At 34.1% G+C, this 57,671-nt stretch carries 47 protein-coding genes, 4 tRNA genes and 1 other RNA gene (2 of these 52 cut by a window edge); 26 read left to right on the plus strand and 26 right to left on the minus strand.

Translation table 11 applies throughout. The annotated features are described in order from the left end of the window. On the minus strand, positions 1-232 hold the 5' end (the start) of the coding sequence (gene dapD / locus J3U13_RS00230; RefSeq protein ID WP_267339385.1) for a 2,3,4,5-tetrahydropyridine-2,6-dicarboxylate N-succinyltransferase. The gene continues 593 nt to the left of window position 1, outside the view; the window shows 232 of its 825 coding nt (coding positions 1-232); the start codon lies at positions 230-232; its stop codon lies off the left edge, out of view. A 215-nt stretch (positions 233-447) separates the two neighbouring features. On the opposite strand from dapD, the gene J3U13_RS00235 reads away from it, so the two are divergent. Genes J3U13_RS00235 through J3U13_RS00250 form a run of 4 tightly spaced genes read left to right on the plus strand, consistent with a single transcriptional unit; the run spans position 448 to position 2,224 of the window. Further along, the gene (locus J3U13_RS00235) at positions 448-930 is read left to right on the plus strand and encodes a prepilin-type N-terminal cleavage/methylation domain-containing protein (protein WP_267339386.1); all 483 of its coding nucleotides are present in this window, start codon (positions 448-450) and stop codon (positions 928-930) included. Further along, positions 888-1,502 (plus strand): prepilin peptidase-dependent protein, encoded by a 615-nt coding sequence (locus tag J3U13_RS00240; protein WP_267339387.1) that lies wholly within the window; start codon positions 888-890, stop codon positions 1,500-1,502. The genes J3U13_RS00235 and J3U13_RS00240 overlap by 43 nt, the downstream gene beginning before the upstream one ends. Further along, on the plus strand, positions 1,471-1,908 hold the full coding sequence (locus J3U13_RS00245) for a DUF2509 family protein (RefSeq protein ID WP_267339388.1): 438 nt from the start codon (positions 1,471-1,473) through the stop codon (positions 1,906-1,908). The genes J3U13_RS00240 and J3U13_RS00245 overlap by 32 nt, the downstream gene beginning before the upstream one ends. Beyond that, entirely contained in the window at positions 1,901-2,224 is a 324-nt protein-coding gene (locus tag J3U13_RS00250) for a type IV pilus modification PilV family protein (RefSeq protein WP_267339389.1), read from the plus strand. The genes J3U13_RS00245 and J3U13_RS00250 overlap by 8 nt, the downstream gene beginning before the upstream one ends. A gap of 32 nt (positions 2,225-2,256) precedes the next feature. Here the strand turns inward: J3U13_RS00250 and J3U13_RS00255 are convergent, their stop codons facing one another. Next, a complete protein-coding gene (locus J3U13_RS00255) occupies positions 2,257-3,030 on the minus strand; it encodes an alpha/beta fold hydrolase (protein ID WP_267339390.1) in 774 nt (257 codons plus the stop codon). A 137-nt stretch (positions 3,031-3,167) separates the two neighbouring features. Between J3U13_RS00255 and J3U13_RS00260 the strand changes: the two genes are divergently transcribed. The 15 genes from J3U13_RS00260 (at position 3,168) to J3U13_RS00330 (ending at position 19,494) form a co-directional block, all read left to right on the plus strand. Further along, positions 3,168-5,108, plus strand: a complete 1,941-nt coding sequence (locus J3U13_RS00260) for an exoribonuclease II (protein WP_267339391.1) — start codon at positions 3,168-3,170, stop codon at positions 5,106-5,108. 190 nt (positions 5,109-5,298) lie between these two features. Next, positions 5,299-5,535: a YecH family metal-binding protein gene (locus tag J3U13_RS00265; protein WP_267339392.1), complete on the plus strand. Its 237-nt coding sequence runs from the start codon at positions 5,299-5,301 to the stop codon at positions 5,533-5,535. Between the two features lie 154 nt (positions 5,536-5,689). Next, the gene (locus J3U13_RS00270; RefSeq protein ID WP_267339393.1) at positions 5,690-6,355 is read left to right on the plus strand and encodes a hypothetical protein; all 666 of its coding nucleotides are present in this window, start codon (positions 5,690-5,692) and stop codon (positions 6,353-6,355) included. Between the two features lie 17 nt (positions 6,356-6,372). Then, complete coding sequence (locus J3U13_RS00275; RefSeq protein ID WP_267339394.1) at positions 6,373-7,935, plus strand: glucan biosynthesis protein G; 1,563 nt, start codon at positions 6,373-6,375, stop codon at positions 7,933-7,935. An 18-nt stretch (positions 7,936-7,953) separates the two neighbouring features. Continuing rightward, positions 7,954-10,311, plus strand: coding sequence for a glucans biosynthesis glucosyltransferase MdoH (mdoH, locus tag J3U13_RS00280; protein ID WP_267339395.1), 2,358 nt, complete (start codon positions 7,954-7,956; stop codon positions 10,309-10,311). 66 nt (positions 10,312-10,377) lie between these two features. Then, positions 10,378-11,352, plus strand: a complete 975-nt coding sequence (gene epmA, locus J3U13_RS00285; protein ID WP_267339396.1) for an elongation factor P--(R)-beta-lysine ligase — start codon at positions 10,378-10,380, stop codon at positions 11,350-11,352. 2 nt (positions 11,353-11,354) lie between these two features. Beyond that, the gene (rmuC, locus tag J3U13_RS00290; RefSeq protein ID WP_267339397.1) at positions 11,355-12,701 is read left to right on the plus strand and encodes a DNA recombination protein RmuC; all 1,347 of its coding nucleotides are present in this window, start codon (positions 11,355-11,357) and stop codon (positions 12,699-12,701) included. 151 nt (positions 12,702-12,852) lie between these two features. Continuing rightward, positions 12,853-13,098 (plus strand): exodeoxyribonuclease VII small subunit, encoded by a 246-nt coding sequence (xseB, locus tag J3U13_RS00295; protein ID WP_267339398.1) that lies wholly within the window; start codon positions 12,853-12,855, stop codon positions 13,096-13,098. Further along, positions 13,091-13,960 carry a (2E,6E)-farnesyl diphosphate synthase gene (gene ispA / locus J3U13_RS00300; protein ID WP_267339399.1) on the plus strand — a complete coding sequence of 290 codons (870 nt, stop codon included), beginning with the start codon at positions 13,091-13,093 and terminating at the stop codon, positions 13,958-13,960. The genes xseB and ispA overlap by 8 nt, the downstream gene beginning before the upstream one ends. 15 nt (positions 13,961-13,975) lie before the next feature. Further along, complete coding sequence (gene dxs, locus J3U13_RS00305) at positions 13,976-15,838, plus strand: 1-deoxy-D-xylulose-5-phosphate synthase (RefSeq protein ID WP_416380332.1); 1,863 nt, start codon at positions 13,976-13,978, stop codon at positions 15,836-15,838. A gap of 7 nt (positions 15,839-15,845) precedes the next feature. After that, positions 15,846-16,130 carry a cell division protein ZapA gene (gene zapA / locus J3U13_RS00310; protein WP_267339401.1) on the plus strand — a complete coding sequence of 95 codons (285 nt, stop codon included), beginning with the start codon at positions 15,846-15,848 and terminating at the stop codon, positions 16,128-16,130. 65 nt (positions 16,131-16,195) lie between these two features. Next, positions 16,196-16,377: non-coding RNA, 6S RNA (gene ssrS, locus J3U13_RS00315), on the plus strand. A 32-nt stretch (positions 16,378-16,409) separates the two neighbouring features. Further along, a complete protein-coding gene (locus J3U13_RS00320) occupies positions 16,410-16,955 on the plus strand; it encodes a 5-formyltetrahydrofolate cyclo-ligase (RefSeq protein ID WP_267339402.1) in 546 nt (181 codons plus the stop codon). A gap of 336 nt (positions 16,956-17,291) precedes the next feature. Next, positions 17,292-18,755 carry a catalase gene (locus J3U13_RS00325; protein WP_267339403.1) on the plus strand — a complete coding sequence of 488 codons (1,464 nt, stop codon included), beginning with the start codon at positions 17,292-17,294 and terminating at the stop codon, positions 18,753-18,755. A 571-nt stretch (positions 18,756-19,326) separates the two neighbouring features. Then, entirely contained in the window at positions 19,327-19,494 is a 168-nt protein-coding gene (locus tag J3U13_RS00330; protein ID WP_267339404.1) for a hypothetical protein, read from the plus strand. A 151-nt stretch (positions 19,495-19,645) separates the two neighbouring features. On the opposite strand, the gene J3U13_RS00335 is transcribed toward J3U13_RS00330, so the two are convergent. The 3 genes from J3U13_RS00335 to rnr are packed head-to-tail and all read right to left on the minus strand — an operon-like array spanning position 19,646 to position 23,490. Further along, a complete protein-coding gene (locus J3U13_RS00335) occupies positions 19,646-20,260 on the minus strand; it encodes a hypothetical protein (protein WP_267339405.1) in 615 nt (204 codons plus the stop codon). A gap of 14 nt (positions 20,261-20,274) precedes the next feature. Further along, entirely contained in the window at positions 20,275-21,027 is a 753-nt protein-coding gene (gene rlmB / locus J3U13_RS00340; protein WP_267339406.1) for a 23S rRNA (guanosine(2251)-2'-O)-methyltransferase RlmB, read from the minus strand. Beyond that, positions 21,028-23,490: a ribonuclease R gene (gene rnr / locus J3U13_RS00345; RefSeq protein ID WP_267339407.1), complete on the minus strand. Its 2,463-nt coding sequence runs from the start codon at positions 23,488-23,490 to the stop codon at positions 21,028-21,030. It lies immediately after the preceding gene. Between the two features lie 358 nt (positions 23,491-23,848). Between rnr and J3U13_RS00350 the strand changes: the two genes are divergently transcribed. Next, the gene (locus J3U13_RS00350) at positions 23,849-24,187 is read left to right on the plus strand and encodes a hypothetical protein (RefSeq protein WP_267339408.1); all 339 of its coding nucleotides are present in this window, start codon (positions 23,849-23,851) and stop codon (positions 24,185-24,187) included. A 98-nt stretch (positions 24,188-24,285) separates the two neighbouring features. Here the strand turns inward: J3U13_RS00350 and purD are convergent, their stop codons facing one another. The 10 genes from purD to J3U13_RS00400 all read right to left on the minus strand — a co-directional run bounded on the left by purD (position 24,286) and on the right by J3U13_RS00400 (position 37,297). Then, positions 24,286-25,584 carry a phosphoribosylamine--glycine ligase gene (purD, locus tag J3U13_RS00355; RefSeq protein ID WP_267339409.1) on the minus strand — a complete coding sequence of 433 codons (1,299 nt, stop codon included), beginning with the start codon at positions 25,582-25,584 and terminating at the stop codon, positions 24,286-24,288. A gap of 80 nt (positions 25,585-25,664) precedes the next feature. Further along, a complete protein-coding gene (gene purH, locus J3U13_RS00360) occupies positions 25,665-27,257 on the minus strand; it encodes a bifunctional phosphoribosylaminoimidazolecarboxamide formyltransferase/IMP cyclohydrolase (RefSeq protein ID WP_267339410.1) in 1,593 nt (530 codons plus the stop codon). A gap of 608 nt (positions 27,258-27,865) precedes the next feature. Then, positions 27,866-28,771 (minus strand): GTPase Era, encoded by a 906-nt coding sequence (gene era, locus J3U13_RS00365; RefSeq protein ID WP_267339411.1) that lies wholly within the window; start codon positions 28,769-28,771, stop codon positions 27,866-27,868. Next, complete coding sequence (gene rnc, locus J3U13_RS00370) at positions 28,768-29,445, minus strand: ribonuclease III (RefSeq protein WP_416380331.1); 678 nt, start codon at positions 29,443-29,445, stop codon at positions 28,768-28,770. The genes era and rnc overlap by 4 nt, the downstream gene beginning before the upstream one ends. 8 nt (positions 29,446-29,453) lie before the next feature. Beyond that, positions 29,454-30,458 carry a signal peptidase I gene (gene lepB, locus J3U13_RS00375; RefSeq protein ID WP_267339413.1) on the minus strand — a complete coding sequence of 335 codons (1,005 nt, stop codon included), beginning with the start codon at positions 30,456-30,458 and terminating at the stop codon, positions 29,454-29,456. 19 nt (positions 30,459-30,477) lie between these two features. After that, positions 30,478-32,274 carry a translation elongation factor 4 gene (gene lepA / locus J3U13_RS00380; RefSeq protein WP_267339414.1) on the minus strand — a complete coding sequence of 599 codons (1,797 nt, stop codon included), beginning with the start codon at positions 32,272-32,274 and terminating at the stop codon, positions 30,478-30,480. 153 nt (positions 32,275-32,427) lie between these two features. Next, entirely contained in the window at positions 32,428-33,411 is a 984-nt protein-coding gene (locus tag J3U13_RS00385) for a MucB/RseB C-terminal domain-containing protein (protein ID WP_267339415.1), read from the minus strand. 6 nt (positions 33,412-33,417) lie between these two features. Continuing rightward, the gene (locus J3U13_RS00390; protein WP_267339416.1) at positions 33,418-33,978 is read right to left on the minus strand and encodes an RseA family anti-sigma factor; all 561 of its coding nucleotides are present in this window, start codon (positions 33,976-33,978) and stop codon (positions 33,418-33,420) included. Between the two features lie 41 nt (positions 33,979-34,019). After that, complete coding sequence (rpoE, locus tag J3U13_RS00395; RefSeq protein WP_267339417.1) at positions 34,020-34,595, minus strand: RNA polymerase sigma factor RpoE; 576 nt, start codon at positions 34,593-34,595, stop codon at positions 34,020-34,022. A 209-nt stretch (positions 34,596-34,804) separates the two neighbouring features. Further along, entirely contained in the window at positions 34,805-37,297 is a 2,493-nt protein-coding gene (locus J3U13_RS00400; RefSeq protein ID WP_267339418.1) for a class I adenylate cyclase, read from the minus strand. A gap of 85 nt (positions 37,298-37,382) precedes the next feature. Between J3U13_RS00400 and J3U13_RS00405 the strand changes: the two genes are divergently transcribed. After that, positions 37,383-38,003 (plus strand): NUDIX hydrolase, encoded by a 621-nt coding sequence (locus tag J3U13_RS00405; RefSeq protein ID WP_267339419.1) that lies wholly within the window; start codon positions 37,383-37,385, stop codon positions 38,001-38,003. Between the two features lie 332 nt (positions 38,004-38,335). Beyond that, positions 38,336-39,136 carry a YdgH/BhsA/McbA-like domain containing protein gene (locus tag J3U13_RS00410; RefSeq protein WP_267339420.1) on the plus strand — a complete coding sequence of 267 codons (801 nt, stop codon included), beginning with the start codon at positions 38,336-38,338 and terminating at the stop codon, positions 39,134-39,136. A 260-nt stretch (positions 39,137-39,396) separates the two neighbouring features. Here J3U13_RS00410 and J3U13_RS00415 read toward each other — a convergent pair. The 6 genes from J3U13_RS00415 to J3U13_RS00440 all read right to left on the minus strand — a co-directional run bounded on the left by J3U13_RS00415 (position 39,397) and on the right by J3U13_RS00440 (position 41,784). After that, positions 39,397-39,471, minus strand: a tRNA-Gln gene (locus tag J3U13_RS00415). A 187-nt stretch (positions 39,472-39,658) separates the two neighbouring features. Continuing rightward, positions 39,659-39,733: transfer RNA gene (locus J3U13_RS00420), tRNA-Gln, on the minus strand. 26 nt (positions 39,734-39,759) lie between these two features. After that, positions 39,760-39,844, minus strand: a tRNA-Leu gene (locus tag J3U13_RS00425). Positions 39,845-39,880: 36 nt separating this feature from the next. Further along, positions 39,881-39,957, minus strand: a tRNA-Met gene (locus J3U13_RS00430). A 117-nt stretch (positions 39,958-40,074) separates the two neighbouring features. Beyond that, on the minus strand, positions 40,075-41,172 hold the full coding sequence (locus J3U13_RS00435; protein ID WP_267339421.1) for a multifunctional CCA tRNA nucleotidyl transferase/2'3'-cyclic phosphodiesterase/2'nucleotidase/phosphatase: 1,098 nt from the start codon (positions 41,170-41,172) through the stop codon (positions 40,075-40,077). Further along, on the minus strand, positions 41,173-41,784 hold the full coding sequence (locus J3U13_RS00440) for a TIGR04211 family SH3 domain-containing protein (protein WP_267339422.1): 612 nt from the start codon (positions 41,782-41,784) through the stop codon (positions 41,173-41,175). Positions 41,785-42,007: 223 nt separating this feature from the next. Here J3U13_RS00440 and J3U13_RS00445 point away from each other — a divergent pair, with 223 nt between their 5' ends. Both J3U13_RS00445 and J3U13_RS00450 read left to right on the plus strand, forming a co-directional pair. Beyond that, positions 42,008-44,125 carry an alpha-galactosidase gene (locus tag J3U13_RS00445; protein ID WP_267339423.1) on the plus strand — a complete coding sequence of 706 codons (2,118 nt, stop codon included), beginning with the start codon at positions 42,008-42,010 and terminating at the stop codon, positions 44,123-44,125. Between the two features lie 340 nt (positions 44,126-44,465). Continuing rightward, on the plus strand, positions 44,466-45,470 hold the full coding sequence (locus J3U13_RS00450; protein ID WP_267339424.1) for a substrate-binding domain-containing protein: 1,005 nt from the start codon (positions 44,466-44,468) through the stop codon (positions 45,468-45,470). 80 nt (positions 45,471-45,550) lie between these two features. Here the strand turns inward: J3U13_RS00450 and J3U13_RS00455 are convergent, their stop codons facing one another. Further along, a complete protein-coding gene (locus J3U13_RS00455) occupies positions 45,551-47,332 on the minus strand; it encodes a carbohydrate porin (protein ID WP_267339425.1) in 1,782 nt (593 codons plus the stop codon). 391 nt (positions 47,333-47,723) lie between these two features. Between J3U13_RS00455 and J3U13_RS00460 the strand changes: the two genes are divergently transcribed. Continuing rightward, on the plus strand, positions 47,724-50,810 hold the full coding sequence (locus J3U13_RS00460; protein ID WP_267339426.1) for a beta-galactosidase: 3,087 nt from the start codon (positions 47,724-47,726) through the stop codon (positions 50,808-50,810). Between the two features lie 60 nt (positions 50,811-50,870). On the opposite strand, the gene recB is transcribed toward J3U13_RS00460, so the two are convergent. The 3 genes from recB to J3U13_RS00475 are packed head-to-tail and all read right to left on the minus strand — an operon-like array spanning position 50,871 to position 55,088. Beyond that, complete coding sequence (gene recB / locus J3U13_RS00465) at positions 50,871-54,344, minus strand: exodeoxyribonuclease V subunit beta (protein ID WP_267339427.1); 3,474 nt, start codon at positions 54,342-54,344, stop codon at positions 50,871-50,873. Next, positions 54,323-54,766, minus strand: coding sequence for a phosphohistidine phosphatase SixA (gene sixA, locus J3U13_RS00470; protein WP_267339428.1), 444 nt, complete (start codon positions 54,764-54,766; stop codon positions 54,323-54,325). Before sixA ends, recB begins: the two co-directional genes overlap by 22 nt. A 25-nt stretch (positions 54,767-54,791) precedes the next feature. After that, positions 54,792-55,088, minus strand: a complete 297-nt coding sequence (locus tag J3U13_RS00475) for a YfcZ/YiiS family protein (protein ID WP_267339429.1) — start codon at positions 55,086-55,088, stop codon at positions 54,792-54,794. A 174-nt stretch (positions 55,089-55,262) separates the two neighbouring features. On the opposite strand from J3U13_RS00475, the gene J3U13_RS00480 reads away from it, so the two are divergent. Then, entirely contained in the window at positions 55,263-56,630 is a 1,368-nt protein-coding gene (locus J3U13_RS00480; RefSeq protein WP_267339430.1) for an MFS transporter, read from the plus strand. A 49-nt stretch (positions 56,631-56,679) separates the two neighbouring features. Here J3U13_RS00480 and J3U13_RS00485 read toward each other — a convergent pair whose 3' ends face one another. Then, positions 56,680-57,671, minus strand: the 3' portion of a protein-coding gene (locus J3U13_RS00485; RefSeq protein ID WP_267339431.1) for a DEAD/DEAH family ATP-dependent RNA helicase. The gene runs 778 nt beyond the window's last position; the window shows 992 of its 1,770 coding nt (coding positions 779-1,770); its start codon lies beyond the right edge, outside the window; the stop codon is at positions 56,680-56,682.

A 57,671-nucleotide genomic window follows, 5' to 3' on the forward strand; every position in this document is an offset into this window, starting at 1 on the left:
CACCATTAATAAGTTGGTTTTCATTAATACGGAAAGAGAGCAACACCGCTTTTTTTAACCATTGATGAGTCACCCAATTGCCATTAATCTTTTCCGCAACACGCATCTTACCGCTGTCTAATAAAGCGATACATTGATTAATTGCGTCACGTGTTACTGCATCAACATTTGATGGAGTGATTTCTGCGCGGCGTTCAAAGGCTGCGTCGATAATAGTTTGTAATTGTTGCATCTCGAGTTTCCTTTACTTATAAGTCCGTTACTAAATATAAAATGGATAAACAGTATAATATAATCTTCCTTGCTTTTTAAGTGGTTTGTCATCGCCAATAAGTTCAGTGAGAAAAAAATACAATTTATTTGGAACAAATCACACAGATTTTTCCTTCCTAAAAAACATTTGTAGAGTAAATTGTACAATTATCCATATCAGTTTTAAGCACAAAAATGATTATGCATGCTCAAGGTTTTTCATTACTCGAACTTTTAATAGTTATAGGCATTAGCTCTATTCTTGCAACTGTGGGAATTCATCATTGGAAAGCTATTCAACTTCGTAATGAATTAGTTTCAACAACACAACAATTGGCTTACTTTTTAAATGAAGTTCAGGTAAAAGCTTATACCGAAAATCAAAATTATAAACTTTTTGTTTTTTCATCTCCTTGGTGTTTAACCATTACATCCGAAGAACGCCCCACATCTTGTAAACAAGGTGCATTGCAATTTATCAAACCAAATAATACTGTAAAAATTAGTGGATTAACTGAAAAAAAACATATTTATTTTTGGGGAAGACGCAATATGGCACAATCATTTTCCTTAGAGCTATCTAATGAAATTGGTAAAAGTAAAGTTTTTGTCTCATACCGTGGGCGTATTCGATTTTGCCAGTTGAACAGTTATTTACCGAGTTTACCGCCATGTTAAAGGCGTTAGGATTTTCATTATATGAAATGTTAATTAGCATTACTTTAGTAAGTTTGATTGTGATAGGGATAACATCTTTTTATAATAAATTACAACAAAATACATTGCATCATTACCAAATAATGCATTTGCAACAAACTATTAAGCAAGCATTAGTTGGTTTATCAAAAGACATCAAACGAGCGGGATTTATTGCCGATGATCCAACTAAAATGAAAAAAAGTGCTTTTGAAATAGTTGGCTCTCTAAACTGTATGATTATTCGATATGATAGTGAAATTCGCCATGATTGGATCGACGATCCTTGGAACTTAAACAATTCGGATATATTTACTTACCGTTTCAAAAATAATAATGTTGAATACAGAACTGGAGCAGTAAATTGCAAAGAGACCAAATGGGAAAAATTATTCGATCCTGCTGAAATTAAAGTAACAAAATTTGATATCAAACAGAAAAATAACACAATTGAATTATCAATTGGAGCTGAATTAAAAAAACACAAACATGTTAAATATCAAATAACAAAAATAATCAAAAATGAAAATCTATTTAAGACTGCATCAGAATAATGAAAATGGTTTTAGCGCTATTATCATGGTCGTTATTTTAATGGTCATTGGATTATTCTTATTAACGAATTTTAATCTATTACTGATTTCTTGGCAGAAAACTGTTGTTATGGAAAATCGCTATTATCGACAGTTTAATCAAGCAAGTTCAGCATTGAATTGGGCTTTAACACAGGATTGGCAAACACCAACAAAACATTGGCAATGCTTAACAGACTCAAAATACCATTTAAAAGCTTGTGTAAAAAAATCACTGCTAAAAGTAGATAATTATCAACTTTTACGAAGTGAAGCTGATGGTTTCTTTTTATATTCGCTTGCACATTTAAATGGTACAAAACTTGTTGTAGAAAAAGGTCATTGGTTAGATTACTGTCCGGAGAAAAGAAGCAGTGATTGTGAATAATAAAAATATTATGGGATTTAGCTTAGTTGAAGTAATGATAGCAAGTTTACTATTTTCAATTGTCATTCTTGGTTTTACAGGTTATCAACAATCACTAATTTATCAATACCATTATCTTTCTAATCAGTTACAAGCAGAACAAATAGCGTTTGAACTGCTTGAAAGTTATCCCGAGATTACCAACGATATTATTCCAAATGATTGGCAATATACGCTAAAAAGTGAACAATATAACATCAGATGCAAAATGATTTTTGTTACTGTGACACCAATGAATTATAAGTCAGTCAATCAACAACGGTTATTTTGCCATTAACTGCCAAAATTTTACCATAAAAAACACAAAAATTATCCGGAACTCAATGAGCAATTCAACCAATCCTGTAAAAGTTGTAAAACTTCCTGTGTTTTTTCAGCATGCACGTTATGCCCTGCGCCAGAAATAGTTACAATTTCAGCATGGGGAAATTGAGCATAAATAGTATTTTGATATTTCTCAGCTAAATAAACCGAATTTCCTCCACGAATAAATAATATCGGTTTTAAACATGGCGCATTAGCTGGTATGATTTGCCAGTCGCAAATGTTTGCGTATTGATCATTGATGGCATTTAAATTAAATAGCCAATGTTGATTTTTATAAGATTTTAATAAAAAAAGACAAATTGCGTCAGTAATACCCGCTTCTCGCATAACTGCCATAATTTGCTTTCTATCGGTAATCTGGTTATTAAGGCAATACATTAAAGATCGTAATATAATCGCGTTAGGTGATCCATTATATTTTACTGGCGCGATATCAATCACAACTATTTTTTGGATGAGATCAGGGATAACTTGTGATAATTGCATCGCTACTTTTCCCCCCATAGAATGCCCAATCAAAATGATATCTTTTAATTGAAGTTCGCGACAAAGGTCAGCCACATCTTGCGCCATTGCGGGATAACTTATTTGGTCTGACCAAGGTGATTGGCCATGATTACGCAAATCAACTTGTAATGTTAGATATTTAGATACTAGACCGCCAGCCAGCTGATTTAAATTATCTAAGCTACCAAACACGCCATGCAGAAAAACAACAGGTTGCCCTTTACCTTGCAATTTATAATTTAATTTCATCTTTCAACTTAGTATTTTATATTTAAATATGAATAATATATGGTTAATGCTAAATTCACCAACAATTAATTCAATAACAACAATCTTCATAACTATGATAAAATATTAAAACAGTTTTTAAAAAAGTGTTAAATCGTATGTTTCATAATAATCCGCTACTTGCACAACTTAAGCAAGAACTTCATCAACAAACACCGCGTATTGAAGGTACTGTCCGAGCCCATGAGAAAGGATTTGGTTTTTTAGACGTCGACAATAAAACCAGTTATTTCATTACAGCTAATAAAATGAAAACCGTGTGCAATGGCGATAAAGTATCTGGAACAGTAATTGAAAATGGTGATAAAAAGTTTTTTGAACCTGAATCACTAATAGAAAGTCCCTTACAAAGATTTATAGGAAAAATCGGTTTTCAAGAACAAACAATGGTTATTTATCCTGAAAACATGCCTTCAAATTTAGCCATTCGATGTAAAAATAATAAACAGATTCAAGAGAATCCCAAAGATGAAGATTGGGTAGTCGCCACATTGATTTCTCATCCTTTAGAAGAAGGTAAAAATCATTTTTTAGCAGAAATTACGCATTTTGTGGCTGAAAATGGTTCAATTTATCTACCTTGGTTAAAAACTTTAGCCCGACATAATTTAGAATCGAATCCCCCACAATCGGATACATTAACCATTGATGAAAATGAACTGATTAATCGTCAAGATTTAACCGATATAAACTTTTTTACCATAGATAGTGAATATACAGAAGATATGGATGATGCCATTGCCATTTCAAAAGACGAGCAAGGTAATTACCAACTTAAAGTCGCTATTGCCGATCCCACAGCGTATATTTCACAAGACAGTCAATTAGATAAGATCGCTAAACAAAGAAGCTTCACAACTTATTTACCTGATTTTAACATTCCAATGCTACCTGAAGAGTTAGCCAATAACCTTTGTTCTTTAAAAGAAAACCAAAAAAGACCGGCGTTAGTATGCAATATTAATATCGATGTAAACGGTAATATAGATGAAAATAGCATCATTTTTATGACAGCATTTATCGAATCAAAAGCAAAGCTTTCTTATAATAATGTTTCAGATTTCTTAGAAAATGCTGATGAATTGCTATCTAATAACGCAACATTACCCGAGCAACTGAATTCATTGTTAGATTTGGCAAAAACAAGAACTATCTGGCGACAAAACAATGCACTTGTTTTCAAAGACAGCAATGATTATCGTTTTGTGCTTGATGAAAATCGTCATGTCAAATCTATCAATAAAGAATCTCGTCGTATTGCCAGTCAAATTGTTGAGGAAGTAATGATCATTGCCAATCAAGCCTTAACATTGCAATTTATTAATAAAATCGGATTTGGTATATTCAATATTCATTCAGGTTTTGACATTAAATTTATTGATCAAATTTTGAAAGTTCTCACCAATCATGGTATTGAGGGATTTAATAAAGAATCATTATTGTCTTTCGATGGATACATTAAATTACGACGAATGATCGATAATGATGCGTTTTTATCAGCTCGGCTCCGTAAATGTCAAAGTTCGGCCGATTTTTCAATTGAACCACAACCTCATTTTGGCTTAGGATTGAATGCTTACGCTACTTGGACATCACCAATACGCAAATATGGGGATATGGTTAATCATCGTTTAATTAAAAATTATTTACGTTCACATTCTTTGAATAAACCCGACAACGAGCAGCTAAAGATCATCAATGAAAGACGTAAATTATTACGCTATGCTGAACGAGATATCGCTGAAAATCTTTATGTTCAATACTTATCAGATAAAATTGGTGATAACTTTGTTGCGGAGATTGTCGATATCAACCGCGGAGGTGCTCGTCTGCGTTTAACGGATATTGGTGCATTTGTGTTTTTACCACTCTCAATGATTCATCCAACTCGAGAAGAAGTGGTTTCATTTCCTGATGAGGGCGTCATTAAAATTAATAATAATATCTGTTATAAACTTGCCGATACCCTTACCGTTAAAATTCACCAAGTTAAAAAAGAGAATCAATCAATAATTGTTAAATTAGTTACCGATAAATAATGGCATAAAAAATTGAATTCACAATAATCTTGTTGATTTTGCAACCCCTGATATTACATAGGGGTTGCCTAACTAATAATTGATGATATTTTAACGCTCAACCTCTTTTTTTTCTTAATAATATCTGATATCTTTCTTCATCCATTAAAATATTTTTATCAACTAAAATAAACAAGATTCAGAGGGTGCTATGTTATCAATTCATGGACATGAAGTCTTACAAATGATGGCTGGTAATAACTATACAGAATCATCTCTTCTTCAAGCCATTGAAACAAAATTTGGGAAAAATGCTAAATTTCACACTTGCTCTGAAGCTAATATGAATGCAGAACAACTCATCTGCTTTTTAAAGTTAAAGGGTAAATTCAAACCTGCTAATAATTCTGGATTTACAGTCAACGAAACAAAAATCTGTCGTCATTAACTTTGTAAGATATTAGTGACTGTTCATAATGCTTTTTTTTACACATTTGAATTAATCGTATGGTGTATTTAATAGAATATGAGTATATAATTTCGCGCAGATATTAGCCTGCCCTAAAATTACAACTCGAAAAATATATTCATGGAATTTATATATGAAATTAAGTAATATTTTTATATGCGCAATTGTTCCTATTTTTATTGCCAGTTGTGCGCATAAATCGGTTACATCCGTTAAAAATGTAGAACCTTCACAGACTGAAACGGATCGATTATCTGTATTAATGCAAAAAACAGAATCGAATAACCCATATGTGATTGATGCAAAAGATCAATTACAAAAACTGGTTCAATCAAAAAATTTTAACGAATACATTTCAAATGAAGGTATCCTAGACTGTGTTAATGACAAGAACCAATCAGCGTGTGTTTTAAATTTTTATCTTCATCAATATTATAAATTAAAATATGATTTTCAAGTTAAAAAAATTATTGAAAATAATCAAATAGAGCACAAAATTGAATTAAGCAAAATCAATACTACACAAGCGAATATCAACAACTATTGTGACCTTTCAGCTGATTTTATTGCAGCTATTTATACAAACAATAATAACAAAACTTCTACTTTTCAGACGTTATTCAAAATGAATAAAGAAGACTTATCAATTTTACATACTAAAATTCTCAAGGATAACTATACTCACTTTTTGATTGATGAAAATCCAAGTATTCTTCAAGAAATGAAGGCAGAATTTATGGAAAAGTGTCTGAATGATCCTAAGAATAACATTATCAATTATCTAAATATTTTCCGTTAACCCGAATGCGAGTTTTTATGTATAATTTATTACCAATCAGTCAGTTTAGTAAAACAGTAACTTGCAAAATGCTTTGCTTAGTTTCAGCTCTTTTTATTAGTTTTTCTTCATCAGCTTTTTCGTTTAACGATGTTATTACTAAAGCAGAAAAACTATCAAAGAAAAGTTATGTACAACCATCTAAAAACATACCAAATGAGTTAGCGGCTTTACAATTTGCTGATTATCAGAAAATTCAATTTAATCATGAAAAAGCTTATTGGAATGACAAAAAAAATCGTTTTAAATTAGAGTTTTATCATGAAGGGATGTATTTTGACACCCCCGTTCAAATCAATGAAATTGTCAATAATCAAGTTAATGAAATTAAATACGACCCAAGTTATTTTGATTTAAGTCAAGCAGGATTAGAAAATCTAGACACAAAAAAACTTGGATTTGCCGGATTTAAGGTTCATTATCCAATAAACAATCCAACTAAAACCGATGATGAAATTTTTACAGCGCTTGGAGGCAGTTATTTCCGAGCAGTAGGAAAAGGTCAACGATATGGATTGTCCGCTCGAGGATTAGCCATTGATACCGGAGAGATGACTGGTGAAGAGTTCCCTCGTTTTAAGGAGTTTTGGCTCGTAAGACCATTGCCTAAACAAAAACATTTAGTCATTTATGCTTTACTTGACTCACCTCGCGTAACAGGCGCTTATAAGCTCATTTTAGTACCAAGTATAGATACAACAATAACGGTTGAAGCTAAAATATTTTTCCGCGATTCGGTAAAAAAACTCGGTATCGCCCCTTTGACAAGTATGTATTTATTTGGTCCAAATCAGCCATCTCCTTTATTAAATTATCGACCAGCAATGCACGACTCTAATGGGTTATCTATTTTATCTAACAGTGGTGAGTGGATATGGCGACCATTAAATAATCCAAAACGCTTATCTTTTTCATCATATAGTTTTGATGCTCCTAAAGGTTTTGGATTGATTCAACGAGATAACGGATTTGAGGATTACCAAGATCTTGATGATCATTATGAACTGCGCCCTAGCGTGTGGACAGAAATTTTAGGCAATTGGCAAAAAGGTCGTGTTGAATTGGTTGAAATTCCAACTGCTGATGAAACAAATGACAATATCGTTTCTTTCTGGGTACCTGAAAAACATTACAAAGCCGGTGATAGTCTTGATATTAAGTATCGATTGCATTATTCATTAAATGAAAAGCAACGTTATCCAGATAATGTAGCTAGAGCAATTAGCACTCGATTATCATTAGGTGATATAAAGCAGGCAAATTTAATCCGTAAACTTGATGGTTCAAACGCTTATGTTATTGACTTTGCCGGTCCTAAATTATCAGAACAAGAACCGGTCAGAGCAATATCAAGCATTAATAACGGATCGATTGTGAGTTCTGAGGTACAATATAATTCAGTCACAAAAGGCTGGAGAGTTCTTATACGGTTCAATGTTCAAGACAATAAAAAACCAACGGATATTCGTGTTCAATTAGCTTCAGAGAAAACGAATGAGATTTTATCTGAGACATGGAGTGGTCAATATCCAGGGCAATAACGATAATAAGATAACATAATGAAAAAAGATTACTTTGCTACACTTTCTGGCGCTGATGATTGGCGTCAGAAATTAAAAAACAATGAAATTGCACCAAATGATACTGAATTTCTGAAATATCGCCTAAATCAAATTGGCGATACATCAAATTACATTGATGAAAGAAATCAGCAACCCAGTTACCCTAAAGTTGAACGAGTTTCGATTCAACCACAAACATGGAATAAACGCTATAAAGCTAATTTCAAAGATAAAGTTAATCTCATTGCGGTTATCCGTCGCTTAATAATGTTTGCACTAATTGTGATTCAAACCTATTTCGGAACGACTTATCTATCGACATTATTGCCTTATCAAAGTTGGGAAAAAATCAATTTTATGGCTAATTGGGTAAATAATCCTAAATTAGCCATATATAGCATCATTCCATATATTATACAAGGGTTTATTATTTTTCTGTTTGCTATTTTGTTTGCCTGGATTTCAATAGGCTTTTGGACCAGTATTATGGGACTGATTTTAGCTGTAATAAAAAAAGACCGTTATACTATTGAGATCCCAAAAGATGCAACGAAACACATTGATGCGAAACATCGTACAGCATTAGTTATGCCAATTTGTAATGAAGATGTAGCACGAGTTTTTGCGGGATTACAAGCAACCTATCAATCTTTAGTTGAAACCGAGCATGCTGATTACTGTGATTTTTATATTTTAAGCGATACGAATGATCCCGATCTTTATGTAAATGAATTAAAAGCATGGTCAGATTTTAATGCTCAAAAGGAGAATAACGGATGTAATATTTTTTACCGACATCGTAAACGTCGAGTAAAACGTAAAAGTGGTAATATCGATGACTTCTGTCGACGCTGGGGACATTTATATGAATATATGTTGATACTTGACGCTGACAGCATCATGACGGGTGATTGTATTTTAAAGATGATTGCCATGATGGAAATGACACCTAAAGCGGGCATATTACAGTCACCGCCGAAATCAGTTAGAATGAAGACACTGTATGGTCGAATCCAACAATTTGCCAATCAGATTTACAGTGATATCTTTTGTGCTGGTACTCACTTTTGGCAACTCAGCGAAGCTCAGTATTGGGGACACAATGCCATGATTCGCTTAAAACCTTTTATTGAACACTGTATTTTATCCCCACTTCAAGAACGTAAAGGACCAATTCACATTTTGTCTCATGACCTTGTTGAAGCTACATTGATGAGACGCGCTGGCTATGGAGTTTGGATCGCCTATAATATGAATGGAAGTTACGAAGAACTACCAGGCAATATGATAGAAGATCTTAAACGAGATAACCGTTGGTGTATGGGTAACTTAATTAATTTAAAATTGCTTTTTAAAAGTGGGATCACTTTAACTCATAGAGTAATGTTTTTAACTAGTGGGATGGCTTATATTTCATCTTTATTGTGGTTAATATTTTTATTCTTTTCAACGCTTCTTCTATTAGTTTTTAACTTATCCGATCAACAATATTTTTTCCAACCTAATCAATTTTATCCGACATGGCCAAGATGGGATGAAAATTTAGCATTACAATTGTTATCTACAACGATGGTATTATTATTTGCACCAAAATTCTTTAGTTATGGCATTATCATCGCTCGCACAGGAGCTAAAGATGTGGGTGGCATTTTTAAACTTACCCTATCGATATTTATCGAAATGTTATGGTCGATGATATTAGCCCCAATACGTATGATATTCCACAGTAAATTTGTGGTTAAAGCATGGTTAGGCAGCAAAATTCAATGGAAGTCACCTTCAAGAAACGACGATGCCCTAACATGGGGAGAGTCTTTTTATTTTTGTTGGTCTCTTTCTTTATTAGGCATTGTTTGGCTTGGTGTGATTATTTGGTTAAATCCTCAGTTTACTTATTGGTATATCGCTATTCTAATTCCACTGACTATTTCGCCTTTAGTGATCAGAGTTTCAGGATTATCAAGTATTGGAATAAAAGCCCAAAAACTCGGTCTATTTTTAACTCCAGAAGAAACTCATCCTACGAAAGTCGTAACCAATACGGGAAAATGTCTAGTTAAAACAGAAGCGAATATTGTTGAACACGGTTTTATCATGGCTTTAGTTGATCCCATTTACAATGCTTTAGCTTGCGCATTGTCTACTTCTCGTCATTTACCAAACATAAAAATTGAGCAAAGACGTCTTGAGATAATTGAGCAACTCAAACAAGTTGATTTAGAAAAAATCAATAAAGAACAACAATTAACAATTTTAGAAGACCCAATAATTCTTTCTGAATTACATCAGCATATTTGGCAACAGCAAGAAAAGTACGACAATTTATTCACTTTATGGCAAAATGAACGTCAATAATAAAAAATAGGGCTTAAGCCCTATTTTTCTTTTTCAGTAATTTATCAAAATCCATGGATATTTTTTATGACTTGGCAACCTTCCGCATCTATCAATAATCTACTTAAGCGCGCAAAAATTATTTCACAAATACGACAATTTTTTACCGATCGATGCATATTGGAAGTCGAAACGCCAACTTTAAGCCAATATGCTGTTACTGATGTGCATTTAAGTTCTTTCTCTACTACTTTTTTTAGACCCGGTGAATTCGATCAACAACTTGGGCGAAAGATGTCATTAATTACCAGCCCTGAATATCACATGAAGCGTTTATTAGCTGCGGGCAGTGGTCCAATCTATCAGATATGCAAATGTTTTCGCAATCATGAAGAGATCAGCGATTTTCATAATCCTGAATTTACTATGCTCGAATGGTATCGAATTCAGTTTGATATGATGCAAATGATCAATGAAGTTGATGATCTATTACAAACAATTTTGGATTGTGAACCAGCGGAACGTATCTCTTATCAAAAAGCGTTTCAACGTCATCTTAATATTGATCCCTTAGAGGCTGATTATGCAACATTAGTGAACACTATTAATCAGTTAAATATTGGAATTAAAACAGAAGAGTTCGATAAAGATGGTTTATTGCAATGTTTATTTACTTTTGGTGTAGAGCCACATATTGGTCATGATAAACCGATTGCCGTGTATAACTTCCCTGCTTCACAAGCAGCATTAGCTGCAATTAACAGCGAAGATCATCGTGTTGCTGGTCGCTTTGAATTTTATTACAAAGGTGTAGAGCTTGCGAATGGTTTTAAAGAATTAACAAATCCACAAGAACAAAGGCTGCGTTTTGAACAAAACAATCAAGATAGGCTCAATCTTAATCTACCTCAACAAGAGATCGATATTGAGCTATTAGCTGCAATGGAAAATGGTCTACCTGACTGTGCCGGAGTGGCAGTAGGTTTAGATCGTTTGATCATGTTAGCGCTTGATTCAATGAAACTTGATGATGTAATTTCATTTACCTTTGAAAGGGCCTAGCGATGATAAGTCATTTAGGACTAATTGAGTGGATCGCCATTGTGCTTGGATTAGTATCCTTAATTCTCTTAATTTTATTGATTAAATCACTGCTGGTTATTAGTAATTCAAATCAACTATTTAATTTACAACTTTCTCAGTTAAAACAAGAGAATCAAACATTAACTAATGAAGTAAATCAGCTTGAAAGTGAATTAAACGAACATCGACAACAAAATATCGAACAATTTGCTACTATTAGTGAACTAAAAACACGTTTAGAAGAAACGCGTAATGCAGCTCATGAACGCCAGACAGTACTAGAGCAAAGTGAACAACGACTTACCACTCAGTTTGAAAATTTAGCGAATCGTATATTTGAGCACAGCGGTAAAAAAATTGAACAACAAAATAAACAAAGCCTTAATTTCTTATTATCGCCATTAAAGGAACAATTAGAAAGCTTTAAAAAGCAAGTCCAAGATAGTTTTGGCGAAGAAGCAAAAGAACGCCATACGCTTACTTATGAGATCCGTAATTTACAGCAATTAAATCAACAAATGACTAAAGAGGCATCCAATCTTACTAACGCTTTAAAAAGTAACAATAAGATCCAAGGAAATTGGGGAGAGTTTATACTTAGTCAAATACTTGATAATTCCGGTTTAAGATTGGGTCATGAATATGATACTCAGGTTAATTTAACCAATGAAAATAACCAACGTCTTCAGCCTGATGTCATCGTACATCTACCTCAAGGGAGAGATGTGGTTATTGATTCTAAAGTGACGTTGGTTGCCTATGAACGTTATTTTAATAATGACGAAGAATTCATAAAAAGCAAAGCATTATCCGATCATTTAACTGCGGTACGTAACCATCTAAAGCAACTTAGTCAAAAAGATTATCATAAGTTAATTGGTATTAATTCTTTAGACTATATATTAATGTTTATTCCAGTAGAACCGGCATTTTTATGTGCCATTGATCATGATCCATCATTAATCAATGATGCACTCAAAAATAACATTATGATTGTCAGCCCAACCACCCTTTTGGTTGCCTTACGCACGATTCATAATTTGTGGCGTTATGAGCACCAAAATCGTAATGCTGAGCTAATTGCAGATAAAGCAAGTAAATTGTATGATAAAGTCCGCGGTTTTGTGGAAGATATGGAAAATCTAGGTAATACCCTTGATAAAGCTCAACAAACTTATCAAAATTCTATTAATAAACTATCCAAAGGTCGCGGTAATATTATAGGTCAAATTGAGCAATTTAGAGAATTAGGAGTTGAAGTTAAAAAACCTATTAATCCAGACATAGCATCATTTTCTGTAGATAATCTTAACAAAAATAAAGATTAATGATTTACCGTGATGGCTAACCAATGAAATCAACCTTGTTGATTTTTTGTCAAGAAGTTTCAGGTAGTGCATATGTTTGAGTATAAAAAACATCTTAATTCACTTTACTGAAAATACGTGTATACTCATTTTGTACAACAAGGAATAAAATATGGCTAAAAAACAAGTTACTGAACCAAGTTTTGAAGAGACCCTTAAACAACTTGAAATCATCGTTGCACAATTAGAAAATGGCGATTTACCATTAGACGAAGCATTGAATGAGTTTGAAAAAGGTGTTAAATTAGCTAAATCGGGTCAAAAGCAATTACAACAAGCGGAACAACGCATTCAGATATTATTATCTGAAAATAGTGATGCAGAACTATCTGAATTTTTAACCGATAATAATGAATAATTTAAAACCATTACAAGAGCGGATTAATACGTTCTTAGCGACATATATTACTCAGTTCCCTTCTTCTAAATTGCAACAAGCTATGAGTTATAGCTTGTTAGCCGGCGGTAAGCGAATTCGTCCAATACTGGTCTATTTAACTGGACAAATGTTCAATTGTCCGTTATCAAGATTAGATGAGGCTGCTGCTGCAATTGAGATGATACATACTTATTCATTAATTCATGACGATTTACCTGCAATGGATAATGATAACCTTCGACGCGGAAAACCTACATGTCATATTCAATATGGACATGCTGAAGCGATACTTGCTGGTGATGCATTACAATCATTAGCTTTTAGCTTATTATCTGAAAGCCAATATCTGAATAATCAAGTTAAAATTGATATGATTGCTGAACTTGCTAATGCTAGTGGGTTAACGGGTATGTGCTTAGGACAGTCTCTTGATTTGCAAGCAGAGCACCAAACTATTACCTTGGAACATTTACAAAAGATCCACAACTACAAAACTGGGGTATTAATTAAAACAGCGGTTCGATTAGGTGCGTTTGCCAGTGGCGAGATAAGCAAACCATATTATCCCTTGCTTGATAGTTATGCTCAAGCAATTGGACTTGCCTTCCAAATACAGGATGATATTTTAGATGTTATTGGTGAACAAGCTATTATGGGCAAACCTAAAGGCTCCGATATTATCCATGAAAAAAGTACTTACCCTGCTTTATTAGGTCTACAAGCAGCTATAGACATGACAAAACAGTTATACGATCAGGCTATCGATAGTCTCAATCAAATACCTTATAATAGCCAACAACTACAAGATCTTGCTAGTTTTATTATAAATCGAAATAGTTAACATAATGGCTTAATGATAAAAATGAATTTGGATAATTATCCCTTATTAAAAAAAATTAATTTCCCAGAGGATTTGCGGTGTTATCCTCAATCTCAACTGCCTGAAATTTGTCGTGAACTAAGGCAATTTTTGTTAAATTGTGTGAGTAAATCCAGTGGACATTTAGCATCAGGACTGGGGGTGGTTGAATTAACAGTAGCACTGCATTATGTTTACCACACTCCTTTTGACAAAATTATTTGGGATGTTGGCCATCAAGCTTATCCTCATAAAATTTTAACTGGTCGGCGTGATCAAATGCTCACAATACGGCAAAAAGGTGGACTTCATCCATTTCCACACCGTAATGAAAGCGAATATGATGTTTTAACAACAGGTCATTCTTCGACTTCTATCAGTGCCGCATTAGGTATTGCTATTAGTGAGCAAAAAAAACAATCTGGGCAGAAGGTAGTGGCAATTATTGGTGATGGTGCCCTTACCGCTGGTATGGCTTTTGAAGCAATGAATCATGCTGGGCATATTAAACCCAACATGTTAGTTATTGTTAACGATAATGATATGTCAATTTCAGAAAATACTGGTGCACTTAATCAACATTTAGCTCAAATACTATCAAGTAAAACCTACACCGCTTTCCGTGAAAGCGGCAAACGAGTGCTTGCTAATATTCCACCATTGAAAGAACTATTAAAAAAAACCGAGGAACATTTAAAAGGCTTAATGACGCCGGCAATTTTATTTGAAGAACTTGGCTTTAATTATATTGGTCCTGTTGATGGACATGATGTTGAAAGTTTGGTAACCACTTTACAAAAAGTTCGGCAATTAAAAGGCCCACAATTGCTTCATGTTATTACTCAAAAAGGTAAAGGTTATGCACCAGCAGAACAAAATCCAACTTTGTGGCACGGTGTACCGAAATTTAATCCTAATGATGGAATATTGCCAGCAGCTAACCAAATTACACCAACCTATTCACAAGTTTTTGGTGATTGGTTATGTGAAATGGCACGCCATGATAAACAACTAATGGCTATCACTCCAGCAATGAGCGAAGGTTCAGGTATGACTAAGTTTGCCAATCTTTATCCTGATCAGTTTTTTGATGTGGCCATCGCTGAGCAACATGCAGTGACGCTTGCTGCTGGTTTTGCTATTAGTGGTTTAAAACCGGTCGTTGCAATTTATTCAACTTTTTTACAACGTGCTTATGATCAAGTTATTCATGATGTTGCCATTCAGAACTTACCAATTTTATTTGCTATAGACAGAGCCGGTATTGTTGGTGCTGATGGTGAAACCCACCAAGGGTCATTTGATCTAAGCTTCATGCGTTGCATACCTAATTTTGTCATAATGACGCCAAGTGATGAAAATGAGTGCCGACAAATGCTTTATACAGGTTATTTGCATAATGGTCCTGTAGCTGTGCGATATCCTCGCGGTGAAGGTAAAGGTGTGCAATTAGAGCCACTAGCAACCATACCAATTGGAAAATCAAAATTATGCATCGAAGGTGAAAATATAGCTTTACTCAATTTTGGCACATTACTACCTGAAGTTTTACAGGCTGGTAAAAAAATTAATGCTACAGTCATAGATATGCGTTTTGTTAAACCATTAGATGAAAAAGTCCTTTTGCACATTAGCCAAACTCATAATATACTTGTCACTGTAGAAGAAAATAGCATTAAAGGCGGTGCAGGAAGTGGCGTCTGTGAATTTTTATTATCTAAAAAAATAAAATGTGATATTTTAAATATTGGATTACCAGATAAGTTTATTCCTCAAGGATCTCAAAATGAGATAAGAAAAGAGATGGGATTAAACGGTGAACACATTATAGAAAAAATTAATGAATTTATAAATCAATAGGTTAAATATGGAAACTCAAGCTGTCACTATTCAAATTTTTGGACGTACATTAAAATTCAATTGTCCGGTTGATGAAGTTGACGCACTAACCAATGCTGCAAAAGATTTGGATGAGCGATTATCTCATTTGCGTGAAAAATCTCCACAAATAGGTAGTGAACAACTAATCATGACCGCAGCGCTTAATATTTCTTATGAATTAACAAAGGAAAAAGAAAAAAGTAACGAATTTAGCCATAGACTAAAAATGCTGCAACAATTGCTTGATTCTGCTTTGAATACCAACAATTAATGTTTTTATTTGTAAATTTGATAAAAACCTCCTTGTATCATTTGTTAAATTCTGTAATATTATATGCATCTCTGGGATGTTCGCGATGTGGGTTAGTCCCCTGAGCCGATATTCTTTATATTAGAACGATGTGACTTTTGATTGGTGTGTATGCCTTACTCGTAAGGAAACCTAAAAATCGAAACATGTTGTTCACCTTGAACCTTGGGTTCAAGGGTTACGACCCTAAACGACATCTTGGAGTGTTTTTATCTTGTTTTATTCTTACAGTGATAACTGATGAACATTAGACAGACTATACGCCAAAAAAGACGTCAACTCTCCCCAATTGAACGCGTTAATGCGCAGCATGCTATTTATCAACAAATCCTCCAACACCAAGATATAAAATTAGCCCAAAATATAGCTATATTCCTATCAGTTGATGGTGAAGTCGATACTAAATCAATTATAGAATATTTATGGCAACAAAATAAATCTGTCTATTTACCCGTTATACATCCATTTGTTTCTACGCATTTACTTTTTTTAAAATATACCCCACAAACCTCTTTAATTAAAAATAAATTCAATATACTGCAACCAACTCTAAATGTTCTTAATGTATTACCTCATCATAAATTAGATATTATTTTTACGCCACTGGTTGCTTTTGATGAAAGAGGATATCGTATAGGTATGGGCGGAGGATTTTATGACCGTATGTTAGCGAATTATCAAAGCCAGAAAATTTTGCCTATCGGCCTAGCTTTTGCCTGCCAAAAAGTACCACATATTGATAACCAACCATGGGATATCAAGCTTCCCGAAATCATCTACGCTTAATCTTATCGAAAAGTAATATTGCCAATAATTTAGCAAAACAGAGCATTATTATGCCTAGTTTTCTGATATAATTATCAGCATGAACCAATTGCATTACTATTAGCTGTAAAACTGAGAGAATGAATTTGTGACACCATTATCGACAATTTGAAGCTAGTTTTTTAACTTGGTTTGTTGGTTTAATTCGTTATCTCACTATGCATATTTTTTTATTTCTGCGCTTTTAACACGCATTACCGTTCCAGTTTTTTGTTTTAGTAACGTTATATTCAGATCTCAATTAGGTAAGTAATTAGTTTACTTACAACGTTTATATAATAAAAAAGGAGTATTGCAATGTCAGAAAAAAAAGTCTTAACCACCAATAATGGGGCACCTATCGCCGATAATCAAAACTCACGCACGGCAGGTCCACGTGGTCCAGTTTTGATTGATGATTTTCAACTCATCGAAAAACTTGCTCAATTTAACCGCGAGAACATTCCGGAGCGCCGTGTACATGCTAAAGGCTCAGGCGCACATGGAACTTTTACGGTCACCAAAGATATTACCCAATATTCATATGCCAGTATTTTCGCCAATGTTGGCAAACAAACTCCAGTATTTGCTCGATTTTCAACTGTGGGAGGGGAAAGAGGCTCATCTGATACGGCTCGAGATCCGCGTGGATTTTCGATAAAATTCTACACCGATCAAGGTAACTGGGATATTGTCGGCAATAATACACCTGTGTTTTTTATTCGTGATGCACTCAAATTTCCGGATTTTATTCATACCCAAAAACGCGATCCGAAAACCAACTTAAAAGATCCACAAATGATGTGGGACTTTTGGTCTTTATCACCGGAATCATTGCATCAAGTCACTATTTTATTTTCTGACCGTGGAATTCCAGATGGTTATCGTCATATGCATGGTTTTGGTAGCCATACTTATAGTCTTATCAATAAAGATGGTATACGAACTTGGGTTAAATGGCATTTTAGAACTGAACAAGGCATTAAAAATATTCATCCAAAAGTTGCTGCTGAAATGGATGGTACTCATCCCGATTCAGCACAAGAAGATTTATTTAAGGCAATTGAACGAGGTGATTATCCAAAATGGCGACTTTATATGCAAGTAATGACCGAAGAACAGGCCAATAATCATCCCGAGAATCCATTTGATGTCACTAAAGTTTGGTCACAAAAACAGTATCCCTTAATGGAAGTAGGTGTGATGGAACTTAACCGTAATCCAGAAAACTATTTTGCCGAAGTTGAACAAGCGGCATTTGAGCCAAGTAATATCGTACCGGGTGTTGGTTTATCACCAGATAAGATGTTACAAGGACGAGTTTTTGCTTACGCCGATGCGCACCGCTATCGTATAGGTACCAATTATCAGCAGTTACCAATTAATGCGCCAAAATGTCCAGTTCACAATTATCAACGTGACGGTTCAATGCGTTTTTACAGTGTAGATAATGCACCTAATTATGAACCTAACAGCATCGATAGTGCACCAAAACAACAACCACAATATGCCGAACCACCAATGCATGTACCACCAACGGATGCTATGGATAGGTATGATCATAGGGTCGATAATGATTACTATTCACAACCGAGAGCTTTGTTCAATTTAATGCATCCCGATCAAAAACAGTTGCTTATTGACAATATTGTCGGCTCAATGAAAAGTGTTGATCGCGATATTCAAATTAGACAACTTCAACACTTCTATAAAGTTCATCCTGATTATGGTTCAGGTATTGCTAAAGGATTAGGTATTGATGTTGATTTAATCAAAAGTTAATGCATCAAATAATAATACCGGCTAAATTTAGCCGGTATTATTTTATTAGGTAATATGAGTCAATTTAACTCCGATGATTAATAGTCAATATAACTGATTGTTATGGCGAAGACGACATGAGTGAAAATATTTATTTTAATGATAATTAAACAACCAATACCTTTGGTATTTTCCTTTTTAAAGAAGTGACAAATCCAAATAGTATTGGTAAATACAAGAAAGGTAATTTATTTCAATTAAGGAAAATAAAATAGCGCTGCAAAGATTTGTAGAATTTATTAATTCTGATGATGCACAATTATCCTAAGAAGTAATATCTGAAGATGAAATATTTTATGCCCAACAAGCTCAGATACATTAAAAGAATCCACAGACTACGTATAAATTCTCAACATAATGCGAACAACATTCATTGATATTCAGTGGAAATTAGAGCAAGTTGTTGCAGAACAAATTAGCGTTTTGTTTATGGTTTAAAATAGTTGGACAGGGAGACAAAGCAATTGACAGCAACAAATCAAATTGACGTGTATCCTTAAAAAAGTGAAATAGATATCCCTAATAATGCATTATGAACTTACTGTTTTTGTGCTTGTGTGGCATTGATGATAAAACCTTTATTACGACTATTGAAATTACGGGTATACATCTTTTTTGTAAAAAAGCATCAATTTCATTGCGTACTGTTCGTACACTAATTTGGAAATTTATCGATAGCATTTCGACCGTTAAAGAATAGTCAATTGAAATAAATTTGCTACCTAGTTGGTATTTTTGCAAATACAAATTGCAAAATTTATAGAGTGAAAATTTTTAAACAAAGGGAATAAAAGAAGCAAAAAATGAATCCTATCTAAAGGATTCATTTAATTATTTTTATAAAAATACCATTAACTATGTTTGTTTCGTTTTTGGATAGCAGTTATTAATGGATGATGACATTTGTAGATCATATCTGACGGAATCATAATCAGTTCAGCAATAGGTACTGCCCAGTTTGGGATTTCGGTGTTATCAAAATTTTTTTCATCAATAGATACATTCACGGCATAACGTTCAGTTTTAGCAAATAATTGTTGTTTTTTTGCAATATCATTGTCATCTGCATCACAAAGCATTCGACAATTATCCAATACTGTTTGGGCAAAAACTTCTGGCCAATTTTCGGGTACATTTTTTAACGTAACTAATTCAGAAAGGTACCGAAGCATGTCACGAAATAATAACAAATAGACCATTTGTAAATTGCGACCTGATAAATTGGCGAGTTGTTCATCGGTTAATTGATCATTTATAACACTTGGCCCCCATTTAAAAAACAAGGTATCCTTATACAAATTGATAATCGGTCTGATGGCTTTGTATTGTGTTCTTACTACATTATCAATTTCGCGTGAAATTTGGATAGTAGGATAACCAACATTATTACGACCATGAAGATCTCGCCCTGAAAGCGCAGAAATTTCTTTTTTGATTGGTAATAGTTTTTTAAGCAATCCTAGCATATTACTCCTACTTACTATTTGTTCTTCTGGCGCACAATTTCAAATAAACAAACACCTGTCGCGACCGATACATTAAGCGAAGAGACAATACCTGACATTGGAATACTCACTAATTCGTCACAATGTTCTTTTGTTAAACGACGCATTCCCTCACCTTCTGCCCCCATAACCAAAGCTAATGACGTCGGGGTCGATGATTGATAAAATTCAGTTTGATAAAGTGTTCTATCAGCTTCACCAGCGGTACCAACAATCCAAACTTGGTATTCATCTTGTAGCATCCGCATGGTGCGGGCTAAATTTGTTACTCTCACAACTGGAATGCTTTCTGCTGCACCACAGGCTACTTTTTGAGCAGTAGAATTAAGAGGTGCTGAGCGATCTTTTGGAACGATAATAAAACTTACACCTGCTGCGTCGGCAGTACGAATACATGCCCCTAAATTATGAGGATCAGTCACGCCATCCAAAATTAAGATAACAGGATTGGATTGCTGCTCCATCAGTAGTGGAATGTCATTTTCTTGATAACCACGATTTGGTTTAACCATAGCTAAAATGCCTTGGTGAACACCATTTTTGGTTTTTTCATCCAACCACTGACGATTCGCTATTTTAACTGGCAATCCCAGTTGTTCTAATTGATGAACAAGGGCAATTAGACGTTTATCTTCACGCCCTTTAATAATAAATACCTCAATAATTCTTTCCGGTGAGCGCGCTAATAATGCTTCAATAGCGTGCATACCATAAACTGTTTCACTCATTTATTTGCTACTCTTTGTCTTTTTATTCGTAATTTTTTTACTGGTCGATTTTAATGTACTGTTTTTCTTTGTTCTCTTTTTATTTTTGGATTTAGCTTTAGTTTTTACTATCGCTTTTGGTTTCCCGTTGCTTTTTGTTTTATTTTCAGCTTTAGTGCTAGCATTATCGCTTCTTTTTTTACTGGATGATTTTTTAGCTTTTCGTTTAATTGGTAAATCTGCACTTAAATCAATTTTATCCTGTTTAGTTTTATCTTTAGCTGTTTTACCTTGACGTTTCGGCTTATTATTACTGCCTACTAACGAAAAATCAATTTTACGTTCTTCAGGGTTCACATTATCGACTTTAATCTGTACTTTATCGCCCAAACGATATATGAAACGAGTATTTTCGCCAATTAAGCGATTGCGTGAGCCATCAAAATTATAATAATCATTTTCAAGTGAAGAGACATGAACCAAACCGTCAATAAACAAATCATCCAAACGAACAAAGAATCCAAAATTAACGACGCTTGAAATTGTTCCATTAAACACTTCTCCAAGATGATCTTGCATGTAATCACATTTGAGCCAGTCCACTACATCACGCACGGCTTCATCAGCTCGTCGTTCAGTCATTGAACAGTGTTCACCAAAGTAAAGCATTTCACTAGTATTATAACGATAACCACCAGTTTTACTGGTTTTATGATTTTGGTCAGCCAAGATCCATTTAATAGCTCGATGTAACAGTAAATCGGGATAACGACGAATAGGCGAAGTAAAGTGTGCATACTCTTCCAGCGCCAAACCAAAGTGGCCTCGATTTTCTGGATCATAAATAGCTTGTTTCATTGATCGTAAAATAACAGTTTGTAGCATTTCATGATCTGAACGCTTTTCAACAGCAACCATTAACTCTGCAATATCTTTTGGTTTAGGATTTGGACCACCACCAAGGGACAACCCTAGTTCACTTAAAATACTGCGCAGATTATTCATGCGCTCTTCATCAGGTTTATCATGTACTCGGAATAAAGACGGAACATCCGCTTTAATGACGAATTTTGCAGCAGCTACATTCGCTAAAATCATACACTCTTCAATAATTTTATGAGCGACATTACGTTGAGTCAGTTCAATGCTTTCAATACGTTTATCAGCATTAAAAATGAATTTTGGCTCTTCGGACTCAAAACCTATCGCACCGCGTGCAATACGAGCTTTATCTAGTACATTATAAAGACCTTGCAAGTTTTTAAGGTGTGGCACTAAATCACGATAATGTTCAAGCAATTCTTTATCACCATCTAAAATTTTGGCTACTTTGCTATAAGTCAATCTTGCATGAGAATTCATCACGGCTTCGTAAAACTCAAAACCAGTTAGACGACCTTTATTTGACACCGTCATTTCGCACACCAAACATAAGCGATCAACTTGCGGATTTAATGAACAAAGCCCATTAGATAACACTTCTGGCAACATAGGAATCACACGAGAGGGGAAATAGACTGATGTACCGCGTAAGCATGCTTCTGTATCTAAAGCCTTACCTGGTCGGACGTAATAACTCACATCCGCAATAGCAACCCATAAACGATAGCCTCCACCACGATTTTTTTGGCAATAAACAGCATCATCAAAATCACGGGCGTCTTCGCCATCAATGGTAACTAAAGGTAATTCGCGCAAATCCTTACGGCCTTTTTTGGCGTTTTCTGGAACTTGCTCAGTAAATTTGCTGGTCTCTATTATCACTGTTTTAGGTAATTCATAAGGAATTTCGTGATTACGAAGCGCAATATCAATAGCAAGGTTGGTTCCCATAATTTCACCAAGCACTTCTTTAATGGTCCCTACCGCTTTCTGACGACGCTCAGGACGTTGCTGTAATTCAACAACCACTACTGATCCCATACGCACAGTACGATGCGCTTTACCAACAATTAATATATCAAAATTCAACCGACTGTCATCCGGCACGACAAAGCCAACACCTTGTTCAATAAAATATCGTCCAACGATAAAATTACTGCGAGGTTCTAAAATTCGCACTACACGTGCTTCAATTTTACCACGATGTTGCGTCCCCATTGGTTGAGCTAAGATCACATCACCTTGTAACACTTTTTTCATCTGTTCGGGTGATAAAAAATAATCTTCTGGAGTACCTTCTACTCGCAAAAAACCGAAGCCATCACGGTGTGCAATTACACTCCCTTTAACCATATCGAACTTTTCAGGTAAGGCATAACATTTGCGACGGGTAAATACAACTTGTCCGTCACGTTCCATCGCTCGAAGACGACGATGTAAAGCTACTTTTTGCTCATCGTCTTTTATTGAAACAGCTTGGGCAATCTTTTCTAAATTTGCAGGTTTCGCTTCTTGTTTAAGATAATCTAAAATAAGTTCACGACTGGCAATTGGAGAATCATACTTTTCTGATTCTCTATCAAAGAAAGGATCTTTTATCATAAATAACATCCTGTGATCTAATATTATTGTTAGCATAACACAGAGTGATATAACTTAAAATGAACATTCAATTTATCAACAACAATCAGGGAAATCTTAATTTATTTTTAATTTTTATTAATGAATTATTAATATTGGTAAACACAAAAAGCTGATGTTAAGATTTAGTCAATTCTACACCAACAGCAATCGAGCATTTATAGGATAATTTACGTTTATCAATCAAATGATACCAATATGCTATATATCGACTTAATATTGATATAAAATATAATGTTAAATAGCTATAACTTAGCTAGGAATGTCAAAAATCAAGCAATACGGATAAACATGAAAAAAACAATTGTTTGTATTTTAAATGATTCTTTGGACTTTTGTAATATTACCTGGTGGGTTAGTTGCGGGTCTTGTAAACTATTCAGCAGAAAGCTGGCTTGATATGTTCACTTTTGAGCAATTAAGGTTTGCTTTTTTTAGCCTTATTTTATCAGTTATCACTGTATTTATATTATTTTTTTGGAATAAACAGCTCGATAATTGGTCTAAATATTTATTTATCTCTATCTTTTTATGCATTTTAGCTTCGTATTTACCTATTTTTTCACCTCCTGTTGCCTATTTTATTAGAGCCTATGGTATTTATAATATCATTGTTTTAGGAGCAACTTTAGCCGTTCTGTCTCTGTTTAGTTATTAAAAAAGTTGGTATTTTCATTAACTTTCAAATTTCTCATCAAGGTTATTGTTAATGCTAAGGCGTTCTCGAACGCCTTGACCCATTAAATTTAGATGATATTACTGTCTATGATCGAGTTTTTCACGTTCAATAGCTCGATAACCAATATCATGACGATAAAAGCAACCGTGCCAACGTATATTATTCACTTGCTGATAGGCACGTTGTTGAGCATCTAATACTGTATTTCCTAAAGCGGTAACACATAATACGCGTCCTCCATTAGTAAATACTTGCCCTTTTTCAAAACTGGTACCGGCATGAAATACTTTGCAATCTAAGGAGGATTCGGTTGGTAATCCAATGATTTCATCTTGCGTATTATAGTCGCCTGGGTAACCGCCTGCGGCCATTACAATACCGAGTGCAGGTCTAGGATCCCATTTTGATTTTACGGTATCTAATTTACCATCAACGGCAGCTAAACATAATTTGATTAAATCTGATTGCAAACGCATCATGATCGGTTGGGTTTCTGGATCACCAAAGCGACAGTTAAATTCTATAACCTTGGGATTTCCCTCTTTATCAATCATCAAACCAGCATATAAAAATCCAACATACACATTACCTTCTTGTGCCATACCATTGACGGTTGGATAAATGATTTGATTCATGATGTTAGCAAAAACCTCATCGGTCACAACCGGTGCTGGGGAATATGCTCCCATACCACCAGTATTAAGGCCAGTATCACCATCACCAACGCGTTTATGATCTTGACTAGTTGCCATTGGTTCGACATGTTTGCCATCAACCATAACAATGAAGCTGGCTTCTTCACCTTCTAAAAACTCCTCAATAACCACACGATGCCCAGCATCACCGAAAGCATTACCAGCCAACATATTTTTTACAGCAGCTTCAGCTTCTTCAAGTGTCATCGCCACAATAACACCTTTACCCGCAGCTAAACCATCCGCTTTAATCACAATTGGTGCGCCTTTCTCATGTATATAAGCAAGAGCTGGTTCGACTTCAGTAAAATTCTGATATTCAGCGGTAGGGATGTTATGTCGTGCTAAAAAATCTTTTGTAAAGGCTTTCGAACCTTCAAGTTGTGATGCCGATTTTGTTGGACCAAAGATTTTTAATCCCGCCTTTTGAAAACTGTCAACAACGCCAATAACTAAAGGTGCTTCAGGACCAACAATGGTAAGATCAATTTGTTCTTGCTGAGCAAAATTTAATAATCCACTAACGTCCGTGGCTTTAATATTAATATTTTCCAGACCTGATTCAAGTGCAGTCCCTGCATTTCCAGGAGCGACAAAGACTTTAGATACTAATGAAGACTGTGCTATTTTCCAAGCTAACGCATGTTCACGCCCACCATTACCAATCACTAATACTTTCATAAAAGATCCTTTATATGCTTCTTCCTTAAGAAGATAACCAATGTAATTTTAATAAAGATAAAACAAACTTAAAAAATGCATTAATGCCTAAAATGACGCATGTTGGTAAAAATCATCGCAATATCATGTTCATTCGCAGCTTGGATAACCTCTTCATCACGAATCGATCCTCCTGGTTGAATTACGCAAGTTACCCCCGCAGCCGCAGCTGCATCAACACCATCACGGAATGGAAAAAATGCATCAGAAGCAACGACAGAACCAGCAACTTCCAGATTTTCATCTTGTGCTTTTATTCCTGCAATTTTAGCGGAGTACACACGACTCATTTGCCCTGCACCAATACCAATGGTCATTTTATTTTTTGCATAAACAATCGCGTTCGATTTTACAAATTTAGCCACTTTCCAACAAAATAGTGAATCTGAAAGCTCTTGCTCAGTTGGCTGTCGCTTGGTGACTACTGTTAGTTGTTCGGGTGAAATCATATCCATATCACGCGATTGCACTAACAAACCTCCAGTAACGCGCTTGAAGTCCAAGCTGGCTAATGACGACGTTGACCATTTACCACATTCAAGCACACGCACATTTTTTTTAGTTTGTGTAACAGCCAACGCATCAGTACTGATTGACGGTGCAATAATCACTTCAACAAATTGTTTATCAATGATTGTCTGAGCAGTCTTAGCATCCAACTGTCGATTAAAAGCAATAATTCCACCAAAGGCAGAAGTTGGATCGGTTTTAAAGGCATTAAGATAGGCATTTAAAATATTATTACTTACAGCAACACCGCATGGGTTAGCGTGTTTAACAATTATGCAAGCTGGTTCATCAAAGGATTTCACACATTCTAGCGCTGCATCCGTATCAGCAATATTATTGTAAGATAATTCTTTGCCTTGTAGCTGTTTAGCTGTAGCAATAGAAGCTTGTTCAAAATTTTCTTCAATATAAAAAGCTGCCTGTTGATGAGCATTCTCACCATATCGCAAATCTTGTTTTTTAACAAATTGAAGATTTAAGGTTCGTGGAAACTTTCCTGCTGGCTTTTCGGTTTCACCATAATATGGGGGAACCAATTTGCCAAAATAGTTGGCAATCATACCATCATATTTAGCAGTATATTCAAATGCTTTTATTGCTAAGTTATATCGATATTTAAAAGATAAACAATTTTGTTGTTCATCCAACATATCAATGATTGTACTATAGTCCCGACAATCTACTACAATAGCGACATCTTTGTTGTTTTTTGCAGCGGAGCGTACCATCGTTGGTCCACCAATATCAATATTTTCTATCGCTTCTTCTAAAGTACAATTAGCGTTGGCAACTGTTTTTTCAAAAGGATATAAATTTACAACGACCATATCTATAGCGTCGATATGATGTTGCTGCATGACTTGATCATCTATTCCTCGACGCCCCAAAATGCCGCCATGTATTTTGGGATGTAAAGTTTTGACGCGTCCATCCATCATTTCTGGAAAACCCGTATAATCGGACACTTCAATGACTGGAATATGGTGGTCGATTAATAATTTGGCGGTGCCACCAGTAGAAAGGAGTTCAATATTTCTTTTTGATAATGCTTTGGCGAATTCAATAATACCCGTTTTATCAGAAACACTAAGTAAAGCACGGCGAATAGGACGAAACTGCTGCATGAAAAACTCCGAAATTTATATTCTAAATCCAAGTCTGTAAGTGGATATTATATATAAAATCAGAAACGATGTTTAGTATTAACTCCTTAAAAAAAATCGAAACATTTGAATTATATTATTTTCATAGGCAAGAATTATAAAAATAACCTGTCTTATTTATGATTACCTTATTATTAACCTGCAAAATTTACATAATGAAATGTATCTACGAATGATCCATTTAGTGGGGAAAATGCTAATTACAAAGAATATATTGCTGTTATCTAGGAAAAATTGCCTCTATGACTATAATCACTTGTACTTTTAATATTGGCAGAAATCCGATAAGTACGATTAAATAAGCTTAATTATCGTAAACATGGTAATCATGCTATTATAAACAAATTAACGATATAATAAAAAATACCCTTCAAACTATGGCTGAATTTTTAGTTAAGTTTTACTATTAAGAATGGAGATTAACCCATTAAATTAAGTTTTCGAATAGAGAGATTAAGTTTATTGATTAAAATTTTTTAGAAATAAATATTAAAAAACACAACGTTTAAGAATAGCTATTAATAAAAAATCAGGCAAAATATTTACCTGATTTTTTTACTAAATTTCAATTAATCATCACTATATCCTAAGCTACGTAACGCGCGCTCATCATCGGCCCAGCCAGCTTTAACTTTGACCCAAAGTTCCAAATGTACTTTGTTATCAAAAAATGACTGCATATCCTTACGGGCTTCTATACCGATTTTTTTTATTTTTTCACCTTTGTTGCCGATAACCATTTTCTTCTGACCATCTCTTTCAACTAATATTAACCCGTTAATACGATACATTCCATTGCGTTCATCAACTTTAAATTGCTCAATTTCAACAGTCACAGAGTATGGTAATTCATCACCTAAAAAACGCATTAACTTTTCACGAATGATTTCGGACGCCATAAAACGTTGAGATCGATCGGTAATATACTCTTCAGGAAAATGATGTTCGCCTTCTGGCAAATGTTCTTTAACAATTTTTCTTATAATGTCAATACCATCACCTTTTTCAGCGCTAATTGGCACTACATCAACAAAATTAACTTTTTGGCTAATTTCTTGAATATGTGGTAATAGTTGAGTTTTATCGATAACGTTGTCAATTTTATTGATAACCAACAATACTGGGCATTTGCAATCTTTAAGTTTGTTGGCAACCATTTCATCGTCATCATTCCAATGGGTTCCTTCAACAACAAAGATAACTAATTCGACATCACCAATTGAACTGCTTGCAGCACGATTCATTAAGCGATTAATAGCTCTTTTTTCTTCAATATGTAAGCCCGGAGTATCAATATAAATAACTTGATCATTATCTTGAGTATCAATACCAACAATACGGTGACGCGTAGTTTGCGCTTTACGCGATGTTATAGAAACTTTCTGGCCTAGTAGTTGATTTAATAATGTTGATTTACCCACATTTGGTCGACCTACTATGGCGACAAATCCACAATGTTGTGTTGCTTTTGTCATTTTATACCTAATTGATTAAGTGCTTCTTGAGCAGCAGCTTGCTCGGCTTTGCGACGGCTTAGACCTCGCCCTAAATATTCACGACTATCATTCTCAAGTTTACATTGAATTAAGAATTCTTGCTCATGATTATCACCCGTGACTTCGAGAATTAAATAACATGGGCGCTCACAATGAATGCCTTGTAAATATTCTTGTAAACGTGTTTTGGCATCTTTTTGTTTAATACCTGGTTGAATCTGATTCAATCGAGTTTGATACCAAGTCAAAATTAAGCGTCGTACAGTTTCGATATTGCTATCTAAATAAATGGCACCAATAATGGCTTCAACCGCATCGGAAATGATCGAGTCGCGACGAAACCCGCCACTTTTTAATTCACCTTGACCAAGGATAAGATAATCACCTAATTTAAATTCTTTACCCATTTCAGCCAGTGTTTGCCCACAAACAAGTGTTGCGCGCATTTGACTCAAATCGCCTTCATCTTGTTTGACAAAACGTTCATACAGTTCATTAGCAATCACAAAACTTAAAATTGAATCACCTAAAAACTCTAAACGTTCATTATGCAATTTGTTAGCACTTCGATGAGTCAGTGCTAATTCTAATAAGGATAAATTATTAAATTGGTAACCAACTGATTGTTGTATTTGACTAAATTTTTTCATTATCATTACAATTAATGTATACCACCAATACGGCTAAATCGAATGCCTGTTGGCCATTCATCTGGTTGTTTCTCGAAACTGATCCAAATTGCTGTCGCACGACCAACAAAATTCTGCTCAGGTACAAAGCCAAAATAACGACTATCACCACTATTATCTCGATTATCACCCATCATGAAATAGTGATCTTTCGGTACTACCCATGTAGCAATTGGTTGACCATTTTGGCGATAGAAATATTTAGGATCCTCATGTGAACCTAGGGTGGTTAAAATTTCATGAGGTTTATCACCTAACGTTTCTTGTTGCATATTCATATTAAGTGATACAACAGATTGAGAATTTACAATCCCTTTATCAGCATACTGCTCTAATGTATAAAAATTCGGATTTGTTTTAAACTCTTGATGAACTTCTTTCCAATTGCTTGGTTGTGGTTGCGTATAATGTAAGTCCAATGGTTCAGATTTTTGTCCATCAATACAATTAGTTTCATCAGTTTGACAGGCAGGATAAATCAATATTTTCTTCTCTTTAACAAGATAGACAATTTTATCTCCTGGCATTCCAACGACGCGTTTAATAAGGTCCATTTGAGGTATGTTTGGATGTTTAAATACAGCAACATCCCCCCGTTTAGGATGACCTGTCGAGATTAATACTGTATTAGTAATAGGATCTCTTAATCCATAAGAATACTTTTGAACTGCAATAAAGTCTCCAATAAGCAAAGTTTGCATCATTGAACCTGAAGGTATTTGAAAAGGTTCGAATAAAAATGAACGAATGACAAATACAACAAATAAAACAGGGAAAAACGATGCGATACTTTCAACCCAACCTTTAGGTTTACCGACTTCAGCAAGTATTTTTCCATCAATTTCGCCGTTATGTTGCTTACGAACTTCTTCAACTTTTTGTTGTCTTGCTGGTTTCCATCTAAATTTCTCTAGAAACCAGAAGATTGCAGTAATCAATGTAGCTACTGTTAATATGATGGCAAATATTCCAGCCATTTTTTACCTCTTTAACTGATTAATCTTTTCCCACATGTAAAATAGCCAAAAACGCTTCTTGCGGTAATTCAACGTTACCAACTTGTTTCATGCGTTTTTTACCTTCTTTTTGCTTCTGTAACAGTTTCTTTTTACGGCTAACATCACCACCATAGCATTTGGCTAATACGTTTTTACGTAATTGTTTAACCGTTGAACGAGCAATAACATGATTACCAATAGCAGCCTGAATAGCAATATCAAACTGCTGACGAGGAATAAGGTCTTTCATTTTTTCTACTAATTCTCGTCCACGATAAGGTGCATTATCTTTATGTGTAATTAATGCTAATGCATCAACACGTTCACCATTAATTAATACATCTAATCGCACCATATCAGCAGCTTGGAATCGTTTAAAACTGTAATCCAATGAAGCATAACCGCGAGAAGTTGATTTTAATTTATCAAAAAAGTCTAAAACCACTTCTGTCATTGGAATTTCATAAGTCAATGCAACTTGATTACCGTGATAGACCATATTTGTTTGCACACCACGTTTTTCAACACATAACGTAATTACATTACCTAAATAGTTTTGTGGAACCAATATATTACATTCAGCAATTGGTTCTCGTAATTCTTGAATATTATTTACTGCTGGAAGTTTAGCTGGACTATCCACGTATATAATTTCATTAGAAGTCGTTAATACTTCATAAACTACTGTTGGCGCTGTCGTGATGAGATCTAGATTATATTCTCGTTCTAGACGCTCTTGTATGATCTCCATATGTAATAAGCCAAGGAAACCACAACGAAAACCAAATCCTAAAGCGCCAGAATTTTCTGGCTCATAAAATAATGATGCGTCATTCAAACTTAATTTGCCCAGAGCATCTCGGAAAGCTTCATAATCATCTGAGCTTGTTGGAAACAAACCAGCATAAACTTGCGGTTTGACTTTTTTAAAACCAGGTAATGGTTTATCTGCTGGCCTTTTAGCTGAAGTTAAAGTATCACCTACTGGCGCACCTAAAATATCTTTGATGGCACAAACCACCCAGCCAACTTCACCACAATTTAAAGTATCTTTATCAACTTGTTTAGGCGTAAAAATACCTAGACGATCGACATTATAAGTCATACCTGTACTCATAACTTTAATTTTATCGCCTTTGTGTAATTCGCCATTTTTAATACGAATTAAAGACACAACCCCTAAATAATTATCAAACCATGAGTCAATAATTAGTGCTTGTAGTGGTGCATTGGAATCCCCTTCCGGTGGAGGAATATCTTTTACTAATTGCTCCAATACATCTGCCACGCCCAGTCCTGTTTTAGCAGAGCAACGAACTGCATTACTTGCATCAATACCTACAATATCTTCAATTTCTTCAGCCACGCGTTCAGGTTCTGCCGCAGGTAAATCAATTTTATTGAGTACTGGAACAACTTCTAAATTCATATCTAAAGCAGTATAACAATTTGCAAGGGTTTGCGCTTCAACTCCTTGGCCAGCATCAACAACTAATAATGCACCTTCACAGGCTGCAAGTGAACGAGAAACTTCATAAGAAAAGTCTACATGTCCAGGGGTATCAATAAAATTCAGCTGATAGGTTTGACCATCATTTGCATGATAATCTAACGTAACACTTTGAGCTTTTATTGTAATACCACGTTCACGTTCCAGATCCATTGAATCAAGAACCTGCGCTTCCATTTCACGATCAGAAAGCCCTCCACAAATTTGGATAATACGATCTGAAAGTGTTGATTTACCATGGTCAATATGAGCAATGATTGAAAAATTGCGGATATTTTTATTCATATCAATAAATTATATTTTATGTTTTAGTTATATACTCTTAATTATCCGAAATGTTATTACAAAAAATAACAGGTTAGATAATCATGAAAAATAGGAAAGGAACATTTTACACATTAATAACCGCAAAGCATAGTGTTATCGAAAGTTTTGCGATTATTTCTCCACAATATTTTGGGCAATACGCTCAATAGTAACTTTAGGCAGATTACCAATAATAATAATATTTTTATTATTAATATTTGTCGAAAATATAGTACGATCGCCTTGCATAATAAGCTGATTTGATTGATTTGATTGATCTGAAGACACATTAACAGTAAATGAAAAAACTCCATCAGAAAACAATTTAGTGGCGATATCAGAATTATAAAAATTAACATTATAAGCAGCAATTTCTTTAAATCCTTTAGGTAACCATGCTAAACGCCAAACTTCAAGTATGTTATTTTGTTTTTCAATTGATAATAAAATAGGATAAGTACGGCTATCTATATATTCTTTGATCGTTTTTGGTTCAAAATTTTCATTTAAATCAACTACTTTTTGTTGGCTAATGATTTCACCACTTTGATCAAGTAGGTCAATTCGAAGAGGTAAAAAATTTTCATCATCAATCCAAATAATATAGCTATAACGATCTTTATCTTTAGCAATGATTTTAACCAATTGGACACTATGATTTGCTGTTCTGGTTTTACCTAACAAAATGAAATCATAAACATCAACTAATTGACTAAAATCATTATAAATAACATCAGGAAAGGCTTCTGTGATGCGTGAGCTAGTAATTGAAAAAGAGGCACTATCCGGTTGAAAATAACTTGTTACACCATTGTGCAAAATGATTTCTTTTGCTGGACCTTCAAGATAAAGTAATTGCGCTTTGATATTATCTTGCTTTTCAGAACCTAAATGAGAATATTCATAAGTGGTAACATATTGATCTTTATCTTGAGAAAGAAAATGAATTTGATATGTGCTGGTTTTGACAGCTTTGTGCATATTATTTAGTAATTGTAACGCTTTTTCGGTATCTTCCGCATAGGAAGTGAAAGTAAACAGCATCAACAGCAAAGTAATGATAAATTTAATACTCTGCTTAAATTTAAATGTATTTAAATAAAATGAACAATTCATAAACAATTAATGAGCATTAAGCCTTTTTTGTAACTCATAATCCTGTACAAGTAATCTAATTTTATCATATTGTCTTTTTTCAAGTAGTTGTTGGTCGTTATGTTGTTGAATACCACCAACTGGAGCAACATTAACACCTACAGGTAGAGTATTGAGTGTTGGAGTACCATTAAAACTGTCTAATTGTCCCTGCTGATGTTGAACACCTGCAATAATTGCCAACGTTACACAAGCTGCCAATCCAACTTGACTAACTTTTCCTACTACATCTTTTATACGATTCCAAAATAAATTTTCAACTTTTGGTATAGTGACTTCTTTTGAGATTGGTTGATCTGGAATTTCAAAATATAGGTTTTCGTCAGAAATAGCTTGAGCAATTTGATTTGAAATATCTAAAGTTAAAGTACTACTGTGCAGCTCACCTCGCATAGCAGATCTTACAATATGATAACGATGCCAACAAGATTGTAAATTTTCATCTTTTGATACAGCATCAATGAAACGATCATCTTTAAACTCACCATCCATAAGTGATGAAAGTTGCTGTTTCTGTTCTGTTTGCATAGTAGATACCTTAATGTTATAACTACTTTAACTTAATTGTTTCAATTAGTTATTAATGGTTTAATCTTTTCATCAATAATATCACGGGCTCTAAAAATACGCGACCTTACTGTTCCAACAGGCGTCCCCATAATTTCAGCAATTTCTTCATAACTCAGTCCATCAATTTCACGCAATGTAATAGCCATTTTTAAATCATCGGGTAATGCTTCAATTGCCTCAAATATTACTTTTCCAACTTCTTTTGAAAGTACTAAGCTTTCTGGATTGTCAATATCCCTTAAAGATTCTGCATTGTCATAACCTTCGGCTTCTGTTGCATCAATGTCCGATGATGGAGGTCGACGACCCTGCGAAATTAAATAATTTTTTGCTGTATTAACTGCTATTCTGTACAACCATGTATAAAATATACTTTCACCTTTAAATAGGCTTAAAGATCGGTAAGCCTTAATAAAAGTTTCTTGCACAATATCCGGAACTTCAGAAGCTGAAACGTAGCGAGAAACCAGATGAGCAAGTTTATTTTGATAACGAACAACAAGCAAATTGAACGCATTTTTATCACCATTTAATACGCGGTCAACTAATACTTGGTCTGTTACTTGCTCCCCCATTAAAGGCCAATCCTCACTATGTTAATAACTGCTTGTGGCCCAAAAATATGCTTACTAACAGTTAGATTATTAAATTAGAAAAAAGTTCCCATTTATTTTAATAGAAATATAAATTTTTTTCATATCAAAAATACCTTTAAAACAATTTCTACAAAAATAATATTACTTTTATCGAACTTTTTATAATATGACGTAATTTACGATCAATGTTAATTCAATAAATAGATCTCTCGCTCACCAACATTATTATAAGTAATTTGATAAAATTGCGGTAAATTGAAATTGACAGAACTACTAGTAGCGAAAGTAAATCTGTCATCCGATAGAACATAAAAATCATTGATGGCTTTAACCATAGTTTCTTTATTGCCATTACAATTGCGATATATTTCTATCTGATTATGTTCATTTAAAATATATAGATCAAATCCTGTGTTGGTGTCTTCAAAAAAGAACTGAATTACACCTTGATACGCTACGCTGTCTATTTCTTTAGGCAGTTCATTCGTTTCATCTAATATATTTAATGGTGTTCCTTGTGCTTTATTATTAGATACTGCACCATAAAAATCAATGGCATTTTCAAATTGATGAAATGAGACACCGAGTCGTTCGAAAAATAGATACCATGATGCACCATCAATTCTTAAAGGTTTTACTTGAGTTAAATTATTTATCGTCGAACTTAATCGAAGTTCAATGCAATCATCCATCAATTTTTTTATTTGCTGTCTAATTTGATTATTTAAACATTGACTATAACAAAATATTTCCATTAAATTCGGTAAATCTGCATCTTTATGCATTCGGTTAAGTAACGCTTTAATAGCTTCAAGAACACATAATTTACCATTAAAATGTAAAACACGAATTTCATTCCATGAATTACGATATAATAAGTCTATCGATCCAACTAAGCTTAATTCATTTTCACCATAATTTAATACATTAGAATTAAATTCATTTTCTAAGTTTAAATTAGCTGTAGGATCGTTTTCGAGATTTAAAATGATGGCTAAATGACGTATTTCACATGGTCCATAAAGCTGTTCTTCGGTTGCTGTTGGAACATTAATAGGAAAATATGCTTTGAGATCTTTAATAAATTTGGTTATTTTAGTCTTATCGCGATCTTCCCCATTATGATAATAAAACTCTGTTGAGTCACAAATCATATTATTAAAATAACACCAACTCACTAATTTTACCAAATACTTACTGTATTCAATATATTGATGACCAATAATGTCATTTAGAAGTGGTTTTTGTTTATACACATACCAACCCGCTCGATTGATTCTATCTTCTTTAACGCAAATAAAAGTAAGCGTGCTTTCTTGTAAATTACTGGAAATATTAAGTTTTAATGTTGTAATTTTACCTGGCAACACTTCAAAAGAAGCATAAAGTTTACGCGTTAATATAGCTAAGTCTTGTGGGCTAATTAATGAATCTAAATTATTACGACGACCAAAATTCAGTAAATTTCGATAACCTGTCATCATAGTCTGTAATAATATTTCATGTATTTCCCGAACTTGTTCAATTTTCCATGTATTGCAAGCATCTAATTTAGCTATGAGCTCTTTACTCCATCCCCATTGTTTGACTAACTCATCTAGAATTTTTCGACGCCATGATGGTAGACAAGTTGGTACTGATAGTTTTTCATTAACTTTTAAATAAAAACACGTTCTAATAAGTTCTAATCGAGCAAAATCTTTAATTTCAATGAGGTAATTTGTTAACCTTTGCAAAAGCATATAATATGAATCTAAATAGCAACCTTGATAAATTTCTGCCTTTTGAATAGAACTACGCATCTCATAAGCGATTGGTTTATTTTCTGGATAAATCCACGAGTAAGCTTCAAGTAATAAAGTTTTCAAAACAGCTTTAAATGGAGAATCAATACTTTTATAGAGTTGCCACAAACTAGCACCAAAATATTCTTCCGCCGATAATCCCGTTAATGGCCCAAAATCGATCCATTCATCACGAATGATAATATTCTGTTCGACTAATGCTTGAACACATTTTTCATAAGTCGGATATTTTGTGTTATTAATAGTTAAATTGCTAGGCACGGCAAACCATAATAATAACTTACCTGCCAATAAGTTAGCCGAACGATAAAATTCTTCTAACAATAATATATGTTGAGCCGAACCACAATTTTCACCAATTAAACATTCATGATGCTTATTAATAAAACGATCGACATCTACTACAAATAAGGTTAACTTAATTCCTAATTCATCTGCCCATTGTTCAATTAGACGGCATTTTTTTTGTAAAGATGATTTTCTGTTGGCAGATAAATTATTTTCAATACAAATCCATATATCCAAATCTGATGTAATTGATTGTCCAATCGAACATGTGCTTCCCATTGAATACAAGGCTGAAATATCAGATTTATCGGTTGTCAGTGGAGTAATGAAATTAAAATCATTTTGCAATTGAGTGGAAACGGTTTCAGAAATTTGATAACAAGCAATACCCTTAGGCATATCTTCATTTAGATAACCTGGAAGGTTGGGATCATGAAAATGAAAAAAAGCCGGCAGAAATGAAAAAACATGTTGAAATTCTTCTGACATAGCATTCAGAGCACGTTCATGCTTCAGTAAAGCAAGATCTTTAAGTTGTTTTTTTATGTTGTTAATATAATATTGCATGGCATTATTCAAGTAAAACACGTGTACTACTAACAAACAATTTCAATCTAACATTTTCTTATTATAACGTAAATAGAATGTTAAATTAAAAAATAAAATAAATATTATGATCACATTAGAAAAAATATCGGATATTTTGAAAACCACCGAACGTCCTAAACAAATCAAAAATAAAGCAGCTGTGTTAATTCCAATTGTCAAAGTAGATAATCAATTACACTTATTATTCCAAATTCGATCTCAGAAACTTAAGTGGCAGCCTGGTGATATTTGTTTTCCGGGTGGTAAAGTTGAAATAGAAGATATAAACCCTGAACAAACTGCGAAAAGAGAAACTTGTGAAGAATTAGGGATTCCAATCAATGAAATTACTATTTTAGGTCAGTTACCAAAATTTATTGCCTCATTAGGAATGGTAATTTATCCGTTTATTGGTAAAATTGATTCTATTAAAAATTTAAAACTAAACATTGATGAAGTTGAAAGCGTTTTTACTGTTCCACTTGATTGGTTTAAAAGAAATCAACCTGTACATGCTACGATGCAAGTTGGACACAAACCAGATAATGATTTTCCTTATAACTTATTACCTAATCGTTCAAAAGACTGGCAAAAAAGATCTGAACATTTAGTTTACTTTTATCAATATAATAATTATATTATTTGGGGTTTAACTGCACAAATAACAAAACAATTTATTAATACTATTCAAAAAGCAATAAAATAAAAAATTAGCTTACTAATTTAAAATATATTTTTACTTTAATTTCTGTTCTTCAGTAATCGTTGTTTTTTAACACAATGTTTCTATAATTTTATCTATTACTATATATTTTTATCAGCTTCGTTAAATCTGAATATTTTAAAATAAACAGCTTTTTTGTTTCTTAGAAAAAACTTTATAACTATAAATTAATTATTAATGTATAGATAAAGACATAAATATCTTAGATTTTGAAGGTATACGTATATCTTTACATTATGTTTATGATGGCAAATTAAATACAGCGTTAAAAATTAACTTTAATTGAAATAATTCAAAAAATGAAGGAAATAATCATGAAACGTTTAAATAAATCATCAATTGCACTTGCTCTTTTATTATCATTACCTGTTGCTAATCTTTATGCAGCTGATGCTTTAACTGCGCAAGAAGCAAAAAACTTAATTCCACTTAAAGAAATTTCTGTAACAGGTAGATATTTACAAGCTGAAAATGCAGCAGATGATATTTCTCAAGCTGCCGATGAAGCTGGTGCTAAGTATTATTATATCAAATCAATTGAAAATGCAATGACTAATAATTCAGCTGATAGTGCCATTGTTTATGCTGATATTTATCAATCCAATCAACCTGTCGCAGTTATAAAAAAAGAAGTTACAAAAAATGGTGTTGTTCTATATCCACGAGCTAAAGCTCTTTATTATCTCCCATTTGAAGTTATCAAATTTAAAGGTAATTACAATAATACTGCTGAAGTAATGAATGATGCGAGTAAATTGGCCGCAGAAAAAAATGCATATGCATTTTATGTTTTCTCTATTGCGCCTTCAGATATCAAAAATCAATCGCAAGAAATTGATGTTGCATTATACAAAAAAGATGCAGTAGTGAGAGATTTTATTGTTTCTAAGGCAATAGAAGGTGAAGATGCTTACGAAATCACAAGCGATGCGTTTAAAACAATGACACCATATAAAACAATCAGTTTCCATGGTTCATTCAACAATACAGCAGAAATCAGCGCTGAAGCTCAAAAATATGCAATTGCCAATGATGCACACTTCTACTATGTTAAAGAAATAACAACAAATTCAGCCAGTACTGCACAAACTGTTTATGTAAATTTATATAAATAGTGAAGTAATTTTTTATATAACTTTCTACGTGAAATATAAACTTAACTACGTGGAAAGTTATATTATCCTCTCCTTACTCTAGTCATAATATTCTTAAATATACATTGTCTTTAAGTGGAAAAGAACATCGATAATCAATATACGATCGACGTATTAGTTGAAGCGACTAAATAACGGAAAAAATGTATGACTAATTTAGTTATGATACTAGGACAAAATTATGAAGAATTGGTAAAATATAAGAAGAAAATCTATGTTTATGGCTGGGGTACCAGGATTCGAACCTGGGCATGGCGGGATCAAAACCCGCTGCCTTACCGCTTGGCTATACCCCAAGAAAAGATAATTATTAAGATTAAATGGTGCGGAAGAAGAGACTTGAACTCATATACCTTACGATAGTAGAACTTAAATCCAGCGCATTTACCAAACTCGTCATATCCGTAGTAAATAATCAATAAAGAGGCATATACTCAAGGATTAAACGGACTAAATCATCTTAAAAAATTATTCAAAAAGTAATGGCTGGGGTACCAGGATTCGAACCTGGGCATGGCGGGATCAAAACCCGCTGCCTTACCGCTTGGCTATACCCCAATAAAGGACAAACTATTAAGATTAAATGGTGCGGGTGAAGGGACTTGAACCCCCACGCCTCACGGCGCCAGAACCTAAATCTGGTGCGTCTACCAATTTCGCCACACCCGCACTGAATACTCCGATAAAAGTACTACCTAATCTTAATGGTGGCTACGACGGGATTCGAACCTGTGACCCCATCATTATGAGTGATGTGCTCTAACCAGCTGAGCTACGTAGCCATCTCATTCGCAACGTCATAACCAACACTGCGAGGCGCATTATGCTTAAGTTCCGGCAAATCGTCAACACTTTTTTTTAGATATTTTGAAAAAAAGCTGTGATCGATTAAGATGCAATCAAATCCGGTTTAATAACAATTCAATTCGCCTTTTTTGTAGTTCAATTTGAATGTCTTTACCAATAAATCCATCCGAAATAATTTTTTGCACATTAACGCTATTAGCTAGTTTATAAGCATTTTCTAAATATTGTGCTTGTGGATAAGATTCTGTTTTAGCCAATGCTTCGCTAGCCAAAACTAATTGATAAAGGTGTTGTGGATTACGCCATACATCAATCCTATTTAGCAAACAAATAATTTGCTCGGCAGTCAATGTTTTTACACACTGGACATCTTTATAGTATTGATTAACCATTATAGCAAGCTTAGTATAGTTATTGGGTGATTTCATTTTATTGCATAATTGTTCAACTGAAAGCATACTTGGTAATTGCGAACATAAAACACTAAAACGAATAGTTAAATCGTGAGTTAATGAAACAGAACGTTTTAGAGCATCGATGACAGTATCAGATAAAGATAACAATGGAAACAATATAGCAAGTGCACCACATTGTTCCAAAACTTTAAAGTAGATTTGAGGATCTGTAGTAGATAAGGCTTTTTCAGTCTCTTTCCAGACACGTTCTGAAGTAAGATAACTAATTTCTCCAGCTAACACCATATCTTTCATCAGATTCATTGTTTCGCTTGCAACAACAAAACCTAATTGGTGATAGCGTGCAGCGAAACGCGCTACTCGCAAAATTCGTAAAGGATCTTCACGGAAGGCGGGAGATACATGACGTAACAACTTACGTTTGATATCATCAACGCCATGGTAAGGGTCAATAATATTACCTTCTTCATCCATAGCAATTGCATTGATGGTAAGATCTCGTCGGATAAGATCTTGTTCTAAAGTAATATCTTTACTAAAATCACAAATAAATCCAGAATAGCCATTACCTGCTTTGCGTTCTGTCCTCGCTAATGCATATTCTTCTTTTGTAACCGGATGCAAAAATACAGGAAAATCTTTACCAACCTGTTGATAGCCTAAAGATAATAATTCTTCCGGTGTCGCTCCAACAACAACCCAATCACGGTCTACACTCAGTAATCCTAATAATCTATCACGAACACACCCACCAACTAAATAAATTTGAGACATTTAACGCATCCAACGATCTTTTTTACGACGAGGCATTATAAATGGTAAAATTAGACCTAATATAAGACCACCACCAGCAACAAGACCGCCATAAGTGAACCAGGTAAGAATAAGATCAACTCGTTTATCATCAACTTGATTTAACATTGAGTCTATCTGAGTTTTCTGCTGTTTGACTTTTTTTTCAAGATCGGCATTTTTATTTTGAAGAGTTTCAATTAATTTTTCCGCAGATTGCAATTTTTGCTCATATTCATTCACTATGATTCGTTGATGTTCATCAACATTATTCACTTTGTCTTGATATTCAGCTAATTTTGCTTCTAATTCGGGAAGGCGTTCTCGATAACTTGGCTCATCATTAAGTTTATTGCTCTCAATCCACGCTATTTTGCCATTATTAATTTGAACTCTTGTGTATTTTCCATCGTCACTTTTTTCAAGAAAAGTCACTTTTTGACCAGCTTTAACTGATCCAGAAAAACCATAATTAGCACTAGGACCACGGCGTAAGTAGATATCCATGTCTTCTGTCACGTATTTATCTGCAGCAATAGCACTAAAAACAAAACCAAGAAAAGAAATTATAATAATATTATGTTTTTTCATCATATTTAATTCAATCCATCCGTTTTTTAACCATGATAACATAAAAAATAAACTTTTCGCACATTCATTTCACAATATATGTCTTGAAAAAAAAGCCATCAACACAAAAAATGAAATCGATTACATTTTTTATGAGATCTTAATCACAAAATAAAAAATTAATCATTTAACTTTAATAGAAATAAAATTATTTTGACAGATAAAGAACATAAATTTTGGAGTCATCATGAACTATCGTCTTAAAAATAACCATATAGATGTCCTATTTCGAACAACACCTTATGCTGAACTTAGCTATTTTGGTAAGCGATTACAAAACATTCAACTTGAACAACTGGAAATATTAACTCCTGCTGTTCCTAACGCTCGTATTGATGTTGACGTTCCTTTTACTCTATGTCCTGAAGAAGGTTTGGGTAATTTTAGTACACCGGGACTTGAAGGCCATCGCAATAATAAAGATTGGTCTCCTGTTTTTATCACCAAAGAAGTAATTCAAAAAGAAAATGAAATTACCATTATAAGTGAAGATAATATTGCTAACCTACGTTTCATCAGCCATTTTATTTTAGATAACAGCGGCGTATTACAATGCCAAAATAGTTTAATTAATTTAGATGATGAGCCTTATCAGGTCAATCGTTTATCAATCACTCTCCCCTTACCTGAGAGAGCGCAAGAGTTAATGGCCTTTAGTGGACGTTGGATTAAGGAGTTTTACCCTCATCGTATAAAAATCGAACACTGTGGGTATTTGCAGGAAAACCGTCGTGGACGCACTTCGCATGAATATTTTCCGGGTATGGTAGCTGGCACCGAAGGTTTTAAAGAACAATCTGGTGAAGTATGGGGTATTCATTTAGGTTGGAGTGGAAACCATCGAATCCAAGTAGCCGTAAAAAGTAATGGTAAACGTTTCATACAAGCTGAAGCCTTATATATGGCAGGTGAAATAACATTAGCTACAAACGAATCGATTTCAACACCATGGTTATATGCAACTTATAGTGATCAAGGCTTGAATCAGATGAGTCAGCATTTTCATGAGTTTTTACGTGGTAACATTATTAAATTTAGCCAAAATAAACCTCGTCCAGTCCATCTTAATACTTGGGAAGGCATCTTTTTTGATCATAATCCAGATTATATTATGCAAATGGCGTCCAAAGCTGCACATATGGGGGTTGAACGATTTATTATTGATGATGGCTGGTTTGGTAAACGTGACGATGATTATCAAGCATTGGGAGATTGGTATTTGGATAAACGGAAATATCCAAACGGATTAGAGCCCGTAATTAAACATGTTAAAGATCTGGGCATGGAATTTGGTATTTGGGTTGAACCTGAGATGATTAATAAAAATTCTGATCTTTATCGTGCTCATCCTGATTGGCTACTTGAACTGAAAGGTTATAATCAGCCTGAAGGTCGTCATCAATATTTACTCGATTTACAGAATCCAGCGGTTTTTGAATATTTGCTTGAAAGATTGACTTGGTTGCTTGGAAGCTATGACATTGACTATATAAAATGGGATATGAATCGTGAAATAGTGCAAGCAGGTCATAATGGTAATCCAGCGATTGTTGGACAGACCGAAGCGTTATATCGTTTAATTGATATTTTACAAGAAAAATTCCCTCATGTTGAAATTGAGTCTTGTTCATCTGGCGGAGGACGTATCGATTATGAAATATTAAAACGTACTCAACGTTTCTGGACATCGGACTCTAACGATGCATTAGACCGCCAAATCATTCAACGTGGCATGAGTTACTTCTTCCCTCCTGAGGTCATGGGCGCTCATATTGGTGGTGCTTTATGTCATACTACATTTCGCGAGTTACATATGAATTTACGAGGTTTAACTGCCCTATTTGGACATATGGGCGTTGAACTTGATCCTGTTAAAGAATCTGAAAAGGAACAAAAAGAATTTGCTCATTATATTAATTTACACAAACAATTGCGTCCATTATTACATAGCGGTAATAGTGTGCGTTTGGATGTTGATGATCCCAATGCAATGCAAAGTTATGGTGTTGTAAGCAAAGATAAAAAAGAAGCTGCTTTCATTATTGCTCAATTGACATTACCAACCTATGCATTGAGTGGCAATTTACGATTGACGGGTTTGTCAGCTGATAAACAATATCATATAGAAATTCTTGATATGCCAGATAATATTGATCCAAAAATCAGTGGTCATGTGATGAAAATATTACCTATGTGGATGCAAACGAAAACAACAGTTTCTGGCGATTGGTTAATGAATATAGGATTACCATTACCCGTGCTCGATCCTGCAACGGCTATGCTGATAAAAATCACATCCAAATAAATCAAAAAAAACACAAAAAAACTATATTATTTAACAAAAAATGGGGATGAAAGTATTCATTCCCTTTAATAACATGTTAAATTTGAAATGGTTCGGCAAATAATACAATGATTGGCAAATAAAAATTTTTCTATTATTATAAGGTTTTATCTCATATGTTCAGTACCAAACAGACTGAATTAGTTAGAAGATATAAAAATATTTCAAGTATCGGTTCCCTCCCCCCTTTGCGAACCACTTTTGCTTTAATCGTCGGTAAACTACAATATTTTATATGGATAAACTTTAAGTAATATGGATATAAATTTTAAGTAGTAATATCAAATTAAAAGGAAGTTTTATGGTGACAATAAAAGACGTTGCACAATTAGCCAATGTTTCAGTTGCAACAGTATCTCGTGTTATCAATAATGCAAACAATGTTAGCAATAATAAGCGTGAGATTGTTAAAACTGCTATGGAAAAATTGAATTATTATCCAGATGCAAATGCTCGTGCTTTATCTCAACAAAATTCAAAAACCATTGGTATTATTGTCGCAGACGTTTCGGATCCTTTTTTTGGTGCTATGGTCAGTGCGGTTGAAAAAGTAGCTTATCGAACAGGGCATTTTTTATTGATAGGTAATGGTTATCACAATGAAAAAAAAGAATATAATGCTATTACCCAATTAATTGAGCATCGCTGTTCTTCGTTAGTGGTTCATGCAAAAATGCTTTCCGATAGTACCTTAATAAGATTGATGCAACAAGTTCCAGGAATGGTATTAATTAATCGTATAATAAAAGGTTTTGAAAAACGTTGCATTGCACTTGATGACCGCTATGGTTCTTACTTAGCTGTAAAACATCTAATTCAAAATGGTCATACCAACATTGGTTATTTATGTTCAAATCATGACATATCAGATTCATCCGACCGCTTACAAGGATATAAAGATGCGCTTTTAGAATATGATATTGACATCAATGATAACTTGATTGCTATTTCCTCACCAAATGAAATAGGCGGTGAACAAGCTATGATGTCCCTTTTAGAGCGCAATCGTCAAATTACGGCCATTGCCTGCTATAATGACTCAATGGCAGCAGGTGCTATTTCTGTGTTATATGATAATGATATAAAAATTCCATCAGATATTTCTATAATTGGTTTTGACGATTTATTACTTGCTCGGTATTTACATCCCAAATTGACAACTATCCGGTACCCATTGCAAACTATGGCTGAGCAAGCTGCTGAACTGGCATTATGTTTAGCAAAAAAAGAAATTCCACCCGCCAATTTAATTAATGTTTTTACTCCAACTTTAACCAAACGATATTCTGTTAACAAAATTAAATAATGGTATTGGATAATAAAAAATGTCGAAAATACTATAGATTAAGTGTTTTCGACATTTAACTATTTTTTAGAAACTATTATTTAAAACCAAACTTCAGTTTGCACACCAAAGCTAATTTGATTATCCTTACCATTAAAGTCAAATTTACTAATTTCATTTTGCAATGACTCTATATATGAAACATAGAAACGTATATCAGGTCTTGATGTTAAAATACTTTTACCAACTTTAAATGAGTGGAAAAGCGTTGTTTTAAAACCCTCTTCATTATAGTTTTTACCTTTGACTTTATTTTTTTGTTGAAAATAACCTAATTCAATGCCACTTTGATTATAATTATCCCATATATAAGCAGGTCTTATTGCTGATTTAAAACTCGAAAAATCCGTATGAGCCAAATTAAGATCATATGAGTAAACATCTGTTCCTGTCGTCATCGCAATTGCATGAGCCATAATAACTTTATCGGCTAGATAAGCTTCACCTTCAGATACCAATCGATAAGCTTTTCCTCCTGTGTGAGTACCGATGTAATCATTATCAGCATTAGCTGCAAATTCAGGATTATTCGTATTAATATTAGCCAATTGTGAAGCAACAGAATTGGTTGCTATTTGTAAAGTCCATTGATTAAATCCACCAAAGAAATTATTTTGCCTTAAAACAAAACTTCCCAGCCAAGCATTTTTTACACTCACACTATCTTGAATTTTGGATTTATTGGGTGCAGAATAACGTCCGTTAACGGCAAAAATTGCATCTTGCCATAAAGGAATATCTCGATAGCGAAATTCAACTTCATTCAAATCGACTTCTTCTCGTTTCGTTACGGTTTGTACTCCAGTATTACCACCATTTATAATTTTAACTTGTTTAACATTGACATCTGCTCTCACAAGCGCTAAATCAAGTTTCCCCACTCCAATTCCAAGATCCTCGATACCTATACCCCCCCCCGCCGGTGTTTTTTGTGTTTTCCAATCTAACATTTGGATTTCATTATAAGGAAGTGAATGTTTTCCTACCCATAAATTTGCATTAGGAAATCCAGGTACAAAACCTTTGGTAGATAAGTAAATATCTGAAAACTGCATAATATTGTCATCTTGAGTATTAAATAAACCAGCAGCTTTATTAGTTGCTACATTACCATCAATCATAACAATGGCATCAACTCTATGACTATCTTCATCATAAACTTTTTGTTTAAAAACAAGATCGTACCAACCTCCATATTCATTACCAAACCTACCTAATGCACCTTCAGCATAATTTTTTGGTTTACCATTTTGGGAAGTAGACCAACCACCACGAAAATAACCATTAAATGAAAAACCGATTTCGTCTTTGATGAAATCTTTAAATTCTGACAGAGTAAAAGCATTTTTTAGTGGTTTTATTTGTGATGTTATATCTGCATTATCACTTGGCTTGATATCATTAACTATAACGATTTGATTATTGGATGCCTGATTTTGTTGAACAACAGATTTAGAATTAATGTGGGTTTGAATTTGGGTTTGTTTTAATACTGGGGTTTGAGTTGAAAATTGAGTTGAAGTTTTAACTAAAGCACTACTTTGTTTTTTCAATACTTTTTGCTGATTGTTAATTACAATCTGTTGTTGTTGAATATTCTTATTTAATTGTGCTAGCTGTTTATTCGATTCAATCACTTGTTTTTTTAAATCTATGGATTCTTGAGAAAGTGCTAATAATTTTTGTTCTAATATAGATATTCTTGCTTCTAACTCTTCTTGAGTAGCAGCAAAAGAGTGTTGTACTGAGCACAAGCCAAGTAAAGTAATTAAAACAATTCTTTTAGGTTTGACGTTAAATACAGCTTTAGTTAAATATTTCATTTTTCCTACTCATTATTGTATAGAGATTAAAGAAGCCTCATAAACTTGAGACAAAAAAAAACCTAAAAAATAGCAATAACTATTTTTTAGGTTTTGCCCATAATATTACGGTAGCAATCCAATGCTTAATAAATAAGCTTATTTAATATAACGAATAAAATTGATTATTAACAATATAAATCTACACAATGTGATATATATCACATTAAAATTGCATTTATTATTCAATTTCCTTTTTTAAACTAATCAAAAAATATTAATGTAATCGATTACACAAAGTGTTAACTTGATCACTTAAATAAAATAAAAACGATTTATAATAAATATTAAAGAGCCAGATTAATAAATGAAATAGTAAATAATTGATAAGTTGAACAAAAAGGAGAAAATAATGAATCTTTGTTTCAGTGAAATTATCAATCGATCGGATTGGAATAATTTATCTATTTTAAGTGTTAATCGACTTGATACCCATCCCAAATTTAATAGTTGGAGAGATAAACAACACGCTAAAAATAATAGTGATTCAGATGCAATATTATCACTCAATGGTGATTGGTTTTTTAGTTATTTTAATACTCCAAAACAAGTACCTGAATCATGGTTGGAAAAAGAACTTGATAATACCACTATTCCTGTTCCATCAAATTGGCAATTTTATGGTTATGATGCGCCAGTTTATACAAATATTCGTTATCCTTTTCCTTATAATCCTCCTTTTGTTCCTGAAGATAACCCCACTGGCTGCTATTCTCGCTATTTCAAAATTGATAAGAAATGGTTAAATCACGGAAATACAAGAATTATATTTGATGGTGTCAGCGCAGCATTTCATCTTTGGTGTAATGGTAAATGGGTTGGCTATTCACAAGATAGTCGCATTGCTGCAGAATTTGACTTGACTCCTTTTTTAAAAAATGGTGAAAACCGAATTGCTGTATTAGTTTTAAAATGGTGTGATGGTAGTTATTTAGAAGATCAAGATATGTGGCGTTTGAGCGGCATTTTCCGTAGTGTTTCATTACTTAACAAGCCAAAAGCACATTTAAGTGATATTCATATTAAAACGGCACTTGATGCTTGCTATCAAAATGCCACATTAACATTACAAGTTGACGTAAAATATCAAAGCGAGACGGATAGGCTAGATGTTGGCATTGAATTATGGCAAAAAGATAAACTTATCGTTGAACAAACACAACCAATCGGAACACCTTTTATTGATGAAAAAGGTGGATACAATGACCGAATGACATGCAATATTCCCATCACTAAACCACAATTATGGAGCGCCGAAACTCCAAATCTTTACCGAATCGTTGTTAGTTTAAATCATAATAAATCTGGCTTAATTGAATCAGAAGCTTATAACATCGGTTTTCGAACTGTTGAAATCAAATATGGTCAGCTCTGTTTGAATGGTAAACCCCTTCTTATTAAAGGGACTAATCGTCACGAATTCTATCCTGACCTAGGGTATGCTGTTACTAAACAAGCCATGTTGGATGATATTAAATTAATTAAACAACATAACTTTAATGCTGTACGTTGCAGCCATTATCCAAACGATCCGCGTTGGTATGAACTTTGTGATCAATACGGTCTATATTTAGTTGATGAAGCCAACATTGAATCACACGGCATGTTCCCTATGTCTCGTTTGTCGGACGATCCTCGTTGGTTAGCGGCTTATAGTGAAAGAGTCACCCGAATGGTACAACGCGATCGTAATCATGCAGCTGTAATTATTTGGTCATTAGGAAATGAATCTGGACATGGTGCAAATCATGATGCACTATATACATGGATAAAAAGCTATGATCCTACTCGCCCAGTACAATATGAAGGTGGAGGTGCCAATACCAAAGCCACTGATATTATTTGCCCTATGTATGCCCGTGTTGAACAAGATCAACCTCATCCTAATGTTCCCAAATGGGCGATAAAAAAATGGATATCCATGCCAGACGAAAACAGGCCTCTCATTTTATGTGAATATGCTCATGCAATGGGAAATAGTTTAGGGGCATTCTATAAATATTGGCAAGCCTTTAGACAATATCCCCGTCTACAAGGTGGATTTATTTGGGAATGGGCCGATCATGGTATTCGTTGCCATACCAAATATGGCAAAAGTTATTGGGCCTATGGTGGTGATTTCGGTGAAGCGTATCATGATAGGCAATTTTGTTTAGATGGTTTGGTTTTTCCTGACCGCATACCGCATCCAAGCTTAATTGAAGCTAAAAAAGTACAACAACCATTTCAATTTAAACTTGTTAGCCAAAAACCATTAGTTATCGAAGTGAAAAGTGAATATCTATTTCATACTACAGACAATGAAACATTGGAATGGGAATTACTGATAGATGGCAAAAAGCAACAAAGTGGTAAAGTTAAACTCAGAATATCACCTAACAATATCATTAATCTCAAACTTATTGAAGACATTGGTAATAATTTTGAAGGTGAAGACTTACACTTATCACTTAAAGTCATTCAAAATAGAGCTACCAAATGGTCGCCAGCAAAACATATCGTAGCTTGGGAACAATTTAAATTGACCAACAGTTTTATTCCACAATTGGCATTTAGCAAAAATAAAAAATTACTAAAATTAACTGAAAATAATAATGCTTTTAATATCAATTGGAAAAATCAAAGTTGGCAAATCAGCAAAAAAACGGGACAATTAAGCCAATGGGTTAAAAACAAGAAACCATTACTGGCCAGTGCACTTACTGATCAGTTTATTCGTGCACCAATTGATAATGATATTGGTATTAGCGGTGATTTCAACAGTAATAATAACCCTTATGCCTGGATTGAACAGTGGAAGGCAGCGGGTTATTTTGATCTAAGCCACCAATGTTTGGCAATCAAAGCATCACAATCCAGTGATTATGTTATCATTGAAGCCCTACACAACTACTCAGTGAAAAAACGCAAAGTCATTCAAAGTAAGTGGTTATATCAGTTTGATCAAGATGGTAAGTTAACTATCTCAGTTGAAGTAGATATTGCCAATGACATGCCTGCTCCCGCTCGTATTGGTTTGATGTATCAATTGAAAGAGATACCAGAACAGGTAAACTGGCTAGGATTAGGACCTCATGAAAATTATCCTGACCGAAAGACCTCTGCTATTTTTGGTGATTGGTCATTACCATTTGCAGAACTTTATACGCCTTACATTTATCCCTGTGAAAACGGCTTACGTTGCGATGTTAAACAATTAACTGTTAATGACATGACGATAATGGGTCATCAATTTAAATTTAACATCAACCAATATGGAACTAAACAGTTGATGGAAAAAAAACATCGTCATTTATTAGAGCCTCAAACATGCGCCTATGTCAGTATAGATGCTTATCATATGGGCATTGGTGGAGATGATTCATGGACACCTAGTGTACATCCAGAATTTTTACTAACAGATAAACATTATCGCTATCAATTGATTTTTACATGTTAATAAACGAAGATTGTACGACTAAAGTTAGGCACAGTTTATTTGTGCCTAAATTTTAGATAATTAAAAGGTTAATATTTCTTCACCTTCAAATAATTGATCGAGTTTTTCAATAAACTCTTGCTTAGGTTGATGATAAAAAATGCCATTATCAGGCATACCCCGTAAAAAGAGATAATATACCCCACCAAAATGAGTTTGAAATTGATAATTGGATAGTCTACTTCGCAAAAATCGATGCAATGCTAAACTATAAAGTTGATATTGTAGATCATAACGATGTTCTTCCATCACTTTTTTCAGTGCACGTTGCCCATAATAATCAATATTATCACCTAACCAATTTGACTTATAATCGACCAAATAATATTTTCCTTTAAATTCAAAGATTAAATCAATAAATCCTTTCAACATACCTTGAACCGTATCAAAGGATAATTCAGAACGCGATTGAGACAAATCATCATATTTTTTACACAAAGAATCCAATTGTTGGCAAGTTACAGATTGACGTATAGGTAAATAAAATTGTAACTCGTTTATGCATCTACCCATCAATATTTTTGATAAGTTTAACCCAGGTAGACCAAGGTCAGTCGCCAATACTTGCCTCATCCAATTGGCAATCGTGTTATTCCAATTAGAATTAAGATTAAGCTTTTTCACCATTTGTGCACATAATTCATCAATATTATCGGGTGAGATCTGTTCCATAATGCTGTGCATTAATGTACCTACATATGCCCCTTTAGGGAAATGGTGAATGTTGTAATTTGATATTATTGCCTCTTTACTATCCGATTCTGGTTGCGACTCATCCCAATCATTGATGATATCAAGATGATAAGTTAAGACACCTTCATCATGGCGTTGCAATTCAGTATAACTGGTCACTCGCCAACAGTTTGAAAGCTTACGCTTAAAAACGTTAGCGGATAATGTTGGAGCGGATAACATAGGTGGCACATAACGTTGCCCGTCAATTGGCAATTGAACATCAATTAAGTTTGCCAAACTACTAATAGCTCTTAAGTCATTTTTCAAAAGATGATTAATGGCTGTCTGGTTTTTTTTCAAAGAAGCAAGACCGATGCTGCAATGATAAACTGATCGCGTCATGGCAACATATAATAAACGTAAATCCTCGGCAAGGCGTTCATCTTCAATTTGTTGCTTAATTTCATCCGTTAATAACCATGCATAACTTAGTTTATAATCATTATCTTTATCATGATAAAATTGATTGTTAGATGATCGATACATTGAAATAAATGGTAACCAAACAATTGGAAATTCCAAACCTTTTGATTTATGTATCGTTATGATTTTAACTAGGTTATCATCACTTTCGAGACGCTGTTCGTGATTTTCTATATTAAGGTCAGGATTCACTATTTGTTTGGTCAACCAACGTACTAAAGCATGTGGGCTGTCTAATTCATCTGCAGCTTCTTGAAGCAATTCGCCTAAGTGCATTAGATTAGTTAAAGTACGCTCCCCATCTTGACGTGCCAAAATATTTTCAGCTAAATGACGTCTTTTCATCATACGGCGTAACATCACTAATACACCATAGTATAACCAAATCACTTGGTATTGTTTAAACTCTTCAACCAAACTTTCCCATTTATCCTGATCCTCTGTAATTTGCTCAAGTTCAGTCATTGTTTGACCAAATAATGATGTCATTAAGGCTAACCGTAGTGTTGATTCATTCTCTGGCATTAATACTGCTTGCAACAAACAAAGTACATCTTTTGCCTCACTTGATGAAAAAACACTATTATGATTTGATAGGTAGACACTTTTAACACCAGAAACGGCTAATTTCTGTTGAATAATTTCAGCTTCACGTCCGGTCCGCACTAAAATAGCAATATCAGAGGTCATCACCGGACGTTGTTCATGATTATCACTTAATACTGAAGAATTTGATAATAAACTTACTATTTGTTGAGCACAGCAGCTTGCCATGTATTGTTGATAATCCGCATTTGTTGAAACACTTTCAGGCAATAGATAAGCAGTTAATGCTGACACTTCTTTTTTATTGATTAATAATGATCTTTTCCGATTTCTTTCTGCTGCTTGCATTGGTAAAAAAGGAATTTCATCAAATACAAACGGTTTATCGTGATTGGCAAATAGTTGATTAACTGCATTCACCATTGAAGCTGAAGAACGTTGGTTTACATCCATCGTATAATGATTTTCACCTGTCGATCGCTTAGCTTCTAAATAAGTGAAAATATCAGCACCACGAAAACTATATATAGCTTGCTTTGGATCACCAATAAATAACAGACCGCAATCAGAATGCTGGCTATCGTAAATACGATTGAATATTTGATACTGTAATGGGTCGGTATCTTGGAATTCATCAATTAAGGCTACACAATATTGTGAAGCAATACTTTGCGCTAGTCGTTTACCATTTTTTACATACAAAGCACGATTAAGTTGCCAAATCAGGTCATCAAAACTTATAGCACCCTGTTTGAGTTTTTCTTTATAGATGCCTTTTTGGATAACACCGACAATATCCATTAAAATTTGGCTGCGTAAATTAAGTGGTTGTTGATAAAGTAACTCAATTTTTGCAAAAATACAGTGATAAGGAGCCTTCTTGCCATCTTTAGTTTTTTCGATTAATACGGATTGGCAAAATCTTTCAAGTTCATTGGGTAATTCAAACGTCTGGGTTGGTTGATTGGCCCATGTGGTGACTTTGTTTATCCAATTAGGTAAGTTACGGCTACTATAAGATTGTTTACTAATGCCTGATTGGGTAATAATCTCGGTTAATTCGTTAACCGCAGCTAACCATGATCGTTTTACTTCTTCAATCTGGTTAAAGTTATTCTGGTAAAATGTGTTAATCATATCGCTGATATCAGGATCAGCCTCATTATTGTTTTTTAATTCTAAAGTTAAATACGGCTTAATGTCTTTTAATAATGTGGCAGGATCTTGCCAAGTGCCGATGACTAAGTAAGCAAGAGATTTATCAAGTGGCGTAAAGTAATGACGCCAAAAGTCTTGTGCTACACGTAATTGCAGTTGATATTCATCAGCCATGAGTGTTTGTTCAAATAACACTCCTGATTCAAAAGCATGACTGGTTAATATACGTTGACAAAAACTATGAATAGTATAAATAGCGGCATCGTCCATTGATTGTTGAGCATCAGTAAGTTTTTGCACCGCAAACTTGCGATCATCGATTATTTCAATCAGTTTTTGATAAATAGGATCTTGATGATATCCCTGAAGTAAACCAAGCCTTAATTCTTGAATATTTTGTCGAATACGTGAACGTAATTCTTGCGTTGCCGCCTTAGTAAAAGTTACAACTAGGATTTGATTAACGTCAAGTGGCTTTGGATAACTATTTTGACCAATACCAAGTAATAACCTTAGATAAATAAAAGCGAGTGAATAAGTTTTACCTGTTCCGGCCGATGCTTCAATTAAGCTTCGACCGGTTAAAGGTAGATCAAAAAGATTAAGTTTTTTTACTGAACTTGCTGAAACCATTCAAGCTTTCCTACAGCATCTAATGTTAGCTCAATACAAGCAATAGCAGCAGTTGGAAACATAGGAGGTGGGACCTGCGGACAAAGTTCATTAACAACATATCCCACTAATGGCAGATGCGATACAATAATAACATTTGTTAAACCATTAGATAACAATACTCTAATTAAATCAACGATATGTGATGAGCTACCACTGGGTACTAAGCATTTTTCAGTTTCGACCTTTGTCACGTGGACATAAGTTGATAATCCGGACAATGTTTGCTGAGCACGTAAATAAGGACTCACTAAGGCTAAATCGAAGTTAAAATTTTGTTCTTTAAGCCATATACCAACTTTTTTAGACTGTTCAATACCATAATCAGTCAGAGTGCGACTTGAATCAGATGAAGCAGAAAATCCTGCTTCACCGTGTCTCATAATACAAACTTTCATTAATCTATTATTAACGTAATTTTAATTGGAAGATCATGCATTCTGCACCACAGCAAAAAGTAAATGTTGCTGATAATTTAAAACCATCATCAACTTTCTCAATATTACTGTTAATTTCACAAGGTTCTGTTTCAACAGTTTTTGCAGCTTGGGTCAATGATGCCAATTTAGCTTGTGCTTCTGATTCTGTTGCAAAGACATGTTCGTACTCAGCGCTGCAATTGTCATTATCAATAATTGTACCAACATCTACACAACAACACGCTGGAGTTTCGTTCGCTTTACATTTGTTTAAAGAATCTGTCATGCTATACCTCTGTTTACCGATTGATTTCGTTAATAGTATACTCTTAATCATAACTTAGGGCAAAATGTAAAAATTTTTATCACAACTGAAATTTTTGGCATATATTAAAACTTTATTTTTATTTTTCTCAATTAATTAAATAATATGATGCAACAAAATAATTACGTCCGAAAAATGGCAATCTTAGTTGCCGCAACGTTCTTTATGGAAAATCTAGACGCTACGGTGATCACTACTGCAATACCTGCAATGGCAAAATCATTTTTAACGAATCCTCAAGACTTATCTATTGGTATTAGTGCCTATATGCTCGCGCTTACGATTGGTTTACCCGCAAGTGGCTGGATAGCAAATCGTTTTACAGCCTATCGAATCTTTTCTATTTCGATTGTATTATTCATGTTGGCGTCAATATTGTGTGCTTTATCGACTAATTTAACTATGTTTACTATCGCAAGATTAATACAAGGTTTAGGTGGATCTTTAATGGTACCTGTAGGCAGAACCGTTGTATTAAGCCGAACTGAAAAACAGCATTTAGTTAGTACCATTTCGATTCTAGTTTGGCCAGGATTAATTGCACCACTGATTGGGCCAATTATTGGTGGATTCTTTGCTCAATATCTTACTTGGCACTGGATATTTTTTCTTAATATTCCATTAGGCTTTATTGCTCTATTTTTCGCCCATCGACTTTTACCGAAAGATCGACCTGAAAAGCGTTCATTTGATAGTGTTGGATTTATCGCCTGTGGATTAGGTCTATTACTGTTTGTTTATGGGCTTGAAATGATTTCTCACTCAAATAGTCGTCTTTGGCTTGCTCTCGGCAGTTCCTCTGCCGGTAGTTTAGTCTTAATCTTTGCCTATTATCATCTCACGCATACTCAATACCCATTAATCAGTCTGTACGCTTTTTCAAAACGCACATTTAAAATGACTTTTTTGGGCGGATCATTAACACGAATTAGCTTAAACACCGCACCATTTATTTTACCACTGATGTTCCAAGTCGGTTTTGGATGGTCGCCATTAACTACCGGTTCATTACTGCTTTCACTATTTGCGGGTAATATCATCCTCAAAACCGTTAATACCCCTTTAATTCACAAGTTTGGATTTCGTAAAATTCTTATCGTTAATGGTCTATTACTTTCATTCAGTTTTGTATTGTGTGCCTTTTTCACTTCAGAAACACCAATCATCTGGATTATATTGGTGCTATTTTTTTCTGGTGGTGCACGTTCTATCCAATTTACCACGATCACAACACTTAGTTTTTCTGAAATTGATAAAAACGAAATACAAAGCGCCAATATATTATCAACCATTATTCAACAATTGAATAACGTACTTGGTATTGTTTTAAGTGCATTATTCCTTTTTATTGCTTCCAGCTATAATGAACATAGTCAAACAGGTTTAATGGTTGAAGATTTTCGACTAGCCTTGTTTATGGTAGTAGGAATGACTTTAATGGCGATGATTGACTTTATCACCTTACCAAAAGGTGCAGGCAATAATCTAAAAGAAAAACAATAAAAAACCTCTACCATATGGCAGAGGTTTACAAGCATCAAAACACAATGTATTAAAATTTAGGTGCTGCTGGACGACCACGTTTTTTAGTGAAATTTTTGCTGTCGCCTATATCAGATTTTGTGCTTTTGCGACCACGCTTAGTTTCCGTAGCTTTGCCACTAATAAGGCTCATCTTCATTGGTTGATTAAGCACTCTTACTTTTTCAAAATGATTTAAGATATCTTTAGGCATACCTTTTGGTAGTTCAACAGTTGAATAAGTTTCATAAAGTTTAATATTACCAATATATCGACTACTAATATCTGCTTCATTCGCAATTGCACCAACAATATGACGTACTTCAACACCGTTTTCTTTACCCACTTCTATACGGTACATATCCATTTCACCCACATCACGGCGTTCACGACGTTTTGGTGTTTCACGATTATCCCCACGCAAACGACGTTCACCACCACGACTATCTCGATCGCGCAATTCACGTGATGGTTTGAATACTGGATCTGGAGGTAAAATTAATGGACGCTCACCTTGAGCTAACCTTAATAAAGCAGTCGCAATGGTTTCAAGATCTGCCCCACTGTCAGCTTGTATTTGTGATAACAAAATTTGATACTGTTGTAAATCGCTACTATCAAGTTGTTTTTGAACTTGCTCAGTAAACTTCGCTAAACGACGTGCTTCAAGTAGCTCTTTTGAAGGTAATCCCACTTCAGGAATTGGTTTTTTAATTGTTTGCTCAATATTTTTAAGCAAACGACGTTCACGACTATCAACAAATAAAATTGCACGACCAGCACGTCCTGCTCGCCCTGTTCGCCCAATACGATGAACATAAGACTCTGAATCTAAAGTAATATCATAGTTGATAACTAAGCTAATACGCTCAACATCTAAACCACGAGCGGCAACATCGGTTGCAATCAAAATATCTAAACGACCATTACGTAATCGATCTAAAGTTTGTTCACGTAACTGTTGTGTCATATCACCATTTAAAGCCGCACAACTGTAACCATGTTTTTCAAGTACTTCGGCCA

It is taken from the genome of Gilliamella sp. B2887 (genome assembly GCF_026537015.1).
Classification (GTDB): domain Bacteria; phylum Pseudomonadota; class Gammaproteobacteria; order Enterobacterales; family Orbaceae; genus Gilliamella.

Bases quoted from the DNA above. Each gene is read 5' to 3' on its own strand.
- J3U13_RS00235 (WP_267339386.1), top strand. From the start codon at position 448: ATGATTATGCATGCTCAAGGTTTTTCATTACTCGAACTTTTAATAGTT.
- J3U13_RS00440 (WP_267339422.1), bottom strand. From the start codon at position 41,784: ATGATGAAAAAACATAATATTATTATAATTTCTTTTCTTGGTTTTGTT.
- J3U13_RS00385 (WP_267339415.1), bottom strand. From the start codon at position 33,411: ATGAATTGTTCATTTTATTTAAATACATTTAAATTTAAGCAGAGTATT.
- rpoE (WP_267339417.1), bottom strand. From the start codon at position 34,595: ATGGGGGAGCAAGTAACAGACCAAGTATTAGTTGACCGCGTATTAAAT.
- J3U13_RS00260 (WP_267339391.1), top strand. From the start codon at position 3,168: ATGTTTCATAATAATCCGCTACTTGCACAACTTAAGCAAGAACTTCAT.
- J3U13_RS00410 (WP_267339420.1), top strand. From the start codon at position 38,336: ATGAAACGTTTAAATAAATCATCAATTGCACTTGCTCTTTTATTATCA.
- J3U13_RS00475 (WP_267339429.1), bottom strand. From the start codon at position 55,088: ATGACAGATTCTTTAAACAAATGTAAAGCGAACGAAACTCCAGCGTGT.
- lepB (WP_267339413.1), bottom strand. From the start codon at position 30,458: ATGGCTGGAATATTTGCCATCATATTAACAGTAGCTACATTGATTACT.
- J3U13_RS00335 (WP_267339405.1), bottom strand. From the start codon at position 20,260: ATGCTAGGATTGCTTAAAAAACTATTACCAATCAAAAAAGAAATTTCT.
- epmA (WP_267339396.1), top strand. From the start codon at position 10,378: ATGACTTGGCAACCTTCCGCATCTATCAATAATCTACTTAAGCGCGCA.
- J3U13_RS00405 (WP_267339419.1), top strand. From the start codon at position 37,383: ATGATCACATTAGAAAAAATATCGGATATTTTGAAAACCACCGAACGT.
- rmuC (WP_267339397.1), top strand. From the start codon at position 11,355: ATGATAAGTCATTTAGGACTAATTGAGTGGATCGCCATTGTGCTTGGA.
- recB (WP_267339427.1), bottom strand. From the start codon at position 54,344: ATGGTTTCAGCAAGTTCAGTAAAAAAACTTAATCTTTTTGATCTACCT.
- J3U13_RS00455 (WP_267339425.1), bottom strand. From the start codon at position 47,332: ATGAAATATTTAACTAAAGCTGTATTTAACGTCAAACCTAAAAGAATT.
- J3U13_RS00270 (WP_267339393.1), top strand. From the start codon at position 5,690: ATGAAATTAAGTAATATTTTTATATGCGCAATTGTTCCTATTTTTATT.
- J3U13_RS00265 (WP_267339392.1), top strand. From the start codon at position 5,299: ATGTTATCAATTCATGGACATGAAGTCTTACAAATGATGGCTGGTAAT.
- ispA (WP_267339399.1), top strand. From the start codon at position 13,091: ATGAATAATTTAAAACCATTACAAGAGCGGATTAATACGTTCTTAGCG.
- zapA (WP_267339401.1), top strand. From the start codon at position 15,846: ATGGAAACTCAAGCTGTCACTATTCAAATTTTTGGACGTACATTAAAA.
- J3U13_RS00325 (WP_267339403.1), top strand. From the start codon at position 17,292: ATGTCAGAAAAAAAAGTCTTAACCACCAATAATGGGGCACCTATCGCC.
- J3U13_RS00480 (WP_267339430.1), top strand. From the start codon at position 55,263: ATGGCAATCTTAGTTGCCGCAACGTTCTTTATGGAAAATCTAGACGCT.
- xseB (WP_267339398.1), top strand. From the start codon at position 12,853: ATGGCTAAAAAACAAGTTACTGAACCAAGTTTTGAAGAGACCCTTAAA.
- era (WP_267339411.1), bottom strand. From the start codon at position 28,771: ATGACAAAAGCAACACAACATTGTGGATTTGTCGCCATAGTAGGTCGA.
- J3U13_RS00435 (WP_267339421.1), bottom strand. From the start codon at position 41,172: ATGTCTCAAATTTATTTAGTTGGTGGGTGTGTTCGTGATAGATTATTA.
- lepA (WP_267339414.1), bottom strand. From the start codon at position 32,274: ATGAATAAAAATATCCGCAATTTTTCAATCATTGCTCATATTGACCAT.
- J3U13_RS00460 (WP_267339426.1), top strand. From the start codon at position 47,724: ATGAATCTTTGTTTCAGTGAAATTATCAATCGATCGGATTGGAATAAT.
- J3U13_RS00390 (WP_267339416.1), bottom strand. From the start codon at position 33,978: ATGCAAACAGAACAGAAACAGCAACTTTCATCACTTATGGATGGTGAG.
- purH (WP_267339410.1), bottom strand. From the start codon at position 27,257: ATGCAGCAGTTTCGTCCTATTCGCCGTGCTTTACTTAGTGTTTCTGAT.
- sixA (WP_267339428.1), bottom strand. From the start codon at position 54,766: ATGAGACACGGTGAAGCAGGATTTTCTGCTTCATCTGATTCAAGTCGC.
- J3U13_RS00450 (WP_267339424.1), top strand. From the start codon at position 44,466: ATGGTGACAATAAAAGACGTTGCACAATTAGCCAATGTTTCAGTTGCA.
- J3U13_RS00255 (WP_267339390.1), bottom strand. From the start codon at position 3,030: ATGAAATTAAATTATAAATTGCAAGGTAAAGGGCAACCTGTTGTTTTT.
- J3U13_RS00445 (WP_267339423.1), top strand. From the start codon at position 42,008: ATGAACTATCGTCTTAAAAATAACCATATAGATGTCCTATTTCGAACA.
- mdoH (WP_267339395.1), top strand. From the start codon at position 7,954: ATGAAAAAAGATTACTTTGCTACACTTTCTGGCGCTGATGATTGGCGT.
- J3U13_RS00330 (WP_267339404.1), top strand. From the start codon at position 19,327: ATGAACTTACTGTTTTTGTGCTTGTGTGGCATTGATGATAAAACCTTT.
- J3U13_RS00275 (WP_267339394.1), top strand. From the start codon at position 6,373: ATGTATAATTTATTACCAATCAGTCAGTTTAGTAAAACAGTAACTTGC.
- J3U13_RS00350 (WP_267339408.1), top strand. From the start codon at position 23,849: ATGATTCTTTGGACTTTTGTAATATTACCTGGTGGGTTAGTTGCGGGT.
- purD (WP_267339409.1), bottom strand. From the start codon at position 25,584: ATGAAAGTATTAGTGATTGGTAATGGTGGGCGTGAACATGCGTTAGCT.
- rnr (WP_267339407.1), bottom strand. From the start codon at position 23,490: ATGATAAAAGATCCTTTCTTTGATAGAGAATCAGAAAAGTATGATTCT.
- J3U13_RS00245 (WP_267339388.1), top strand. From the start codon at position 1,471: ATGAAAATCTATTTAAGACTGCATCAGAATAATGAAAATGGTTTTAGC.
- rlmB (WP_267339406.1), bottom strand. From the start codon at position 21,027: ATGAGTGAAACAGTTTATGGTATGCACGCTATTGAAGCATTATTAGCG.
- J3U13_RS00320 (WP_267339402.1), top strand. From the start codon at position 16,410: ATGAACATTAGACAGACTATACGCCAAAAAAGACGTCAACTCTCCCCA.